We start from the raw sequence: 57,305 nt of genomic DNA on the forward strand, positions 1-57,305 counted from the left end.
GCCACCGGGGTCGCTCCCGCGCTCGATCGCGCCGCCCCGCCGCCCGTCCCCCCCCCCCGCGCCCCCGGGTCTACCCCCCGCCCTGGGGCCCCCCCGCCGGGCCCGGAGTGCTTCCAGCGCTCCGCCGCGCGTCAGCCGGTGATCATCGTCCTGCCTTCGATCGTCGTCCAGCCGCCCCAAGCGCCCGGGACCGGGTCGGCCTTGTAGGTGACGTGGTTCAGGGCGCCGTTCTGCCCGGTGGCGAAGAGGTCCAGCACGCCCGCCGTCGCGTTGAACGTCACGGTCGGGAAGCGGCCGGCGGTGAACTTCCAGTCCCCGACGGAGGTCCAGTCGCGCCACCGCTTGTCGTCGGGCTGCCACTCGGCGCGGGCGAGGACACCGTCACCGCCGACCACGAACAGCTTGAAACCGCCGGTGGCGGGGTCGAAGACCGCCGACGGCGAGCCCGCGAACTGCCGGCCGGGGATCTCGTACCAGCCGCTCCACCTCGTCATGCCCGGCGTGTAGTACGCGTGCGCGACGACCCCGCTGGTCCGGGTGGCGAAGACCTCCACGGTCTGGGTGACCGGGTTGTAGGCGGACGTGGGACTGCCGGAGAACGTCCAGCCGGAGTCCTGGGCGTACCAGTCGCGCCAGCCCTGGCCGTCCGACTTCCAGTAGGTCTGCTTGAGCACGCCGTTGTTGTTGATCGCGAACAGCTCGATGCCACCGGTGGAGGGGTTGTACACGGCGCTCGGGCTGCTCACGAACTCCCCGTTGCCGCGGAGGTCGGTCCAGCCGCTCCACCCCTTCGTGCCCTGGGTGTAGTACGAGTGCGCGACGAGCCCGGTGGTCCGGGTGGCGAAGACCTCCGCGGTCCTCGTCGCCGGGTTGTAGACGGCGGTGGGGCTGCCGGTGAACCTCGGGGCGCGGTCCTGGAAGTACCACTCGCGCCAGCCCTGGCCGTCCGGCATCCAGTAGGTCTGGGACAGCACGCCGTCCGTGCCGATCGCGAACAGCTCGGTGCCGCCGGTGGAGGGGTTGTACAGCGCGGTGGGAACGCTCGCGAACTCCCAGTCGCCGCCGACCTGCGCCCAGCCGCTCCAGGTCGTGCCGTCCGGGCTGGTGGAGAACACCACGTGGTGGTTGCTGTCGACGGCGAAGACCGTGGAGATCTTCCGGACCGGGTCGTAGACCGAGCTGCGGGCGGCCGGGTTGGCGGTGACGGTGTCCCACCAGCCGCCGCGGACCTGGTCGATCCACCCGCCGAGGTCGTCGACGCGGGAGGAGTACGCGCCGGTGCGGGTCTCGGTGGCCGGGACGCCCAGGCAGCCGCCCTGCCAGGAACGGGAGGCCACGGCCACCAGTTCGGCCCTGCCGTTGACCTGACGGATCGCCGGGGCGCCGGTGTCGCCCTTGCAGACCGCCGCGCCGCCGGTACCGGTGGTGCCGATGCCGGTCGGGCTCACGGTGTCGAGGCTGAACGCGCCGCTGTGCAGCTTGTTCGTGATCCACTCGGCCTTGGTCCGGCCGTACCCGGGCACCCGCAGCGTCTCCCCGGCGCTGGGGGCGGTGGTGGCGACCGCGATCGGGGCGATGTCGGTGACGGGCTTGGCCAGCCGGGCGAGGACCAGGTCACGGTCCTGGCGCGGGGCCAGCTCCACGACCTCCGTCACCGTGCCCGCGCCGGTGGTCAGGTCGGTGCGGCCGATGGTGGCGGTGGTCTTCCACTTGGGCGCGCCCGCCGCGAGGGCCTGCGGCTGCGCCGGGTCGTCGGAGAAGCAGGAGGCCGCGGTGGCCACCCAGTAGCGGTCCACCAGCACGCCGGTGCAGGCGCGCACGTTGTCGCCGATCACCAGGCGCGCGGTGTAGGCGTAGGTGCCGTCGGCGGCCGGGTCGCCGACCACGGCGACGGCCGGGGTGAAAGTGCTCAGCGTGCCGGCGGCAGCGGCCGCGACCAGCACGCCGGCCCGCCAGGAGCGGACCTGGGACTTGCGGGACATGAGGGATCTCCCTGGAACGTTCGAGAGGGACGGCACTCCGCGGGTGCGCGGGGTGCGGAGAGGCTTCACCGTCGACGGTGCGCCGACCCGGGACGGCCCGCCCCGCGGGTGGCGGGGCGGGCCGTCCCGGGTCTGCGGCGGGTCAGGGGGCGGAGGGGCCACCGTGGAAGCGGACCCAGCCCGGGCCCTGCGGGTCGACGGACCACAGGGTGTTGTTGACGTCCCGCACGTAGGTGACCAGGTGCTGGGTGGCCGGGTCGACGACGGTCTGCGGGACGGCGTCCGCGGCGAGCGCGGTGCCGGACGGGGTGAGGAGGAACTCGGTCCACGTACCGGTGGAGAAGTCCAGCGAGTTCAGCCGGTTGTTCGGCCCGTTGACGTACACCACGGTCCGGTTGCCGGTCTTGTCGGCGACCGCGACCGGGTCGGTGGCGGCCCGCACGCCCCAGTCGCGCCAGCCCGGGCCGAACGGGTCAACGGACCACAGGTGGTTCGCGGCGTCCCGGACGAACGTGGTGAAATGCCCGGTGGCCGGGTCGACCACGGTCGAGGGGACGGCGTCGGGGGCCAGGGCCGGCGGGACGAACTCGACCCGGCCGGCGCCGCGGCGGTCGATGGAGTTCAGCCGGTTGTCCGGCCCGTTGACGTGGACGACGATGTGGCCGTCGTTCGGGTTGACGATCGGGACGGGGTCGGTGGCGGCCAGGCCGCCGTAGTCGTACCAGCCCTCGCCCTGCGGGTCCACCGACCACAGGTGGTGGGCGGTGTCACGGACGAAGGTGACCAGGTGGTTGGTGGCCGGGTCGACGACGGTGCGCGGCACCGCGTCGGGGGCCAGCACCGTGCCGGACGGGGTCGGGACGAACTCGGTCCAGTGCTTGGTGGTGCGGTCGTAGGACCAGAGCTTGTGGTCCGGCCCGTTGACGTACACCATCACGTGGTTGGTGACCGGGTCGACGATCGCGGTGGGGCGGGTCGCGGCGTAGGGGCCCAGGTTGACCCAGCCCTCGGCCAGCGGGTCGACGGACCACAGGTTGTTCCTGTCGTCCTGGACGAAGGTCAGCCGGTGGCCGGTGGCGGGGTCGACCACGGTGAACGGCGAGGCCTTCACCACGGTCCCCGAGGGGGTCGAGTGGCGGACCTTGGTGATCCACATGCCGAGGTCGTCCACCCGGGTGGCGTACGCGCCTGTGCGGGTCTCGGCGGCGGGCACGCCCAGGCAGCCGCCCTGCCAGGACCGGGAGGCCACGGCGACCAGCTCGGCCCTGCCGTTGAGCTCGCGGACCACCGGAGCACCGGTGTCGCCCTTGCAGACCGCCGCACCGCCCGTCCCCGTGATACCGACGCCGGTCGCGCTCACCGTGTCGAGGCTGAACGCCCCGGTGTGCGCCTTGTCCGGGACCCATTCGGCCTTGGTGCGCCCGAAGCCGGACACCCGCAGCGACTGCCCGGCCGTCGGCGCGGCGGTGCCCACGTCCAGCGGCGTGACGCCGTCGACGGGCGTGCCGAGGCGGGCCATCACCAGGTCCCGGCCCTCGGCCTTCACCAGCTCGACCACCTGGGCCGACTTCGCGCCGACGGTGGCGGTGGTGTTCCACTTCGGCGCTCCGTCGGCGAGCGTCTGCGGCTGCGCCGGGTCGTCGGCGAAGCACGACGCCGCGCTGAGCAGCCAGTACTGGTCGATCAGCGCGCCGGTGCAGCCGCGCAGGTGGTCGCCGATGACGATCCGCGCGATGGTGGCGGAGGTGTTGTCGGCCGCCGCGTCGCCGGAGACGGCGCCGGCCGGGGCGAAGGTGGTCAGCGTGCCGGCGGCGGCGGCCGCCACGGCGGCCAGCACACCAGCCCGCCGGGAGCGGAACTGGGACTTGCGGGACATGCGGACTTTCCCTTCGAGTGGGCCTGCGGAGACCCGCGGGGGCGGTCGGTCTCGTGCCGACGGCCCCCGCGGGGCACGGGTGCGGGGCGGGTCAGCCGGTGGTGGCGGCGATGCCCTGGATGGCGCTGCTGTCGACCTTGTAGAAGGTGGTCCAGCTGCCGTCGGCCTTCTTGTCGGCGGTCCAGATCGCGTCGTCGGTGCCGATCGCGAACAGCCTGATGGTGTCGCCGATGGTGGTGGTGGCGACCTGCTTGGCGCCCAGAACGCCGGGCACCTGGTCGAAGGTGGTCCAGGGGCCGTTGGCGGTGCTGTCGGTGGTCCAGATCTGCTGGTCGCCGCCGACGGCGAACAGGCGCACCGTGCTGCCGACCGTGGTGGCGGCGATGTGCCGGATGGAGCTGCTGGCGATCTGCTCGAAGGTGGTCCACGTCCCGGCGGTGTAGTCGCCGGTGGTGGTCCAGATCTTGTCGTCGCCGCCGATCGCGAACAGGCGCACGGTGTTGCCGACGGCGGTGGCGGTCACCTGCTTGATGGAGCTGCTGGGCAGGGCCTCGAACCCGGTCCAGGTGCCGGTGGTGTCGTTGCCCGCGGCGGTGTAGATGCGCTGGTCGCCGCCGATCGCGTACAGCCGGACCGTGTCGCCCATGGCGACGGCGGTCACCTGCCGCATGCCGCTGTTGTTCGGCACGGGCTGGAGCGGGCTCCAGGTGCCGGTGGTGCTGTCCTTCGCGGCGGTCCAGATCCGCTGGTCGCCGCCGATCGTGAACAGGCGCACCTTGTCGCCCATGGTGACCGCGCTGACCTGACGCGTGCCGATGCTGTCCGGCACCGCGTCGAAGGTGCCCCACACGTTCGTGGTGTACGCGCCCTCGTTGGTCCAGATCTTGCTGTCCCCGCCGAGCGCGAACAGCTCGCTGGCCGGACGGGAGGCCTTCACCTGCTTGACCCAGGCGCCGAGGTCGTCGACCCGGGAGCTGTAGGCGCCGGTGCGGGTCTCGGCGGCGGGCACGCCCAGGCAGCCGCCCTGCCACGAGCGGGAGGCGACGGCGACCAGTTCGGCCTTTCCGTTGACCTCACGGATCGCCGGGGCGCCGGTGTCGCCCTTGCAGACCGCCGCGCCACCGGTACCGGTGATGCCGATGCCAGTCGCGGCCACGGTGTCGAGGCTGAAGACACCGGTGTGGAGCTTGGACGGCACCCACTCGTCCTTGGTCCGGCCGAAACCGGGAACACGCAGCGACTGCCCGGCCGTCGGAGCGGAGGTCGCCAGCGGCAGCACCGCCACACCGTCCACCGCCGTGGCCAGACGCGCCATCACCAGGTCACGATCCGTACGCGGCACCAACTCGGCCACCTGGGCCGACTTCGCGCCCACCGTCACGGTGGTCTTCCACTTCGGCGCACCCGCGGCGAGCGCCTGCGGCTGGGCGGGGTCGTCGGAGAAGCACGACGCGGCCGTGACCACCCAGTAGTGGTCGACCAGCGCACCGGTGCAGCCGCGCAGGTTGTCACCGATCACCAGCCGCGCGGTGGAGGCGTAGGAACCGTCGGCGGCCGTGTCGCCGACCACGGCACCGGCCGGAGTGAAGCTGCTCAGCGTGCCGGCGGCGGCGGCCGCGACCAGCACACCCGCCCGACGGGCGCGGACCTGGGACTTGCGGGACATCAGGAATTCCCCCCTGAGGAGTACGAGAAGTGGGTGCCCCGCCGGACCGGCGGCCGGATGGCGGCCGGCCCGGCGGGACGTGGTGCGGGCCGGGTCAGCCGGTGGTGGCGGCGGTGATCGCCTTCACCCCGAAGGCGCCCCCGGGGACCTCGACCCACGGCGTCCAGTTGCCGGCGTTGTAGTCGGCGTCGCGGGTGTAGACCTTGGTGTCCTCGTTGACGGCGACGAGGTGGACGACGTTGCCCTCGACGCTGCTGGAGATGGCCTTCAGGCGGTTCTCGCTGACCTTCTGCCACTGCGGGTCCCAGTGGCCGAGGTCGTAGTGGCCGTAGGTGGTGAACAGGTCGCCGGCGCCGCCGATGATCTGGAGGTCGACGGTGTTGCCGCGGGCGGCGGCGGTGATGCCCTGGACGCTGACGGCGCCGCCGGGGATCTCGCCCCACGGGGTCCAGCTGCCGTCGGGCCTGTTGTCACGGCCGTAGACGCGAAGGTCCTCGTTGATGGCGAAGACGTGGACGACGCCGTCCGCGGTGGTGGTGCTGGTGATGGACTTCAGGTTGTTGGTGCCGACCTGCTCCCAGTTTCCGCGCCAGCTGCTGGCGGCGTAGTCGACGCTGGTGCTGTAGAGGGAGCCGTCGGAGCCGATGATCTGGAGGCTGACGGTGTTGCCGCGGACCGCGGCGGTGACGCCCTGGGCACCGCCGGCGCCGCCGGGGACCTCGCCCCACGGGGTCCACACGCCACCGACCTTGCCGTCGTGGGTGTAGACCTTGCCGTCGGAGCCGACGGCATAGACGTGCACGGTGTCGCCGATGGCGACGCTGTCCACGGCGGTCAGCGAGACGGTGCTGACGGGCGACCAGGAGCCGAGCCAGCCGCCGGCCCTGGAGTCGTCGACGGTGTTCCACATCCTGTTGTTGATGTCGATGATCTGCAGCTGCAGGCCGGCCTTGACCTCCGCCGTGCGGGAGCGCAGGCCCTTCACCCAGTCGCCGAGGTCGTCGACCCGGGAGCTGAACGCGCCGGTGCGGGTCTCGGTGGCCGGAGTGCCCAGGCAGCCGCCCTGCCACGAGCGGGAGGCGACGGCGACCAGCTCGGCCTTGCCGTTGACCTCACGGATCGCCGGGGCACCGGTGTCGCCCTTGCAGACCGCCGCACCACCGGTACCGGTGGTACCGATGCCCGTCGCGGCCACGGAGTCGAGGCTGAAGACACCCGAGTGGAGCTTGCCCGGCACCCACTCGTCCTTGGTCCGGCCGAAACCGGGAACTCGCAGCGACTGCCCGGCCGTCGGCGCGGAGGTCGCCAGCGCCAGCGGAGCGACACCGTCCACCGCCGTGGCCAGACGCGCCATCACCAGGTCACGATCCGTACGCGGCACCAACTCGGCCACCTGGGCCGACTTCGCGCCCACCGTCACGGTGGTGGTCCACTTCGGCGCGCCGGCCACCAGGGCCTGCGGCTGCGCCGGGTCGTCGGAGAAGCACGACGCGGCGGTGAGCACCCAGTAGCGGTCCACCAGCGTGCCGGTGCAGCCGCGCAGGTGGTCACCGATCACCAGCCGCGCGGTGGAGGCGTAGGAACCGTCGGCAGCCGCGTCACCGGGGACGGCAACGGCCGGAGTGAAGCTGCTCAACGTGCCGGCGGCAGCGGCCGCAACCAGCACTCCCGCCCGACGGGAGCGGGACGAGGTCCTGTGGAGCATTCTCGTTGTCCTTCAGTCGGTTGGATGGATAGGGCGTCCGGCTCAGCCGGTGACGCGCAGTTCGACCAGGGTGGTCGGGGCCTGGCCCAGGCCCTCGCCGATGGCCTTGAAGCCGTCCTTGGGCACGTCCACGCTCTGGGAAGCGCCCGCGGCGGTGAGCCCCACCCGCACGGAACGGCCCGAGGTCTGCACGAAGTACACGTCCGGCAGCTCAAGCGTCAGGAAGCCGCTCGTGGCGGTGGACGTGAAGCAGATCCTGTTGTCGGGGTTGCCAGGCGCGCGGGTCCACAGCTGGATCTGCGTGGGCTTGGAGCAGTCGCCCAGCAGGATGCTGCTGTCGCCGCGTACCAGCTTGACCTTGCTGATGCCGGCTGCGCCGGGGTAGGAGAAGTCCTCGACGGCCGGCGGCATGGCGGCCTCGGCGGTCGGAGGTGGCGGAGGAGTGGTGTCCGCGGTGGCGAGCGCGGAGCCGCCCACAGCGGCGGCCACGGCCGCGACGGCGGCGACGAACCAGCGCACACCGGAGGTCCGACCTTCGCTGCGCGTGGTACCTGGACGGTTGCGAGACAAGGAAGGCTCCGAGGGACCAGGAGGAATGGACGGCATCCGGGTCAGCCGGTGACACGCAGTTCGAGCAGCGTGGTCGGCACCCGGTTGGTGCTACTGCCCATGCCGATGCTCGCGCCGTCATTCTTGGCGATCTCAACGGTGCGAGACACGCCCTCAGCCGTGACCTTGGCGCTGACCGGGTGCTGCTCGGCCCTGATGTGGATCACGTTGGGGACCTCCACCGCGAGGTAACCGGTGTTGGCCGTGGCACGGAAGCAGATCTGGTTGCCCTTGTCGGCCGGCAGCTCCATGCTGATCACCCGGATCTGCGCATCGACGTTGCAGTCGGCCAGCAGGATGTGACCGTCGCCGCGCAGCAGGTTCACGTTGGGAAACGGCGAGGGGCCAGGGTAGTTGAAGTCCTCGACGGCCGGCGGCGCCGACGAGTTGTCGGCAGGCGCGACGTCCGCGCTAGCCAGCGCCGAAGCCGTGAGGGTGGCGCTCGCCGCGACAGCACCGGCAGCAATCCACCTGATTATGCGAGGGTTCACGGGTATTCCTCTCGATGGGCGTTCAAGGGTCTTCCACCGGTCCGACGGGCGGGCGGCAACCCTCTGGAAGGGCGCAGGAAAGGGCCGCCGATGTTCGTCGGAGAAACGAAGTCGACAGCCCTGGCCTGTGATGACAATGCGAAGGCAAATAGTAGGCCATGGGACGGCCGTGCAACGCTCTCGATGACAACGATTTGACAAGTCGACCCACACGGAGATGTTTTGACTGCTTGACATCCCACACGCACGGAATGTCTGTTTTGACTGACTCTTCATCAATGTGGCATACCGCTATATCCATGGCAGCCTGACGGCACGACCGGGTCACCTGCCAAAAGGTTGCCCGCACCGGCGACGCCCGGTATACGCTCCACTGCGCCAGATATCGACCGGCGGATCTCAATGGAGGGTTCTCGTGCGAAGTTTTGACGTTCGTTCACGCGGCGGAGGGAGGCGCGCAATACTCTCGCTACGTACACTGTGCGTCCGGCTGCTGCCCTTGACACTCATGACAGGCTTGCTCAGCACCGGTGTGCCCGCCCTCGCGGTGGATCCGTCCGGAGGTCCCGCGGTGCCGGAGAGCGAGCGCAGCCGCGCGGTCGCCGCCTGGCTCTCCGGCGGCCCGACCGTCCAAAAGCTCGCCGAGACAGCACTCATCGGCTCCGACCAGGACGTCCGGCGCTTCCTCGACACCGAGCTGGCGAACGCCCGCCGTTCCGACCAACTCCTCGACGTCGCCCAGATCTTCGACCTCGGTGGACCGAAGGTCAGGGAGACCGCGGGCAAGGCCATCGTGGGCACCCCCGCCGAGCTGGACACCTACCTGACCAGCGGCTGGCAGCCGGCCCTGGAGACCGACCAGCGGGTCTGGACCGCCCGGACCATCGACGGCGCGGGCCCGGGCGTCAAGGCCGCGGGCGAGGCTGCCCTCAAGGGCACGATCGATGACGTCAAGGCCTTCCTGACAGACGGCCAGTACCAGGCCCGCGACGCCGACGACCGGGTCAAGCTGGTCCAGATCCTCAGCGCCGGCGGGCCCAACACCCAGGCCGCCGCCAGGAACGCGCTCAACGGGTCCATCGAGGACGTCCGCGAGTTCCTGACGGTTGGACAGTACGTCGCCCAGAACCGCGACTTGGAGCGGGCTAGCATCGCCCAGCTCGCCCAGCAGGCCAGAACGGCCAGCGACCAGGCGGTGGTCGAGTCCAAGGCCGCCGTCGAGGCCTCCAACAAGGCCGTGGAGACCGCCCGCCTGGCCCAGGAGGACGCGGCCAGGGCGGCCCAGGAGACCGTGGCCGCCGGGAACGACACCGTCAAGGCCGGCCTCGCCGCCGACAAGGCGGCCAGCGCCGCCACCCGCGCCGGCAACGCCGCGCAGACGGCCATCGCCGCCGCCAGGTCGGCCAACGGGTCCGCCCGGACCGCCGCCTACGCCGCCTCGCAGGCCGCCGCTGCCGCCTCCGCCGCGTCGCAGGCCGCCGCCCGGGCCCGCAGCGCCGCCGCGGACGCGGCCGGCGACGCGAGCAAGGCGTCCGCCGCCCGCCAGGCCGCGGAGGCCGCGGACGCCGCGGCCAAGATCGCCGCGGAGTCCCAGAAGTCCCTGGAGCAGGCCAACAAGGCCTCCGAGGACAGCAAGACCGCGGCCGGGGCCGCGCTCAGCGCCAGGGGCAACGCCGACCTCGCCGCGGGATCTGCCGACCAGGCCGGTGACGCCGCAGGCCGTGCCGGAGCCCAGTCCGCCAAGGCCAAGCGCGCGGCCGAGGCCACCCGCCGCCAGGCCGCCGAGGCCGGCCGTGCCGCCGCCGCTTCCCAGGCCCTGGCCGGCGAGGCCGCGCAGGCCGCCAACGACGCCAAGACGCTCCTCACCTCCGCCGCAGGCCACGCCGCGGCTGCCGCCCAGGCCGCCCGGGACGCCGCCGACCACGCCGGTCAGAGCGCCACCGCCGCGCAGGACTCCGTCAACCACGCGAGCGCCGCCGCGGGCTTCGCGCAGGAGTCCAAGGACGCGGTCGACAAGGCCAACCAGGTCCAGGAGCTGGCCCGCCGCACCGAGGCCGAGGACCTCAAGAACCGCACCGCCGCCGCGCTCGAGGTGGCAAAGACCGAGCGGATCGCCGAGGCCGACAAGCAGACCGAGGTCGACCAGGCCCGTCAGGAGGTCCAGAAGGCAGGGGCCGAGGCCACCCGCCTCGCCCAGCTCGCGGCCCAGCCCGGCGCCACGCCAGATCAGGTCGCGACGGACGGGCGCAAGCTCGCCCTGCTCTCGCGCAAGATCTCCGGCCCCTGGGGCGCCGCCGCCGCCGAGGCCGCCCTCGCGGGCTCGAACGTCGCCGTGCTCTCCTACGTCAAGACCGGCCGTGCCAAGGCCGCCGAGCAGGACGACCGCGCGCAGACCGACGACCTGTACTGGAACTCCGAGAACACCGCGGTCCGGGCCGCCGCCTTCGACGCAATCAGCGCCGGTAGTGCCGCCGTCACCACGTTCGTGGCCACCGGTCAGTACCAGGCCGCGGCTCCCGACAACCGCCTCCGGATCGCCCGGATCACCGACACCGCCGGCCCGGCCGTCAAGGCCGCCGGCCTCGCCGCACTGAAGACCAACACCCCCGAGGCACTGCGGGACTTCCTGGACAAGGGGTACTCCGACGCCCAGAGCGCCGATGACCGCCTGACCACCGCCCAGCTCGCGGACTCCGCGGGCGACGAGCGGAAGGCCGCCGCCAACATCGCCCTCGAAGGACCGGCGGCCAAGCTGCGCGCCTTCGTCGCCGAGGGCCAGTACAGCGCCCAGCGCAAGGACCAGTTGGCGGCCGTGCACGTCGCCGACGTCACCTCACTGATCGCCCAGGCCGCCGCCGCCTCGGCCCGCGCACAGCAGGTCGCCGCCCAGGCCCAGAGCGCTGCCGCCACCGCCGTCGGTGCCGCAGAGCAGGCCAAGGGCTTCGCCGCCACCGCCCAGCAGGCGGCCACCACCGCGGCGGACTACGTCACCAACGCCCAGGCCTCCGCCGACCGGGCCCAGGCCGCCGCCGATTCGGCCGCCAAGGCCTCCCAGGCCGCCAAGGCCGCGGAGGGCTCGGCCCGGCGGGACGCGGCGAGGGCCTCCTACTCGGCCAAGCAGGCCGCCGGGTCCGCGCGGGCGGCCCAGATGGACGCGGAGAGCGCGTACGGCGCCGCAGCCTCGGCGCGGGCCTCGGCGGAGGCCGCGGGCAAGGACGCCACCGCCGCCCAAGCCGCTGCCGACGACGCCTTCGGTGCCTACCAGGGCAAGTACGAGGCGGAGCAGAAGGCCGCCGCCGAAGCCGTCGAGAAGGCCAAGCGCGAGGCCGCCGAGGCCGAGCGGACGGCCAAGGAACAGAAGGAGACGCAGCAGAAGCAGGACGCCGTCAAGGCGATCGAAGAGGAGATCAAGAAGCAGAAGGAGAAGAACGACGAGGCGAACTCCCTCTACCGCATCATCTCCGAGGGCATCCACTTCACCCTGGACGTCATCGGAGGAGTCGGCGGAATCTTCGCGCCCGGCCTGGCCGACATCGCCGACCTGATCAACTGCGCGTACTACGCCGTCGAAGGCAATATGAAGGACGCGACCACCTCGTGCATCGGTGCCATCCCCATCGCGGGTGACGCAGCCCTGGTCGCCAAGTTCGTCCAGTGGACGAAGAAGTTCGGGTCCTGGGGCGAGAAGGCCGTCGAGTTCATCCAGAAGCTGTTCAAGCGGCTCCCGGACTCGTGCCCGTTGCCGAACAGCTTCCCCGCGGGCACCCGGGTCCTCATGGGCGACGGCAGCAGCCGGCCCATCGAGACGATCAGGCCCGGGGACACTGTCCTCGCCGCCGACCCGGGCACGGCACTGCCGCAGCCCCGACGGGTCGAAGACGTCATCTACACTCCGGACGACCGGGACTTCACCCGCCTCACCCTCGTCGGCGGCGGTTCGCTCACCAGCACGGACCATCACCCCTTCTGGTCGGACGACCGCAAGGACTGGGTCGACGCCGGCGACCTGAAGGCCGGGGACGCACTGCGGACGCCGTCCGGCCAGGCCGTGCGCGTCGAGAGTGTCGCGGACCTCAGCACCCTGCAGCCCGCCTACAACCTGACGGTCCAGAACCTGCACACGTACTTCGTCGTGGCGGGGAACATCCCGGTCCTGGTCCACAACGCCGGGAAGCAGCCGTTCAAGCTCTGTGGCGCGGACGCCAAGGCGCTCGACGACTGGTACGGAACCAACATGACCCTCATGGAGACCGCGGAGCACCACCTGGGCAAGCACGGCAAGGGCCGCACCTTCGCCGAGTACACCGCGGAAGCCAAGAAGCTCTTCGCGGATCCGAAGGCTCCCCGCACCGATGAACGCCTCGCGAACGGGGAGATGGGCGTTAGGATCGACGGCGGCCTCATGGGAGGCACGGGAGTCTTCACGAAGGACGGAAAGATTGTCACCTGGTGGGACTGACGACCCGGGCTTCCTGGCCGCGTACACCGAGTTTCGCGACCACCCTTTCCCGGGCTATCCGAAGAGCCTGAAATTCATCGACGCGGGCTTCGAGCTCCTGCGACTGGACACCCACATCGCGGGAATCGCGGTCAGCGTGTTCAAGGGCCGGACCCGGGCCCGGGACGTCCCGGAACTCGGGGACCTTGCCGAGGATCTCGCCAGACTTGACGGTCTGCTCGATTCGGTGACGGTGGAGAACGATCAGGACGCGGTCACCGTCAGCGAATTCCGTGACTATGGGCGGCTGTTGGCGAGGCTGGTCCGGGAACTCCGGAAGGCGGCCGCCGGGTAGCTTCTTCAGCTCCCGCCCGCTGCGGCAGTACGTCGGCCCCCTCCGAATCCGGAGGGGGCCGACGTGCGTCGGGAGCGCGGCCCAGGGCCTCAGCTGCACAGGGCGGCGTCGACCGCGTCGGCCACGCGCTGCTTGACCTCGGGTGACGGGGTGGTGGTCACCGCGACGTCGGCGGCGCGGCCGTCCTCGGTGGCGCCGCCGCGGGTGACGTAGCCCGGAATGGAGCCGCCGTGGCCCCAGTACAGGCCGCCGCAGGACAGCGGGCGGCCGGCGATGCCCAGTCCGTACCGGGCGCCCGGGCCCATGTACTCGGCGGGGACGGTGGTGCGCATCTGGGCGAGCTGCGCCGGGGGCAGCAGTTCGCCGCTGAGGAGGGCGAGGAAGAAGCGGTTGAGGTCGGTGTTGGTGGAGACCAGCGCTCCGGCGGTCCAGGCCCAGGAGGGGTCCTCCTCGGTGACGTCCAGCGGGGCACTGCCGGGCTGTTCGGTGAGGTAGCCGTGCGGGTGGCGCTCGTGGACGGACATGTCGCCCTGGGCCGGGAAGTAGGTGTGGCGCAGGCCGATGCGGTCGATCACGCGTCGGGTGATCTCCTCGCCGGCGGGTCGGCCGGTGACCTTCTGGATGATCAGGCCGGCCACCACGTACCCGGTGTTGCTGTACTTCCAGCCGGTGCCGGGGGCGAAGTCGGGGGCCTGGCCGAGCGCGAGGTCGAGCAGCTCGCGCGGCTCGTAGTACCGGGTGGCCTCCTGGTCGCCGAGCAGCGCGGTGTACTCGGGCAGGCCGCTGGTGTGCTGGAGGATCTGACGGACGGTGATGATCCGTCCGTCGGCGGGGGCACGGCCGGCCGTGCCGCGGACGACCCCGGGCAGGTAGGTGTCGAGGGGGGCGTCCAGGTCGACCTTGCCCTCGGCCACGAGCTGCAGGACGACGGTGGCGGTGAACGCCTTGGTGTTGCTGCCGACCCGGATCTGGCCGTCGACGGGCACCCGCGCTCCGGTCGTGAGGTCGCCGACCCCGGCGGTGAGGTTCCGGGTCCGGCCGTCGCGGTCGCGGACGGCGGCCAGTGCGCCCGGCACGCCGTCCTGGGCGACGAGCGCGTCGAGGCGCTGCTGGACGGGGTTCGGGCGGGCCGGCGCGGCGTGGGCGGACGCCGGGAGGGCGGCCGTGCCGAGGGCGGACGTGCCGAGTGCGACGGCGATGGCGACGGCTGACGCGCCGAGGCCGGGCGGGCGGGTCCGGCTGCGGCTGCAGGTGCGGTGCTGGGCGGGCGGGTTCACGAGGCTTCTCCTCTCGCGGCCGCGGCCTCCGCCGGAAGTCCCGGGTGCGGTTCGGGCGGCGTGCCGGCCGTGGTCCCGTCCAGGGCATCACGCGCAGCCCGGGGCGGTCGTCGGTGCGCAGGAGGAGAGACGGCCGGGAGCCTGCTTCCGACGGCGTATCAGCATCCCTGAGGGAACCCCGAGGAGGCTTCCGGTGACACCCGCCCGCCCGGCGTCGGCGTCAGCAGCCGATGGAGCGCATGGTGACGCTGGTGAAGTGGGTGCCCGAGGGGGCGTAGAGGGTGATGGCGCGGGACTTGCCCTTGCCGCCGGCCCAGTCGCTGTCGACGCGGCCGCCGTTGGAGAGGTTGCCGCGCACGTAGGGACAGCGGCCGTCCGCCTTGGTGTCGTGCACCGTGCCGACGACCTTGGTGTTGTTGTTGCACCACTTGCCGTTCGCGTAGCCCTCGCCGGAGCTGATGCTCCAGTTCTGGGTGCACGAGTCGGCGGGCGGCGCGGCGTGGGCGCCGGTGGCCGGGAGGAGCAGGGCGGCGAGGGTCAGAGCGGCGACGGCGGCTCCGGGGACGGCGAGACGGCGCTTGGACATGGCGGTACCTCCACACGGGTGCACGGTGGACATCCGGGCCGGGGCGTCGGGCGGCGCGAGGTCGCGGCGTGCGGCCCCGCGGTACGGCCGACGGCCCGTCCTCGGCGGTCCGACGAGCGTGACGTAGTCGAACGACCGTCGTCAACGGCGGAGTCGGGCGCGGGCGACGGCCGACCGCCCCGGGGGCACCGGGCCGGTACGGGCGACCCAAGGGGTACGTCCCGCACCATGGGGGTGGGGTCGCCGGCCCGGATCGGTGTACGAATCCAGTGCGGGGGTTCGGCCGCGGCGGGGGCGGGGAACAGCCTCCTCCCCCGCCCTCAGACCCGGTCCTCCCGCTGCGCGCGGTGGGCGGCGACGCGGACGCGGGTGGCGCAGCGCGGGGTGCAGTAGCGCTGCGGGGTGCGGCGGCCGGTGTCGATGAAGAAGCGTTCGCAGCCCGGGGCGGCGCAGCGGCCCCAGGCGCAGCCGCCGCGTTCGCCGAGCCACAGGCCGAGGGCGAGGGCGGCGGTGGAGAGCAGCCAGTGGGTGAGGCCGGCGTCGGCGGGGGCGCGGGTGTGCAGGGACCAGGGCCGGCCGGGGAGGCGGACCAGGCGGGGGCTGGCCGGGTGGCGGTCGAGCAGGGCGTTGATCAGTTCGGCCGCCCGGTCCGGGTCGTCCGTGTCGAGGACGGCGATCACCTCGGCGGTGGCCTCGCGCAGTTCGCGGGCGTCGGCGTCGGTGAGCCGGAAGGGCGGGCCGCCGTGGCGCTCCAGGAGGGCCTGGAGTTCGGCGGCGCCCGCGCCGGGGTCCTCGCGGACGGTGTTCGCGAGCTCGGTGAGGAAGTGGAGACCGCGGGGGTTGCCGGCGTCGGTGCCCTGGGTCTTGGGCTCGGACTCGGACTTGGGTTCGGACTCGGGCTGGGGCTGAGGCCTGCGCTGGGGCGGGGAGTCGGACCGGGCCATGGGTCGCCTAGGAATCTCGGAGGGGTTGCCGTCCGGACCATGGTAACTTCAAAAACTTCCATTAGGCGTTACCGAGGAGTGGTGGCATGCAATTCCCGGAGACCACGTCCGTGCTCGTCGTCGGCGCCGGCCCGGTCGGCCTGACCCTGTCCGTCCTGCTGTCCGGCCACGGCGTGCCGCACCTGCTCGTCGAGGCGCACCCCGGCACCTCGCGCCACCCCAAGGCCCGCGGGGTGTCGGCCCGTTCGATGGAGGTCTTCCGGCGGTGCGGCCTGGAGGAGGAGATCCGGCGGGCCGGACTCCCGGCCTCCCAGGTGTTCTTCTACCGGGGCCGCGACCTGGTCGACCCGGACTTCGTCCGCACCGGCCTGGCCGGCGGCCCGGCGGAGAGCGCCGAGCGCACCCCTTCCCCGGGGCTGATCTGCCCGCAGGACGCCCTGGAGGCCGTGCTGCTGCGGCGCGCCCGCCGACTCGCCCCGGGCGGCGTCCGGTTCGCCACCCGCCTGCTCTCCTTCACCCAACGGGACGGAGAGGTCCACGCCCTGCTGGAGGACCGGGACTCCGGCGAGCGCCGCACCGTGCGCGCCGACCGGCTGGTCGGCTGCGACGGCGCGTCGAGCACCGTCCGCGAGGCGGCCGGGATCGCGATGACGGGGCCGACCGGCCTCGGCCACTACCTGAGCGTCCGCTTCGAGGCGCCGCTCGGCGAGGTCGTCGCCGACCGCGCCAGCGCATCGTACTTCCTCACCGAACCGGGCCGCGGCGGCTTCCTCGCCGTCGACAACGACCGGCAGTGGATCTACCAGTACCCGTACGATCCCGAACGCGAGGACGCCGCCGCCCTGTCGGCCGACCACCGGGCGCTCGCCGGCCTGGTCCGGGACGCCGCCGGGCTGCCCGAGCTCGCGGTCACCGTCCAGGACACCATGACCTGGCGGATGGACGCCCGCCTCGCCGACACCTACCGAAGCGCGCGGGTGCTGCTCGCGGGCGACGCCGCCCATGTGGTGCCGCCGACCGGCGGGCACGGCATGAACACCGGCATCGGCGACGCGGACAACCTCGCCTGGAAGCTCGCGGCGGTCACCGCCGGGACGGCCGGCGAGGCACTGCTGGACACCTACGAGGCCGAACGCCGCCCGGTGGCCCGGCAGGTCGTCGACATCTCGCTCGCCAACTCCCGCGCCCGGGCCGGCTACCGGATCGACGACGAACTGCTGCTCACCGCCGCCTACCGCTCGACCGCGGTCCTCACCGACCCGGCCGACCCCGCGCTCCCGCCCCTGGACCCCGGCCTCTCCGGCCTCGAACACCCCGACGGCACACCCGGCACCCGCCTGCCCCACCTGCGGTTCGCCGGCCCGCCCGGGGCCGCGTCCACCCTGGACCTGGTCGGGCCGGGCTTCACCCTCCTCACGGCCACCGGGGACACCGCCTGGCGGCGACAGGCGGCCACCGCCGCGGCGGCAGGACTGCCGGTCACCGTGCACGCACTGCCGGCACCCGACCGGTCCGGGGCCGCCGGCCTCCCGCCCACCGGCGCCGTCCTCGTCCGCCCGGACGGCCACATCGCCTGGCGGGCACGGCAAGCTCCCGCCGAGGACGGGCGGCTGCTCACCGTCCTGCGACGGGTGCTGTCCGCTTCGGACATCGGAATCTCCGAACCGGCCATTTCCTGATGGTCCGTCATAACAGTTCGGCCGCACAGGGAAACAGCGCGCCCTGCCCCGCCGCCCTGCCCGTTCCGTTCCCGCTCCGACCCCGCCCCGGACCTCCATGCGGGGTGAAGTACGCCTGGGGGATGGGGACTTCGAGCGCACCCCGACCCCGGGGAGGATGCCGGGCAGCACCTCCGGTGGATGCCGCGGCCGGAGGCCCACCGGCAGACTCGGCAAGAGGGGCGGCGACGCGCCCCCGACAGGGGAGGGAAGCAGACATGACGCCACATCCGCGCACATCGAGGGCCGGCATCCGCTCGGCCGCCGCACTCCTGGCCGCCACCGCGCTGCTCGGCGCCGGCGCCACGACGGGCTTTGCCGCGCCCTCCGCCGGGCCCCCGGTCGTGTTCCAACCCGCCGACGAGGAGGGGGAGTTCCTTCCAGACGGTGCCGAGTCCACCGCGCTGCGCACCACCTTGCGGGGCATCGTCGACGGCGGCTCCTCGGCCGCCGTCGGCGAGGTTCGTCAGGACGGGCGGACCGTGTGGCGCGGGCGCGCCGGGGTGGCCGACCCGGTCACCGGAGCGGCGGTGCCCGCGCAAGCCCGGTTCAGGATCGGCAGCGTCACCAAGACCTTCGTCGCCACCGTCGTGCTCCAGCTCTCCGCCGAGCGGCGCATCGCCCTGGACGACCCGGTCGACGCCCGCCTTCCTGGCGCGGTGCCGAACGGCGCGGCCATCACCGTCCGCCAACTGCTCAACCACACCAGCGGGTTGTACAACTACACCGATGCTCCCGGCATGGATCCCCAGGACGAGGACCAGTACCGCAGCTGGCTGGCCGGACCGCGCTGGCACACCTACCGGCCTGCCGACCTGCTCGCGCTCGCCAACGGCCGTGCCCCGTACTTCCCGCCGGGGCAGGGCTGGCACTACTCCAACACCAACTACCTGCTCGCCGGCCTGCTCATCGAGAAGGTCACCGGCCGCTCCTGGCAGCGGGAGGTCGAGCAGCGGATCATCCGGCCACTGGGACTGCGCGACACCACCATGCCCGGCCTGTCGCCGCGGCTGCCCGGCCCCCACGCCCACGGCTACGTGAAGCTCTCGACCGGACCGGTGGACGTCACCGAGCTCAACCCGTCCGTCATGGGCGCCGCCGGGCAGGGCATCTCCAGCGCCGCCGACCTCAACCGGTTCATCGCCGCCCTCCTGGACGGCCGGCTGCTGCGCCCCGCCGAACTCGCCGAGATGACCAGGACGGCGGACGCCGGACCGGGACGCGGCTACGGGCTGGGGCTGGCCCGCTTCGACACCCCGTGCGGGGTGTTCTGGGGCCACAGCGGAGACCTCCCCGGCTACTCGACGATGGCCGCCGGCACGGCCGACGGCCGACGCCAACTCGCGCTCTCCCACAACCCGTTCGACCGCTCCGACCCGCGCGCCGCCAAGACCGCCGTCACGGCCTTCCTCACCACGGCCGCCTGCGGGACCGCCCCCGGGCGGTGATCCGCGGCCCGGGCGCGGCAACCAGGGCGCCGGCGGGCCGGGGCGCGGCAACCAGGGTGCGGCGGCCGGGGATCAGCGCCCGGGGGTGACGACCATGCGGAAGCGGGCCCGGCCGCCGGCCATCCTGGCCACCGCAGCCGCGGTCTCCTCCAGCGGCACCTCCTCGATCCACGCCCGCACGCCGGTGCGGGCGGCGAAACGCAGGGTGTCCTCGGTGTCGACGGCCGTGCCCGAGGAGTGGCCGTAGACCCTCCGGTCCCCGGTGATCAGCTGCAGCGGGCTGATCGAGAGGGCGTCGGCGGAGACGCCGACGACGACGAGCTCGCCGCGCCGACCGAGCCCGTCGACGACGGCGGACATGGCGTCGGCGTTGGTGACCGTGGACAGGACCACCTTCGCGTCGCCGAGCGACCGCAGGGCCCCGGCGACGTCGCCGGCGGTGCTGTCGATGTAGTGCTCGGCGCCGAGCTCGTGCGCCAGCGGCTCCTTCTCCGCACCGCGTGCGACGGCCACCGTACGGAAGCCCATCGCGCGGGCGAACTGCACCCCCAGATGGCCGAGCCCGCCCAGGCCCAGGACCGCGACCGTGTCGCCGGGCCCGGCGGCGGAGCGGCGCAGGGCGTTGAAGACGGTGATCCCGGCGCAGGCCAGCGGGGCCGCCTCGGCGGCGGTCAGCCCGTCGGGGATCGCGGCCAGGGCCATGGCCGGGACGACGACACTGTCGGCGTAACCCCCGGGGTAGGCCGCCCCGGGGACCTGCAGCTCGGGGCAGTGGATGCCGTCACCCGAACGGCAGGCGTCACAACGGCCGCAGCTGCCGCCGTACCAGCCGACGGCGACCCGGTCACCGACCTTCCAGCCCTCCACCCCCTCGCCGAGGGCGTCGACGCGGCCCGCGATCTCATGACCGGGGGTGACCGGGAACGTCGTGCCCGGCAGGGCGCCACCGGCGATCAGGAGGTCGGAGTGGCAGACGCCGCACGCCTCGACGGCGACGCGCACCGCCCCGCGCCCCGGTTCGCGGACCGGCACCTCGGACAGTTCGGGCGCCGCCCCCGGGGCTGCGACCAGCACGGCGCGCTGCAGGCCGTCGGAGGAGGTGGACGAGGTGGCAGCCATGGTGGGGAACCCTTCCGTACGGAGTCGAAGGCCGGATGTCGGATGTCGGACGCCGGAGGCCGGAGGCCAACGGCAGGCGGCAGGCGGCAGGCGGCAGGCGGCGGGCGTCACCCGCGCCCCGGCGCTCCCACCAGCTTCGTCCCTCCGCCGCCGTTTGTCCGCGCACGCCCGCCGCACCGACTCCCGGGCCCGGCGGGCGTCATCGGGCGAACGGCCGCACCGTCGGTGCCCCGGCGGCGAGAATGTGGTCCGCGTCCCGCTGGGAACGGTCCCGACCCCGAGGAAGGCTTGTGATGACGCAGAGCGCACCCGACTTCGCCGAGCTGCTGAGGGGCGCCACGCGCTCCGCCGTGCACCTGGAGATGCGCGACACCTACTCGGTCGGCGAGGAGGTCGAGCCCTTCGACCGCTTCAGGAGGACCGGCGAGGTGGACAACGACCCGAACACATCGTTCTGGCCGGCGTGGATCCCCCTAATGGAGGACGCGGTCTCCCGGGGTGTCGTCCTGCGCCGCGCCCGGATCGTCTCGGAGCCGGTGACCGACTGCATCAGGTACGAGCACGCCGTCACCCCCGTCAACCTCGCGGCCGGCGAACAGGTCCGGTGGCTGCCCCGGAGCCGGGCATCGACCATCGCCCTCCCGGGCAACGACTTCTGGCTGATCGACCGGCGACTGGTGCTCTTCCACTGGTTCACGGGCGACGGCGACTGGGCGGGCCACGCCTTCACGGAGGACCGGGCCGCGGTGGACCTCTGCTCCGCGGCCTTCGAGGCCGTCTGGGCGGCGGGCGTCCCCCACGAGAAGTTCACCGTCGAGTAGTCCACCATCGAGAGGTTCACCGTCCGACGCCATGGGCACCGGACGCCTGCCGCGCCTCTCTCCGAGGCACGGCGGGCGAGGCGCGGCAGGCGAGGCGCGCGGTTCTCAGTGCCGGTGGTGGTTGTCGGGTTGGGCGGGGTCGCCGGGGTGTTCCAGGCCTTCGACCAGGGTGAGGCGGCGGGCGCGTGCGTGGTCGAGCCAGCGGACGAAGGCGGCGCGGCGGGCGGCGGCGCGAAGGACGGGGGCGGAGTCGGGGGGCTCCGGGGGCGGGGTCACGGTGAGCAGGGCGGCTTTCCAGGGGCCGGCGGTGACCCATGTGCCGGGCGGGGCGGTGCGGAGGGCTTCGGCGAGGGCGGTCGGGAGGGTGTCCGGGTCGGCCTCCAGTTCGCCGTCGGGGAGGGCGAGGTGCCAGCGCTCCGCCGGTGGGCGGGTGGTCATGGTGCGGTAGTGGGCGATGTCGGCGGGTGCGGGTTCGACGTCGGCGGTGACGGCCGCGTAGACGGCGCGGACGGCCGGGTTGCCCTCGAAGGCGGCCGCCGTGATGGAGCCGAGTTCGACGGCGGCCTGCTGGTCGAGGCGGGCGGGGCCGTCGGGGCCGTCGGGGGCCACGGGCAGCCGGCGTTCGGCGGCGACCGCCTCGCACAGCGCCTCGGTCAGCAGGACCTGGGCGGCCCACCGGGTGAGCTGGCGGTCCTCCGAACTGCCGGGCTGCGGCAGGGCGGTGGCGCGCGGGCCGTTCCGCAGGGCGGCGAGGCGGTGGTCGAGCGCCGTCCGCGGGAGCGGGCGTCCGTCGAGCAGGCCGAGCGTGGTCATGCCTCCACCACCAGGGCGACGGTCGGGGCGTACTGGCAGCGGCCGAACCACATGACCTTGGCGAGGGCCCAGTACGCGCCCGGGTCGGTGGATTCGGGGACGGCGACGGGGAAGTCGACGGTCGTGGCGGTTCCGGCCGGGGCGGTGAAGCCGCGGACGGGGTCGGCGATGGCCTCCCAGGTGCCCCACGGGGAGACGAGCTGGAGTTCTCCGCGGATCTCGCCGCGCGTGCGGTTGGTGAGGACGAGGGAGAGCGTGGCCCGGCCGCCGGGGGCCACGCGCAGGGTCTCGGTGGAGACTTCGACGTCCAGCCCGGTGTCGCGGCCGGTGGTGGCCTTGGTGCCCTGGGCGATCGTCCAGTCCTCGGGAGTGTCGCCGGGGACGGGGAGCAGGTCGGGCAGCTCGCCGACGGCGATGGTCACCACGTCCTCGATCCGCTGGCCGTCGTGCTCGATGCGGACGGCGGCGAAGTACAGCCCGGGCTCGGCCCCGGCCGGCGGGGTGACGGTGACCGGGAAGCGCAGGTGTCCGCCGGCCTCCAGTCGGTACGGGCGGCTGCCGAGGCCGGTCGTCCAGCCCTCGGGCGGCAGCACGACGGCCGTGCCCTCAACGGCGGCATCGCGGAGCTGGGAGGAGAGCGCGACCGACAGCGTCACCGGCTCCCCCGCCGTTCGCAGCAGCCCGGGCGAGGCGCCGACCGACACCGGCAGGTAGCCGAGCGGGGCCGGGCCCCGGTTGTGGAGCCAGTAGCGGGCGTGGACGGGCTGGGCGGGCTCCGCGGTCGGGCCGAGGTCCGTCGCGGCCGCCGGGGCGGTGACGGCCGGGGTCGCGAGCAGGGTGGCGATCTGCGAACCGGCGAGGTCGAGAGCGGAGTCGCCGGAGGGAAGCGGTCGTTCCAGCAGGTCCGCGGCCCGGATCTCGCCCAGGCCGAGCGCGCCGACGAGCCGCGCCGTGCGCCCGAGGCCGGTGGATTCGACGAGCCGGACGGTCAGTTCGCGCCCGAGTGGCGACGTCGAGCCGTGCGCGATCGGGTTGCCGGCCGGTTTGAGCGTCCCGAGCAGCACCTCGCGCTGCGGCTCGACCCGCAGCCAGGACAGGGTGGCGGGCAGCGGCCCGTCCTGCGCCGGGGCGAGCCGGGCGTACAGCGGGTGGTTGAACTCCTGGCCCTGGGCGGGCAGTGTCCGGTCCCGCCAGTCGCCGTCCCCTCCCACCAGTGCATAGCTGAACTCATGGGTCCAGTGCTGGAGTTGGAATGACGTGCCGTCGGGCAGGGTGCGCCGGGGCGGGTCGATCCAGACTCCCGAGGGCCAGCCGGTGCAGGAGCGCATCAGCGACAGGTGCAGGGCGCCGGTGGTGTCGACGGCGAAGCCGGGCAGCCCGAAGCTCAACAACGCGACGGTGCGGTCGACCAGTTGCTCCTGGACCGGGGACGGGCAGACGGCGGTGATCCGGGCGTCGGCCAGGTCGTCGACCAGCGCCGCCACGTCGGAGACGACGAGCGCCGGCAGCGCCCGCAGGTCGCGCAGGTCGGCGTCCGGCCGCCAGACCTCGGCGAGCGGGGTCACGGCGGGCACCCACACCGCGCCGTGCGCCTTCAGGGCGGCGGCGTACTCCTCCCCCGCCAGCGAGATCAACTCCCGCGCCGCATCGTTGACTTCGGGCCCACCGACGACGATCCGGAAGTCCGGCAGATTGGAGTCCACCTCCAGCCAGCCGTACCGCGCCCAGTCCGCCCCCGAGGTGGTGGCGGTGACCCCGACCCGGGCGAGCGCGACCACCAGCGGACGGGCGTCGGCGGCGTCGTCCAGCGCGGGGACGACGACCTCTGCCACCCCGAGGGCGCGCGATCCGGCCGCCGCACCCAGTGCGTCGGTGAGGTCGACGCGCGCGGTGGCGCCGAGCCCGAACCAGGTGTTGGCGGGGTTGTCCAGGGTCCACGGCGCCTCCGCCGAGTCCACGTCCGGCATCGCGAAGCCGCGCCCGACGACGGCGCCCGCGACCTCGCTGACCGGCAGGCCGCCGGGGACGTCCACCGGGAAGCGCAGCCGCAGCAGCCGGTCGGCGCCGGAGTGGTCCACCACCCGGGTACGGCAGTCCACCCGGTCGAGGCCGCGCCAGAGCGTGACGGTCTGCTCGTACCGGACGGAGTCGACCGTGCCCTCGATCACGAGGCGCTCGCCGAGCGGCCCGGTCTCCCGGCGGACGGACGCCTCGCCGTCGCCCGAACCGACGACCGGACCGCTGGGCACCAGGTGCCAGGGGCCCTCGCCGAAGTCGGGGTGCTGCGGGTACTCCTCGTACACCCGCAGCTCGTTGCCGATCCGGCCCTCCTGGATCAACTCCCTTCGGTTCGGCAGGTCGTGGACCGAGGTGAGCCCGCCACCGCGCGCCGGGTCGGCGGTGACGCGGTACCGGTCGCCCTCGATCACGAAGCCGTCGGCCGCCGTCCACGGCTGCTCCGCCACGCCCTCCACCAGTCGCCAGGTGCGCCAGCCGAGCGCGGGCACCTCGGCGGCCAGGAAGCGCAGCGTCCCCCGGTCGACGGCGCTCGGCACGGGCTCGCCCCGGTCGTCGAGCACTCGCACCGACCGCATGCCGTCCGGCAGTTCGACCGTGACGAGGTCGGTCCGGTCGAAGGAGAGCGTGTTGGTCACCACGATCGCCGAGCCCGCGCTCGCCGTGGGTCCCGCGCCCGTGGCGGGTCCCGCCCCCGCCGTGCAGATCCGCCCCGCGAGGGCGTCCAGAGCCGCGTCGCGTACGCCGGACGCCAGGTCGTACGCCTCCCGCCAGCCACCGAGCAGGTCCAGGTACACCTGGTCGGACTCGGAGCCGGTGATCGCGTCGTGGTGGGCGCCGTAGGCGAGTTGGCGCCAGACCTTGTCGAGCGCGGCGGCCGGGTAGCGGCCGAGGCCGTGCACGGAGGCGAGCGTGGCGAGCTTCTCCGCGTCCACGGCCGCGACCTCGCCGGCTCGCTGGGCCTGCTTGGTGTCGATGTAGGAGACGTCCTTGCCGGTGTACACCGGGTTCATGTCGCGGGTCTGCGGGCTGGGCCGCCGACCGGTGGCCGCCAGCTCGGCGCGGACGGCGTCGAGGAAGTCGCGCGGGACGGCGCAGACGAACCGGGGCCAGAGGTACTTGGCGGCCCAGGAGCGGTGGATCTCGGTGACCCACTTGTTCGGCGGGGTGTAGTCCGTTCCCACCGGCAGCAGCAGGTTCTTCGTCGCCCCGACGGGCTTGAGCTTGCGGTACAGCTCGTAGACGGCCTGTTCGGCGGTGGCGAGGTCCGGGGAGGAGTCCATCCACCAGCCGGCCGAGTAGTGGTGCGGCATGTAATGGGTGAGCACGCCCTCGCCGCCGGGGGCGATCCACTCGAACTCGCTCGGGAACTGCATCACCCGGGCGTCGTCCTTGGCCTCCCGGAAGTTCTTCTGGATCGGGCCCCACTGGTGGAAGGGGCCGCGCGCCCAGGCGCTGCCGGTGAGGCCGGCCGCGGCGAGATGGCCGGGGAACTGCGGGTCGTGCCCGAACACGTCGAGCTGCCAGGCGGTCCGCGGGTCGCCGCCGAGGATGTCACGCTGGTAGCCGATGCCGTGGACGATGTTGCGGATGGTGGTCTCCGCGCCGGTGAGGTTGGTGTTCGGCTCGTTGTAGGTGCCGCCGACGAGTTCGACCTGGCCGCGTTCCAGCAGCAGCCGCAGGGTCTCGCGGCGCTCCGGGTGCTGGTCGAAGTACGGCTTCAGGTAGTCGACTTCGGCGAGCACGAACTTGTACACCGGGTCCCGCAGGGCGAGGTCCAGGTGGGCGTCGACGAGGGCGAAGCCGTTGCGCTCCCACAGCGGCCGGGTGGTGGCGTCGGCGGAGAGCAGTTCCCACGGGGAGGTGTAGGCGGCCTGGGTGTTCCACCAGACCGGGTCGTAGTGGAAGTGCGAGACCAGGAACATCGTCCAGCCGGGCTCGGCGACCTCGACCACGGACTCGACGACGGCGTCCGAGGCCCGCACGGTGACGGGCAGCCGGTCGCCCGGCGAGGCCCCGCCGATCTCCAGCGGGACCTCGACCGACCCCGTGCCGGTCGCCTCGCCGCGGACGCCCGGGCCGCTGACCGTGATCCGGGCGGCCGGGCCCTCCAACGTCACCCGCAGCACTTGGCGCGGGGCGTCCTCGGGGCCGACGAACAGATCGGTGCTCTCGACGGCGGTGATGGTGACCGGCACGGGGGTGCTTCCTTTCCTCGGACAGGGCAGCGCGGGGCAGCGCGGGACGGCGGAGCTACGCGCCCCAGGCCTCGAACTCGTAGACGCGGGCGGCCGGATCGCCGTTCTGGGTCGGCGTGTTGACCACCAGCCGGACGTAGCGGGCGGTGGTGTTCACCGGGTGGGTCGTGGTGCCGGCCGTGTTCCCGGTGACGTCCGCGACGGTCGTCCAGGGGTCATTCGCACCCGAGCGGACCTGGATGGCGAAGTCACGGGTGTTGTACGAGGCACTCTCGCCGCCCGCCGCCGCGTGCTTGACCACGAACTTCGACAGCTGCTTCGCCGAACCGAGGTCCACCTCCAGCCACTTGGCGGAGGTCAGCGCGCACCACTTGTCGCCGGTCCCGCCGCCGACGCTGCCGTTGACGGCCTTGGCCGGGCCCTCGTTGGCGTTGCACTGGCCGGAGGCGGTGGCCGGGCGGTTGAGCGCCAGGTTGACGGAGGTCGGCGGGGTGCCGTTCCAGCTCACCGTGGTGGAGGCGGCGGCCGAGCGGCCGTAGGTGGTGGACACCGCTTCGACGTCGAGCGTGGTGGCGTTCTCGCCGCCCGCCCGGTCGAGCCGCCCGACGAAGTACGCGTCGTTGGGCGTGGCTCCGAGGAAGCTGCGGCTGCCGTCCGCGTTGCGCCGGTAGACCTCGTAGTGGTGGACGTTGCCGCCGGGCGCCGCCGTCCAGGACAGCCGCAGGGACTGGCTGGTACCGGCGGTCACGTCGCTCGCGCCGAGCACGGTGAGGCCGGCCGGCGCCGCCGGGGTCTCCACCGCACCGTCGTAGAGGGCGATCTGTCCGACCCGGAGGTCGTACGCCGGGTCGCTGCCCTCGACCCGCAGGGCGATCTGGGCGACGGTGCGGCCCGCGTACGGGGAGAGGTCGAGGGTGTGCCGTTCCCAGCCGCTGCCGGTGTTGGCGCCGACGTCGACCGTGGTGAAGCTGCTCGGCGAGTCCGTGAACGACACGGCGGCCTTGAGCTTCGTGGGCCCGGCGGCCGGCGTCTTGACCACCAGGTCCAGCCTGGTGTTCGCGGCGACCGGCAGCTTGGTCTGGTACAGCCGTACGGTGTTGGCGGCGTCGAGCTTTCCGCTCAACCGCAGTGAGGAGCCGCCCTGGTAGGCGTCGGTGAAGTCGACGGACGGGGTGAGCCTGCTGCCGGCCGACTCCACCATCCAGCGGTAGGTGGGCGGGACGTCCTGGAGCGAGAGGTTGTTCCAGCCGCCGGTGGCGACCCGAGTACCGGCCGCGTTGTAGAAGTCGCCCTGCCCCGTGTCGAAGTTGGTGACGAAGGGCTTGGCGGTGATCGGCGAGGACTCGGCCACGTAACCGGCCAGCCCGGGCCAGCCCGCCGAGAGGTCGATCCGGGACGGGTCGTTGTTGGCGCCGACCCAGTAGCGGGCGTCCTTGGCGTAGAAGTCGGCGCGGTCGGTGGCGGACTTCCAGGTCCACTCCGGGCGGTAGAGGCCGAGCGAGGTGGTGTGCGGCTGCCCGGACGGGAAGAGGGTGCTCCAGTCCACGCCGGTGTTGTAGCCGTTGGCCTCGGTGTCGATGCCGGAGTAGAGGTCGTACTCGCTGCGGCCGAGCTGCCGGGCCAGCGCCCGGGAGGAGTTCAGGCCGCTCGCCGACCAGCCGAAGTTCAGGAACATCGAGTCCGAGGTCCGCTTGGAACCCTCTTGCAGGAAGGGCGAGTTGGCGGAGGTGAGGGCGTTCTGCCAGTTGACGGAGCCGGAGGTGGTCATCGCGTCGTACCACATGAACTCGGTGCCGCTCTGCGCCTTGCTGTACTGCATCAGGTTGCGCACTTCGCCCGCCAGCGCCGAATCGCCGCCGCCGGTCTCCTGGTTGATGAACCAGCCGTCGAAGCCGTAGTACTGCGCGGCCTGGACGAGCTTGTCGGCGACGGGGTAGCGGCTGCCGGACTTCTGGACGAAGTCGCGCACCCACTGGAGCTGGCCGCCGTACGCGCCGGGCGGGAAGAAGACCGTGCCGTACACCTTGACGCCGTTGCGGTGGGCGGCGTCGATCACGGTCGGGTTGGGGGCGAGGATCAGGCCCTCGCCGGCCGAACCGCCCCAGAACACCAGCTTGTCGACGTACTGCCAGTAGCCGAAGGCGTAGTAGTTGGGATCGGCGGAACCCTGCGAGGGGTTGTTGGAGGTGGGACCGAAGGAGACCAGGGAGGCGATCTTCCCTTCACCGGCACGGGCGTTGGGGTTGGCCCGCAGCGCCGGGTCGCCGGTGCGCGGCTGGAGCGGGACGCGGGAGCGGTTGAAGCGGGCGTCCGGGTCGGTGGCCGGGTCCCAGGTCAGGATGCTGTTGGGGTACCAGTACGAGGCGAAGGGCTGGGTGCCCGAGCCGGCGGTGACGGCGGGCGCCGCGGCGGGTATCGGGTCGGCCCGGGCCGCGGGGACGGCGGTCAGCGCGGCCGTCGCGAGGGCGGCGCTGAGCAGCAGGGGGAGGCGTCGTGACATGCGGTGACTCCGATCGAGCGGAGGAGGGTGGGGGCGGGCCCGCCGTCGCGGACGGGCCCGACTGCATGCGGGCGTGCCGGTGCTGGATCGAGTGGGGGTCGCGCCGCCGCCGGGCTTCCTCGGCGCACGGGAGCGCACGGGAAGGTGCGGGGACGTACGGGAACGTACGGGCGCGGCGGGGAGCGGGACGGGCGGCGGGAGCCGGACGAAATGCGGCGGAGCGCGCCGAGCGGAGCCCGCTCGGCGCTGCGAGGCTAAACCGGTTCAGAACCGCTGTCAACGATGCGCGCAGCATCCACCCGGCCGGGGGAACCCTCGACGGAACCGGCGACGGAACCGGAGGACGAACCGGCCGCGGACCCGGAAGGCGGCCCGCCGGGCGACGCGGCGACGGGCCCGGCGGGCGAAGCGCCGGAGGAGGCCTCCGGGGAGCCGGCCGACACGGCCCCCGGCGGCGAGGTGGACTCCCGCACGGTCAGCCGCGGCGTGGGCATCTGGAGGTCCCGCCCCGGCCCGGCCTCGTCCAGCGCCGCCAGCAGGCTGCGCGCGACCTGCTCCCCGAGCGCGAAGGTGTCCCGGCTGAGCGCGGTCAGCGGCGGGTGGACGATCCGGGCGAGCACCGAGTCGTCGAAGGAGACGATGGACAGCTCGCCGGGCACCGCGACGCCCATCTCCCCCGCCACGCCGAGCCCGGCGACGGCCATCACGTCGCTGTCGTAGACGATCGCGGTGGGCCGCCGGGCCCGGGACAGCAGGGTCCGGGTGGCGGCCGCGCCCTCGGCGTCGCTGAAGTCGGTGGGCACCGACACCGCCTCCTCCAGCCCGAGCCGGCGCGAGGCGTCGCGCAGCGCGCGGATCCGCCGCTGGGTGTGCTGGAAGTGCGGCAGCCCGGCGAGGTGGGCGATCCGGCGGTGCCCGATGGCGGCCAGGTAGTCGACGATCGAGAGCATCGCCTCCCGGTCGTCGGCCCAGATCCGCAGCTGGTTGCCGCCCTTGCCGGGCCCGCCCAGCACCACCGCGGGCAGCCCGAGTTCGTCGAGGACCGGCAGCCGCGGGTCCTTGACCTGCAGGTCGACCACGATGAAGCCGTCCACCCGGTGCTCGGAGGCCCAGCCCCGGTAGACCTCGATCTCGGCGGCGGTGTCCTCGACCACCATCAGGTGCAGCGCGACCGCTCTGGCCGAGAGCACCGCCTGGAGCCCGGACAGCAGTTGGCTGAAGAACGGCTCGACGCCGATGGTGCGGGCCGGCCGGGCGATCACCAGGCCGACGGCGTCGGCCCGGGCTCCGCCGAGGGCGCGCGCGGCGCTGTGCGGGCGCCAGTTCATTTCCTCGGCAACACCCAGGATCCGGGCCCTGGTCGCCTCGCTGACGCCGGGGCGGCCGTTGAGCGCGAAGGACACCGCGCCCTTGGAGACACCGGCCCGGCGGGCGATGTCGGCGATCGTCGGTCTGCCCACTGAACCCGACTCCTTCTCTTGACATCCAAGTTTAGGCGGGAGCATAGTCCCTGGCATAGCTAGACCGGTTTAGTTAGTCAGGTTGCGGAATCCGGCACAACCCCCGAGCTCGGCACGATCCCCCACCCACCCCCAGGACCGGGAGACCCTCATGCGAAGAATCTGGGCGGCACTGACCACGACCGCGCTCGCCACCGCCGCGCTCACCGGCTGCGGACTCGGCTCCGGCAACACCAAGGACAGCGACGCGGTGGCGAGTGCGGCCGCCACCGGCGAGGTCAAGGGCAAGGTCTCGCTCCAGACCTGGGCGCTCAAGCCGAAGTTCACCGACTACATGCAGGGCGTGATCGACGGCTTCAAGAAGAAGTACCCCGGCGTCGAGGTCGACTGGCTGGACCAGCCCGGCGAGGGCTACTCCGACAAGGTGCTCAGCCAGGCCGCCGCCGGCAGCCTGCCCGACGTGGTCAACCTCCCGCCGGACTTCGCCTTCCCGCTGGCGAAGAAGGACATCCTGCTGGACGTCGCCAAGGCCGACCCGAAGCTCGCCGAGGAGTACGTCCCCGGCGGCGTCGACGCCTACCGGTTCAACGGCCACCAGGGCACCTTCGGCTACCCCTGGTACCTCAACACCGATGTGAACTACTGGAGTTCGGAACTCCTGACGAAGAACGGCCTGGACCCGCAGAAGCCCCCGACCGGCCTGGACGAGCTGATCGCCCAGGCCCGGACGATGAAGGAGAAGTCCGGCGGCCAGACCTATCTGATGAGCCGCAAGCCGGGCATCGGGGACCTGTACAACATCGGCGTGAAGATCATGTCCGACGACGGCAAGTCCTTCACCTTCAACACCCCCGAGGCCGCCGCGCTGCTCGACAAGTACCGCGACGCCTTCAAGGAGGGCCTGATGCCGAACGGAGTGCTGACCGACACCTACGCCGGCAACTCCAAGCTCTTCAGCTCCGGCACGGTGGCCTGGACCACCGGCGGCGGCAACTACATCACCAGCCTCGCCACCGACAACCCGACCCTCGCCCCGAAGGTCGTCCCCTCCCCCGCGATGGCCACCCCGCCGCTGTACGTCCAGGGCCTGTCCATCCCGAAGAACACCAAGAACCCGGCCGCCGCCGTGGCCCTCGCCCGCTGGGTGACCAGCCCCGAGAACCAGGCCGCCTTCGCCCACCTGACCAGCGTGTTCCCGTCCACCAAGGCCTCCGCGAACGACCCGTTCTTCAGCAAGAGCGACGGCACCAACGCGGGCGATGCCAAGGTGATCGCCTTCACCTCGCTCGCCAAGGCCAAGCTGATCCAGCCCGTCGAGGTGGACGACGCGATGGGCACCGTCATCAAGCAGCAGTTCGCGCTGGCCATCAGCGGTGACACCAGCTCCAAGCAGGCGCTGGACACCGCCGTCGAGCAGTGCAACAAGCTGCTCAAGGGCTGACCCCACCGAGCCCCACCGGGCCCACCGGGCCCCACCGAGGCCTCGCCCGAACCCCGCCGGGCCCGCGGCGCCGCACCGGCACCACCTCCCCGCACCGGCGCGACCTCCCGCACCGGCGCACCCTCCCTGCGGCGCCCCACCCCCTCGTACCGGCGACCGGCGGCGGGCTCCCCCGCGCCCGCCGCTCCCGGGAACCGCCCGCACCACCCCCAGGCCCCAGGAAGGCACGGCATGACCCACCGGCGTTGGTTCACCCCCTGGCTGCTCGCCGGGCCCGCGATAGTCTGGCTGGCCGTCTTCAACCTCTGGCCGGCCGTCAACACGGTGATCCTGTCCTTCACCAACGCCAAGCCCCTGGGCGGCGGGCGGTTCACCGGACTGGAGAACTTCGGCCGGCTGCTGGACGACGAGCAGCTCGCCGACGCCCTGCTCAACAGCATCGTGTTCATGCTGGTCTGCCTGCCCCTGCTGACCGTCCTACCGCTGCTGCTCGCCCTGCTGGTGCAGCGCAGGATCCCCGGCATCACGTTCTTCCGCACCGCCTTCTACACCCCGGTGATCGCCTCCGCCGTCGTGGTGGCGCTGATCTGGGGCTGGGTGCTGGACGAACGGGGCCTGGCCAACGGTCTGCTGCACCAGGCCGGGCTGGCCGGCTCCCCGGTCGCCTTCCTGACCGACCGCTGGCTGCTGCTGTTCAGCGCGATCGCCCTGACCGTCTGGAAGGGCCTCGGCTACTACATGGTCATCTACCTGTCCGCGCTCGCCAACGTCCCGCGCGAGCTGCACGAGGCCGCGGCCGTGGACGGCGCCGGCCCGCTGCACCGGTTCTGGCACGTCACCCTGCCCGGGGTGCGCCCGACCATGATCCTGATCTCGGCGCTGATCTCGGTGAGCTCGCTGCGCGTCTTCTCCGAGCTGTACGTGCTCTCCAACGGCCTGGGCGGCCCCGGCGGCCGGGACATGTCGGTGGTGATGCTGATCCAGATGTACAGCCGCGGCTTCAACGGGCACCTGGGCTACGCCTCGGCGCTCAGCCTGCTGCTGTTCGTCGTCACCCTCGGCCCGATGCTGTTCCTGATGCGGCTGAACCGGAAGGCGGCCTGACCTCCCATGACCACCGTCCGTACGTCCCGGTCCCACGATGCGGCCACCGAGCCCGCCGGCCCCGTCGGGCCCGCCAGGCGCTCCCGGGGCTTCAACACCCCCTCCACCGCTCAGACCGCCGCCCGCTACCTGCTCCTGGTGCTGGTCCTGCTGCTGGTCATCGGCCCCTTCCTGTGGCAGCTGTCCACCTCCCTCAAGGGCCCCGCCGAGGACGTCTACACCCGCACCCCGAGCTTCCTGCCCGACCAGCCCACCCTGGGCAACTACGGCAAGGTCGCCGACGTCATCCCGGTGTGGACCTACGCGCTCAACTCGGTGATCGTCGCCGTGGTCTGCATCACCGGCAACGTGGTCGGCTGCACCCTGGCCGGCTACGCGCTCGCCCGGCTGCGCTTCCGCGGGGCGAAGCTCGTCCTCGGCCTCTTCCTCGCCACCCTGATCCTGCCCGGCGAGGTCACCATCGTCTCCCAGTACGTGCTGGTGCGCGGTCTCGGCCTGGCCGACAGCCTGGCCGGGGTCGCGCTGCCCGGCTCGATCGCGATGCTCAACGTGCTGCTGATGCGCACCGCCTTCGCCGCCGTGCCGGCCGAACTCGACCAGGCCGCGCTGGTGGACGGCGCCAACGTCTGGCAGCGGCTGTGGCACATCGGCCTGCCGAACGTGCGCGGGATGCTCAGCGTGATCGTGATCTTCACCTTCATCGGCGCGTGGGACGACTTCCTGTGGCCGCTGATCGTGCTCAACGACCCGCAGAAGTACACCCTCACCGTCGGGCTCCAGTACCTCAACGGCACCTTCTCCGCCAACCCGAGGCTGATCGCGGCCGGCACCATGATCGCCTTCCTGCCGATCGTCGTGGTGTTCGGCGTCTGCCAGCGCTTCTTCTTCAAGGGCGTCGAGGAGGGAGCCGTCAAGGGATAGCCCGCCCCCAGGGATGGCCCACCGTCCGTACGCCCCACACCCGTTGAGGAAGCTCTCCGATGGCCACCGCCCCCCGCTTCGGCGTCAACTACACCCCCAGCGCCGGCTGGTTCCACCACTGGCTCGACTTCGACCTCGACGCCGTGCGCGCCGACTTCGACTCCATCGCCGCCCTCGGCCTGGACCACGTCCGGGTCTTCCCGCTCTGGCCGGTCTTCCAGCCCAACCGCACCCTGATCCGCCCGCGCGCCGTCGAGCAGCTGACGGCCCTGGTGGACGCGGCCGGCGAGCGCGGACTGGACGTCGCCGTGGACGGCCTGCAGGGCCACCTGTCCAGCTTCGACTTCCTCCCGTCCTGGACGCGGACCTGGCACCGGCGCAACATCTTCACCGACCCCGAGGTGCTCGACGGCCAGGCCGCCTACCTGCGCACCCTCGCCGGGGCGCTGCGCGAGCGGCCCAACTTCCTCGGAATGACGCTCGGCAACGAGATCAACCAGTTCTCCGGCGCCCCGCACCCCGACCCGGACCGGGCCACCCCCGCCGAGGCGGAGGCCTGGCTGCGCCGGATGCTCGACGCCTGCGAGCAGGGCGCCCCCGGCCGGCTGCACCTGCACGCCTCGTACGACGCGGCCTGGTACCTGGACGAGCACCCGTTCACGCCCTGGCACTCGGCCCGGATCGGCGCCGCGACCGCCGTGCACTCCTGGGTGTTCAACGGCACCGCCCAGCGCTACGGCGCGCACTCCACCGCCACCGCGCAGCACGCCGCGTACCTGGTCGAGCTGTCCAAGGCCTGGGCGGACGACCCGGCCCGCCCGGTCTGGCTGCAGGAGGTCGGCGCGCCCGCCCCGCACATCACGGCCGAGGACGCCGCGCGTTTCACCGGCGCCACCGTGGAGGCCGTCCTGGACTGCCCGGACCTGTGGGGCGTCACCTGGTGGTGCTCGCACGACGTGGACCGCTCGCTCGCCGACTTCCCCGAACTGGAGTACAGCCTCGGCCTGTTGACCACAGACCGGAAGGTCAAACCGGCCGGTGCCCGGCTCGCCGAGGCCGCCGCCGAGGCCCGCCGGTCCTGGCAGCCGCCGAAGCCGCGCAGCACCGCCGTGGTGGTCGCCACCGGCGACGAGGTCACCTCGCCCGGCCGCTCGGTCTGCGGCCCCGGCGGTTCGGCGTACGAGGCGTTCATGCGCCTCGCCGAGGCGGGCGCCCGCCCGACCGCGGTCCTCGCCGAGCGCGCCGAGGACCGCGCCCACCTCGCCGCGCGCGGCATCACCGAGGTGGTCCACCCCGGCGACGTACGTTCTCTCTGACCGCGACCCAGCCCGCAACCCAGCCCGCAACGGAGCCCGCTGACATGCACGATGACCGCACCCTGGTCGAGTCCCGCCTCAAGCGCGTCCTGGACGAGCGCATTCGCCCGGCCGTGTACCCCGAGTCCGTCCCGCTGGAGGTCGGCATCTGGACGGCCCCCGGAGAGCCCGTCCCGGTCGCCGAGGGCCTGGCCGCCCCGCCCACCCCGATCGCGGTGGGCGACGCCTGGGGCGCGCCCTGGGGCACCAGCTGGATCACCGTGACCGGTACCGTCCCCGAGGCCTGGGCCGGACGCACCGTCGAGGCGCTGATCGACCTCGGTTTCGACGCCAACATGCCCGGTTTCCAGTGCGAGGGCCTGGTCTACCGCCCGGACGGCTCCCCGGTGAAGGGCCTCAACCCGCAGAACCAGTGGGTGCGGATCGCCGCCCCGGCGGCCGGCGGCGAGCAGGTGCTGCTGCACGTCGAGGCCGCCTCCAACCCGGTCATCCTGGACTACCACCCCTTCCTGCCCACCGAGTTGGGCGACAAGGAGACGTCCGGCGACCAGCCGCAGTACAAGCTGGCCCGGATGGACCTGGCCGTCTTCGACGAGACGGTCTGGCAGCTGGTGCTGGACCTGGAGGTGCTCGGCGAGCTGATGGCCGAGCTGCCGGTGGAGGGCGCCCGCCGCTGGGACATCCTGCGCGCGGTCGAGCGGGCGCTCGACGCCGTCGACCTCCAGGACGTCAACGGCACGGCCGCGGCCGCCCGTTCGCAGCTCGAAGGGGTGCTGGCCGCCCCCGCCGTGCCCTCCGCGCACCGGATCAGCGCGATCGGCCACGCGCACATCGACTCGGCCTGGCTCTGGCCGCTGCGCGAGACCGTCCGCAAGGTGGCCCGCACCACCGCCAACATGACGGCGCTGCTGGAGGACGAGCCGGACTTCCGCTACACCATGTCCCAGGCGCAGCAGTTCGCCTGGATCAAGGAGCACCGCCCCGAGGTGTACGCGCGGGTGCGGAAGGCCGTCGCCGAGGGCCGGTTCGTCCCGGCGGGCGGCATGTGGGTGGAGTCCGACACCAACATGCCGAGCTCGGAGGCGATGGCCCGGCAGTTCGTGCACGGCAAGCGGTTCTTCCTGGACGAGTTCGGGGTGGAGAACCACGAGGCCTGGCTGCCGGACACCTTCGGCTTCACCGGCGGCCTGCCGCAGATCATCCGCAACGCCGGCTCCAAGTGGCTGCTGACGCAGAAGATCTCATGGAGCCAGATCAACAAGTTCCCGCACCACACCTTCCTCTGGGAGGGCATCGACGGGACCAGGATCTTCACCCACTTCCCGCCGGTGGACACCTACAACTGCTCGATGAAGGGCAGCGAGATCGCCCACGCGGCGAAGAACTTCAAGGACAAGGGCGTCGCCCGGCACTCGCTCGCCCCGACCGGCTGGGGCGACGGCGGCGGCGGCACGACGCGCGAGATGGTCGCCAAGGCGGCCCGGATGAACGACCTGGAGGGCTCGGCCACCGTCCGCTGGGAGAACCCCGCCGAGTTCTTCGCCAAGGCCGAGGCCGAGTACCCGAACCCGCCGGTCTGGGTCGGCGAGCTCTACCTGGAGCTGCACCGGGCCACCCTGACCAGCCAGGCGAAGACCAAGCAGGGCAACCGGCGCAGCGAGAACCTGCTGCGCGAGGCCGAACTCTGGTGCGCCACCGCCACCTCGCGCACCGGTGCGGAGTACCCGTACGAGCAGCTGGACCGGATCTGGAAAACCGTACTGCTGCACCAGTTCCACGACATCCTGCCCGGCTCGTCCATCGCCTGGGTGCACCGCGAGGCCGAGGCGACGTACGCGGCGCTGGCCGGCGAGCTGGAGGGGCTGATCGGCGCGGCCCAGCAGGCACTGGCCGGGGCGCCCTCGGGCGGGCGCGAGCTGGTGTTCAACGCGGCGCCGCACACCCGCTCGGCGGTGCCGGGCGGCGGGGCCGGCGCCACCGCCCCGCCGAACGGAACCTGCGAGGCCGTCGAGCGCGCCGAGGGCGGCGTCACGCTGCGCAACGGCCTGCTGGAGGTCGTCGTGGACGCGGACGGGCTGATCGCCTCGGTGGTCGAGCTCGCGACCGGCCGGGAGAGCGTCGCCCCCGGCAGCCGGGCCAACCTGCTCCAGCTGCACCCCGACTTCCCCAACATGTGGGACGCCTGGGACGTGGACCAGTTCTACCGCAACACCGTCACCGACCTGACCGGCGTGGACTCGCTCACCGCCGCCGCGTCCCCCGCCGCGGCCTCGGCGCGGATCACCCGCTCCTTCGGCTCCTCCACCGTCGTCCAGACCCTCACCCTGCCGGCCGGCGAACAGCGCGTGGACATCGACACCGAGGTCGACTGGCACGAGACCGAGAAGTTCCTCAAGGCCGCCTTCCCGCTCGACGTCCACACCGAGCGCTACGCCGCCGAGACCCAGTTCGGCCACCTCTACCGGCCCACCCACACCAACACCAGCTGGGACGCCGCCAAGTTCGAGGCCTGCAACCACCGCTTCGTCCACTTCGACGAGCCCGGCTGGGGCGTCGCCCTGGTCACCGCCTCCACCTACGGCCACGACGTCACCCGCACGGTACGCCCCGACGACGGCGGCACCACCACCACGGTCCGCTTCTCGCTGCTGCGCGCCCCGCGCTTCCCCGACCCGAGGACCGACCAGGGCCTGCACCGCTTCCGGCACGCCCTGGTGCCCGGCGCGGCGATCGGCGACGCCGTCCGCGAGGGCTACCGGATCGGCCTGCCCGAGCGGCGCGTCACCGGCAGCGCCGAGCAGGTCGCGCCGCTGGTGGAGCTGGACAACGACGCCCTGGTGGTGAGTGCCGTCAAGCTCGCCGACGACCGCAGCGGGGACCTGATCGTGCGGGTCTACGAGGCGGGCGGCGGCCGCGCCCGGGGCCGGCTGACCACCTCCTTCCCGCTGGCCGGCGCCGTCCCCTGCGACCTGCTGGAGCGGCCCTGGGACGGCACCCGCGGCGAGGTGTCCGTCGAGGACGGCGCGGTGCGCCTCGCGCTGCGCCCGTTCGAGCTGGTCACCCTGCGCCTGCGGGCGACGGCCTGACGTCTACGCTGTTCGGCGCCCCGGCCCCGCGGCCGGGGCGCCGCCCCCTACTTCCTGGAGCCCACCGTGCCGCTCACCCCGCTGTTCGCCGCCCTCGACATCGGCGGCACCAAGATCGCCGGGGCACTGGTCGACGCCGACGGACGGCTGCGGCACCGGCTCCAGCTGCCCACCCCGGCCGCCGAGCCGGGCACGGCCGTGCTCGCCGTGGTGCACCGGGTGCTGGACGATCTCTCCGGCACGGCCGACTGGGCCGCCGTGACGGCCGTCGGGATCGGCAGCGCCGGCCCGGTCGACCTCGCCGACGGCACCGTCAGCCCGGTCAACATCCCCGGCTGGCGCGGTTTCCCGCTGGTCGCCGAGGTCGCCGCGCATCCGGCGGTGGCAGCGCGCACGCTGCCCGTCCGCCTCGCCGGGGACGGTGTGGCGATGGCCGCCGCCGAGCACTGGCAGGGCGCGGCCCGGGGCGCCGGCAACGCGCTCTGCCTGGTGGTGTCGACCGGGGTCGGCGCCGGACTGGTCCTCGACGGCGCGGTCCGCCCCGGCCCCAGCGGCAACGCCGGCCACCTCGGGCACATCACCGTCGACCTGGACGGCGAACCCTGCCCGTGCGGCTCGCGCGGCTGTCTGGAGGGCCTCGCCAGCGGCACCGCCATCGCCCGCCGGGCGCTCGCCCAGGGCTGGCAGCCGGTGGACGGCGACCGGACGGCCCGCGCCGTCGCCGCCTCCGCCGCCGCGGGCGACCCGCTCGCGATCGCCTCCTTCGACCGCGCCGCCCAGGCGCTGGCCGCCGGGATCGCCGCCACGGCCGCCCTGGTGGACCTCTCCCGGGTCGTCGTCGGCGGCGGCGTGGCCGGCGCCGGGGACGTGCTGTTCACCCCGCTCGCCCGCCACCTGGACCGCTACGCCGCCCTCTCGTACATCCGCGGCCTGGACGTGCGCCGCGCCGAACTCGGCACCGACGCCGGGCTGATCGGCGCGGCCGCACTCTGCCGCTGAGCCTCCCCGGAGCCGCCCGCATGCCGCCGACCACCCTTCCGCCACCCGCTTCGCCGCGGCCCGCTCTCCCGCCGTTCGCCCTCCTGCGCAACCCCGTCCGCCGCTACGCCTGGGGCTCACCCACCGCGATCCCCGCGCTCACCGGCGTCGCGCCCGACGGCGGACCACAGGCCGAACTCTGGCTGGGCGCCCACCCGTCGGCGCCCTCCCTGCTGTCCGGCCTCGGCGGCGACAGCACCGGTGTCGGCGTCGGCCCGCAGCCGCTGGACCGGCTGATCGAGGCCGACCCGGAAGGCCTGCTCGGCGCGGACACCGTGTGGCGGTTCGGCCCGGCGCTGCCGTTCCTGTTCAAGGTGCTGGCCGCCGACCGGGCGCTCTCCCTCCAGGTCCACCCCACCCGCGCCCAGGCCGAGGCCGGGTACGCGGCGGAGCAGGCCCGGGGCATCCCGGCGGACGCGCCGGAGCGGGTGTTCAAGGATCGCGGGCACAAGCCCGAACTCATCTGCGCACTCGGCGACTTCGAGGCCCTCTGTGGCTTCCGGCCGGCCGCCGCCACCGCCCGGCTGCTGGACGCGCTCGGTGTGCTGTCCCCCTGGGCCGCCGCCCTGCGCGCCCGGCCCGCCGAGGCCGTGCTGCCCGAGCTGCTGCGCTCCGGGCCGGACGCCTCCGGCCGCGAACTCGCCGCCGTCACCGAGGCCCTGCGCCGCACGGCGGCCGCCGGTGGACCGTACGGCGCGAGCTGCGCCGCGTACGCCCGCCTCGCCGAGGAGTACCCCGGCGACCGGGGACTGATCGCCGCGCTGCTGCTCAACCACGTCCGGCTCGCGGCCGGGCAGGCGCTGTTCCTGGACGCCGGGGTTCCGCACGCCTACCTGCGGGGCGTGGGCGTGGAGTTGATGGCCAACTCGGACAACGTGCTGCGCTGCGGGCTCACCCCCAAGCACATCGACGTGGACGGTCTGCTGGCGGTCACGTCCTTCCGGCCCGGGGAGCCGGAGGTGCTGGCGCCGCGCCGGATCGGGGACGCCCCGGGCTCCGGCTCCGGCGCGGGTGGTGGAACAGGCACCGGAACCGGCGTCGAGGAGGTCTTCCCCTCCCCCGCCGAGGAGTTCAGGCTCTCCCGCCTGCGCCCCGGCCCGGCCGCCGCCCGGGTCGACCTCCCCACCCCGCAGATCCTGCTCTGCGTCTCCGGGCAGGCCCGGCTGCGGGCGCCCGGCGGTGCCGAACTCCCCCTTCCGGCGGGCGCGTCGGCCTACCTGCGCCCGGGCGCCGGGCCGGTCGAACTGGCCGGCCCGGACGCGGAGCTGTTCCGGGCCACCACGGGGTAGCGGCACCCGACGGCTGCCCGGACGGGCTCAGGCCGGCGCCGGGTGGCCGAACAGCAGGTCGTAGCCGTCCGGGAGTTGCTCGATCACCTGGTCCAGCAACTCCCCGGGGACCAGGTCGGTGACCGTGCTGAGCACGGCCCCGATGTCCCACTGCACCGTCGCCGGGGTCGCCCCGTCGATCCACCCCACCACGGCCTGTACGAAGCGTTCGGCGGTCAGCGGCTCGGCCGCGGGCACGGCGTCGCGCAGCAGCGAGGCGTAGCCGACGGGCAGCGCATCGGCGAGTTCGACCCGAGCGGACCCCACCAGGTGCTCACCGAGCAGGGCCAGTACGACCCGGGCGGCGTGATCCGCCTCGGCGTCGCCCCGATACTCTCCGCGCTCCACGACGCGGGCGAGGAAGTCCTCCGAGGAGATGGTCATCGCGTCCTCCTTCCGGTCGGCGGGCTCCGGCCGGACCGGCGGCCTGCTCGCCCCGGGCCAGGAGGGGGATCGCAGCCCGTGACCACCGTGGGACGTACCGGTGCCCGTGCTGCTCAGCGTAACTCGCCCCGGCGCCTTCGGAACCGGCCTGCCGCCGTAGGCCCGCGGAACCGTGCCTGCGGACGGCCGGGACACCCGGCCGCCGGGGCTCCGCAATGCTCGGGGCTCCGGAATGCTCGGGGCGCGGGGAGGGCCGGGGGCGGCGCGGGGAGGGCCGGGGAGGCCGTGCGGCGGGGAACGCCGGCCCCGGCGGTTCGGCGCCGTCGTCGATCACGCCGCCGGCCCGCGGCGGGGGTTCACCCCGCCGAGGCGTGGCACCGCCTGCGCGGCCGCCGGGATGGCACCATCGCACCGGCGGCCGCGCCGCCCGGTACGCGCTGCGCCGGGGTCGTCGGGGTCACCGCCGCCGCGGCCACCGTCGTGGCGGCACCCACCACCGCCGGGGCCGTCACCGTCGCCGGGGCCGTCACCGTGGTCGCCGCGGTCACCGTCGTGGCCGCCAGGACCGCCTGGGCGCGGGCCGCGTCCGCCATAAACGCCGAGAGAAAGATCCGCTCGGCCGGGCTCAGCGCCCGCGAGCGGCCGGATTCGCGGTCCCGCGCGACCACCACGGTCCGCGCCCGCATAAAGGTGAGCCGATCCCGGCAGACATTCACCTCGACCTGCACCGAACTGCGCCCCAGCCGTTCCACGGTGAGTCGCACCGACAGCGGCTCGGGCCGGTGGTGCAACTGCTCCAGGTAGTCGATCTCGTGCCTCGCGATAATGAATCCGGAGGGGAACAGCGATTCCCTCACCGCGGTTTCGTGGTGACGGAACAGGTCGTAAATCCCCTCCTGGACGTAGCCGACCAGACGGGCGTTGTTGATGTGCCCGTTCTCGTCGACGTCGCTCCACCGGGTCGGGCAGGACAGCACGTGCACGCCCGGCTGCACCGTGTTCACGGCCGGGTCAGCCCGGCACCGGCGGGGAGCAGCGCGCGCTGCAACCTGGCGTAGTAGCCGGAGTGTTCGGCCGCCATCCGGGCCGCGGTCCACCCTTCTTCGGCGGCCTCGGCGGCGGCCTGGACGACGAGGCTGTCCAGTACCGCGTCGACGGCGCGGCACAGATCGTGAACGGCGGCGAGCCGCTCGGTCACATCGGCCCCGCTTCCGGCGTTCCGGGACGGGAAGGCGGCCAGTGATTCCATCGCGAGCTGGAGATCGTCCACTCCGTCCGGCCGGTTTTCCGCAGGGAAATTCCGCATGTTTTTCTCCATGACTCATTCGGCCGTTACGGCCCAGTAGCTAGCGTTCGATTGCACCGGATCGGTGTCGACCCCCCGACCCCAAGACGCTATCCCAGCCGACCGGGGGCGACGGATGGTTTGCGGACCGCGACGGGAAACTGACCCCCATCGGAGTAGTTTGTCGGTGTACACAATATGCCCCATCAGCCGAATGCCGTCCGCATTTCGGGTGGTATCTCCGACGCGCGCCCCGAGATCGGCACCCCGGAGTCCAAAGTCTGCTACCAGCCACTCCACCACCTCGCCTTGTACAGGTGCGTGCCGCGCAGCGACCGCGCCCCGTCGGGACGGTGCAGGGTGATCACCGAGGTGCACCAGTCGCACGGAGCGGCGTGCTCGGGCGCCACCGTGAGCAGCCGGCCGGTGTTGGGCTCGTCACCGACGCTCTTGACGTCCCGCTCGGCGGCCGGATCGGCCAGGTGCACGGCGGTGAAACGGTCGGTGGCCGGGTCGAAGCGCCACAGGCCGGTCAGCGTGGTCACCCAGAACTGCCCCGGAGCCGCCAGGACACCCGCCAGGTCGTGCCCGCCGTGCCCCGGCAACGGGCTGCTGCGCACCGCGGTGAGAGTGGGCGCGGCCGCGGTACCGCCCACCCTCAGCCCGCTCAGCGACGTGTCGCCGAGCACCCAGAGCAGGCCGCTCCGCCCGTCCCAGTGCACCCCGTGCGCGCCGGGCAGCGGGAACTCCGCGTACGCGGCGGCCCGCGGGCCCTGCGAGGCCGCGTACAGCCGCACCCAGCCGCCCGTGCTCGCCACCACGGCCACGTTGCCGTCCGGCAGCAGCTCGATGCTGTGCGGGTTGACGGACGTCCCCAGGTCCGCCGCCCAGTGGACCCGGCCCACGGTGGTCTCCACCACGGCGGCCAACCCGCCGGAGGCCGTCGTCAGCAGGTAGCGACGCCCCTGCCGCACACGGGACTTCGCCTCGTCCGGGTTCGTCCAGCTGCGCGCGGGCGTCAGATCCGCCAACTCCGGTGCCCGGTCGGCACTCCAGCCCCAGACCACCGGCAGCCGGCCCGGCCCGCGGTAGGCCATCAGCTCCTCGGCGCTCTGCAGCACCAGCACGCTCCGCGAGGCCTGGTCCACGACCGCCACCTGTCGGCCCGGCGACCTGGCCCACGCGCCGCTCCCGGGCACGCAGAGCAGCAGGGCGACCGCAAGGGCCGGCAGGGTTCTCCTCAGCACGCCTTCACCGTCGGTGCTGCGGGCCGAGTCCGCTCGGCGGCACGTCCGAACGGACCATCGACGCGGCGGCCGCGGACCGGATGGCGCCATCGGCGGATCCGGCTCGTTCACTGTCATCCGCCCATCCTGGCCGGGCGACGGCACCGGCGGCCGCCGCCACACGGTCCGGCACGCCGGGCCGTCAACCGGGCGCTGACCGCACTCCTCCAGCGCCCGGTCGGCGGGCCGGTGTTGGACGGCCCGTGCGGCGGCGACCCGGTGTTCGGCGGCCCGGCGCCCGGGGTCCCGACGTCCGCCGGCTCGTCGTCCGGCGGCTCAGCGCCCGGCGACCACGTCCGCGACCCGGGCGATCGGCGAGGTGGTGGCCCGCCCGGCCGCCTCCTGCCGGTCGGCGGCGTGGTACGCGGCGTACATCGCGTGCACGCCCAGCCAGCGCAGCGGCTCCGGCTCCCAACGCCGTACGGTGTGGCCGACCCACGGCAGCCGGGTCAGCTCGGTGTCCCGGCCGAGCACCAGGTCCCGCAGGGTGCGGCCGGCCAGGTTGGTGGTGGTCACCCCGCTGCCGACGTAGCCGCCCGCCCAGCCGAGCCCGCTCACCCGGTCCAGTTCGACGGTGGCGCACCAGTCCCGGGGCACGCCGAGCACGCCCGCCCAGGCGTGGTCGATCCGGGCCTGCGCGGCGGCCGGGAAGAACCGGTCGAGGATCCGGCGGAGCTGGCGCACCGTCTCCACCTGGGTGCCGCCGTCCGAGTCCGTCCGCGAGCCGAACCGGTACGGCACTCCGCGCCCGCCGAGCGCGATCCGGTCGTCGGCGGTGCGCTGGGCGTACATGTACGCGTGCGCGAAGTCGCCCAGCAGCTCCCGGCCCTGCCAGCCGGCCTCCGCCCAGAACCCGGCCGGCAGCGGCTCGGTGGCGACCATCGCGGAGTTCATCGGCAGCCAGGTGCGCTTCTCGCCGCGCAGCCCGGCGGTGAACCCCTCGGTGGCGCGCAGCACATGGTCGGCGGTGACGGTCCCGCGCGGGGTGACGGCGCGGGGCTTGCGGTGGCCGGAGCCGGGCAGGATCGCGGTGACCGCCGTACCCTCGTACACCTCGACGCCCAACTCCCGTACGGTGCGGGCGAGTCCGCGGGCGAAACGGGCGGGCTGGATGCGGGCGCCGTACCGGGTCCAGCAGCCGCCGAGGGTGCCGGCGACATCGATCCGCTCCCTCGCCTCCTTCTCGCCGAGCAGCTCGACGCGTCCCTCGCCGTAGGCCCGCTCGGCCTCGACATGGGCGCGCAGGCGCGCCAACTGCGGCTTGCTGCGGGCGACTTCGAGGACTCCTCCGCGGACGATGTCCGCCTCGATCCCCTCGGCCTCCGCCACGCCGACGACCTCACCGACCGCCTCGTCCATCACCCGCTGCATCGCCGCCGCGCGCTGCTGCCCGTACTTCCTGGCGAACGCGCCGCGGCCCGCGAAGCCGTTGTACAGCCAGCCGCCGTTGCGCCCGGAGGCGCCGTAGCCGCAGAAGCGCCGTTCGAGGACGGCGATCCGCAGGCCGGGGTCGGCCTTCTTCAGGTAGTAGGCGGTCCACAGTCCGGTGTACCCGCCGCCGACCACGCACACGTCGACGTCCCGGTCCCCCGGCAGTCCGGGGCCCGCCCCGGGCACTCCGTCCGCCGCGTACCAGAACGACACCTCGCCGTTGACCGCCGCCACCGGAAACCTCCCACACCCTCGCCGACCTGCCCGGACGCTACCTCCGCGGGTCCGCCGCGGGCCACCCCCCACAGTGCAAGGATCGCCGCCGCCGATCAGCCACCCTGTCAGTCCCGGAGCAGGTCCAGGGCCCGCGTCCAGCTGTACGAGCCCGGCGTGAAGTCCGCGATCCGCACCCCCATCCGCCGCAGCTTCGCCAGGCTCTCCCGGTAGGCCGGGTGCGCCGCCTGCGCCGCGCTCAGGCAGGGCTGCACGGCGACCGGGACGCCCCAGCCGTACGACTCGCAGAGGATGCCGAGGGCGAGGGTGTCCGAGATGCCGAGGGCCCACTTGTTGATCGAGTTGAAGGTGGCCGGGGCGACGACGATCGCGTCCGGGTCCGGCAGCGGCCGCGGGTCTCCCGGCCTGCGCCAGGCCGAACGGATCGGATGCCCCGTCCGCGCGACGATCGCGTCGGCGTCGACGAGCGCCATGGCGTTCGGGGTCGCCACCACCCCGACGTCCCAGTTCCGCTCCTGCGCGGCGGAGATCAGCTCCCCCACCCCGCCCGCGACCCCCGCGGCGCACACCACGACGTACAGCACCGGCTTCCTGTCCTCGGACACCCTCGGAATCCCCACGCTCGACCCACCTGCGGACCCCAGAACAGTAAGCTGCCCGCATGGTCCGCTCCGTGGTGTTCGACATCGGCGGACTGGGGCACCGCCAAGCCCTCCCCGGAGTTCTTCGACCGCCTGCGCGCCTGGGCCCCCGGCGACCCGCACGAAATCCTCTACGTCGGCGACCACCCCGCCAACGACATCACCCCGGCCCGGGCGGCGGGCCTGCGAACCGCCCACCTCCGCCGGGGCCACATCGGCCTCACGACCCGGGCCCCCGAGGCGGACTGGACGGTCGACTCGCTGACCGACCTCGCCGACCTCCTCACGGGGCGGTAGCGTCCACCGGCCTCCCGCGGCCGTCGCACGCCGCGTCCGAACCCGTCCGCACCGGGCCCGCCCCCGCGCGACGGCGGAGGCGGGCCCGTCCCCATGGGCCTCAGGCCAGGATCCGAACGGGCGGGGCGATGGAGGGCGGGGAGCACCGGGGCGTGGTGGCGCAGACGGTGAGCGGTCTCGGGTGGGGGCCGTCGAGGATCCGGACGGACCAGAGCACGGGGTAACTTCCGCCGCAGATACCGCAGTTCGGGCGGGGCGGGGCCGCCGGCATCGGAGGCGCGCCGGGCGGCGGCGGGGTCGGCGGGGCGAGCGGCGGGGTCGGCGGCACGAGCGGGGGCGGCGGGGTGCCGGCCCACCCGGGGAGGTCCGGGGCGAGAGCCTGGAAGTCGTGGCCGCACTCGGAGCAGGTGTCGAGGACGGACTCGGTGCGCATGTCGCCGCAGCTCGGGCAGAAGGTGACCGGCTGCTCGTCGGCGGCGGTGCTCTCGCAGCGCACGCAGACGAAGTCGGGGTCGATCCTGGACCGTTGGAAGATCGACCCGAAGATCAGGAAGGGATTGGGCTCGCCGTCCTTCTCGTACGTCGTCTGGACGACGGAGGCGATCAGCTTGAGGCGGTTCTTGCGCTGCCGCAGCCGCTTGAGGTCCAGGTTCACCACCTTGGTCTGCCGACAGGCGCGGCAGGTGCAGAGCGTGCGGACGGGCAGCCGCGAGCGGATGCCGAACTGGCGGTGCAGGAAGTCGAAGGCCGGGCGGTCCGCCTCGGCGACGGCCACCTCCACCGAGCCGAACCCGCCCGCACTGAGCCGGCCTTCCACCACGGCCGCCAACCGTGCGACGTCGGCCGCCAGCCGGTCCGGCACGCCCTCCGGCCGGCTGCCGATCATCACCGGGATCGCCAGCAGGGTTCGGGCGGTGGCCATGTCCATCGTGAGGTAGCCGGCCGGGGAGCGGAACACGATCCGCTCGATGCCCTCCCACAGCGCCGGGCCGGTGGAGCGGCGCCCGCCGGAGAGCCGCTCGGTGACGAGGGCGGCGACCCCGCCGACGAGGCGCTGCCCGGTCTCGTGGTGCCGGGCCAGCGTGTCGGCCCGGGGCCCGCCGGCCCACCACCGGGGCTGTGGGAAGCCCGCCCCGGCCGCCGCCGGATCCAGGCCGGTGAGGGCCTGGTCGAGGGCGCCCAGTGCGGCCTGGAAGGCAGCCACGTACGGGTCCTGGACACCCAGGGCGATCACCGAGACCGCCCGGTCCGAGAGGTGCAGGGACACCGCGGTGCGGTCGCCGTCGGCGGGCGCGAGGTGGAGACGGGCCGTCACCGGCACCTGGTCGGGCAGGAGCATCGCCGAGCGGACGGCGGAGCCGCGCCGGGCCTCCACCACAGTGGCCATCTCCGAGGTGATCTGGAAGCCGAGCGAGCGCAGCGCGTCCACGGCGGCGACCCGGACGCGCCCGGTGTCGGCGTGGACACGGCGTTCGGCGTCGAGCGTGATCGATGCCAAGGTTCCTCCGGAGGAAGGGAATTGGTGAGCGGAGGCGGGAGCGGAGCGATCCCGGCGCGCAACCGTAGCGAAAACGCCGCGCCGGGGTCCCCCGCTACGTGCACGTATTGACCGGACACCCGGCCGGACCTGCCCGTATGCTCGGCCCGGTGCAGCCGTCTCCCGACACCCGTACCGCCCCCTTGACCGCGGCGTTCCCGGTCGCGCTCGCCGACGACGCCGAGGCGGTTCTCGCCCTCATGCCCGCTTCGCGGCTCCGGCCGGCCGGCCCGTTCCCGGTCGTCGTCGAGGGCGAGCGGGTGACCGTCCCCGGGCGTCTCTACCACGACGAGCCGCCCGCCGGGGCGGTGGCGCTGCTCCCGCCCCGGCAACGCCGGCTCCTGCACTGCCTGTACTCGCGGCACCACGACGGGACGGTCCGGCAGCGGCACCTGGCGGAGATCGTCGGCTCGACCGACCCGTGGGTCGTCCCGTTCGTCGTGCAGCTGGTCGGCGAGTACGTCCTGGAGATCCTGGTGGACATCCGGGACGAGCTCCGCTCGCTCGCCGTGCCGGGCTCCCCCGGACGGCTCGCCTACGGGCGGTTCCTCGTCGACAACCCCGCCTTCTTCGCCCGCACGCAACGGCGGGTGGTGAGCTACTGGAGCTGCTACCACCGCAGTACCCACCGCGACTTCCGGGCCTATCCGGGCTCCACAGTCCTCGACCTCCTGCGGTCCGCCGCCTCCGACCGGGCGGGCCGCCCCTGGCCGGACCTCACGCCCTCGGGAACGGGGTGAGGTGGCGCGCCCCCGTCCTTCTCCCGGCGGGCGGGGAGGCCGCGCCTACGACTCAGGGCGCGGCGTAGCGGGTGACGTTGGTGATCCGGCAGCTGACCTTGCCCGACACCTGCGCCGTTCCCGAGGCCTTCTGCACGGCGGCCTGGTTCGGGGCGAGGTTGCTGGTCGCGGCGGCGCCCTCGGCGACGCGCGTGCCGGAGGTGTCGGTGAACTCCAGCTGCACGATGTAGTTGCTGCTCCTGCCGCTGTGGTTGGTGATCCTGACCTCGGCCTCGGGCATCTTCAGCACGTCGTTGATCGTGCACTTGGTGATCTCGGCGTCCTTGGCGGCGTCACCACCGCCGACCGGGGCCGCGGCCGGCGGTTCGGCCGCGGGGGCGGTGTCGCTTGCGGCGGGTGCCGCCGGGGCGGGGACACTCCCCGTGGTCGGGGCGACGGCGGGAGCGGTGCTCCTGCTGCTGCTGGTGCTGAGGCTGGGATCGCAGGCCGCCAGGCCGAGAACGGTGGCGCTGGCGGCGAGCAGGGTGAGGGTGGTGCGACGCATTGGTTCCTCTGGGGCGTGGTGCGGGCAATGGGAGCGACCGTAGCGAGCCCGCACTGTTCGGTGCGGACCGTGTGATGGATCTGTGACCGGTCCGGGACCTACCCGTCGGTCAGGGCCGAACAGGGCGGCGGAAGTCCGCAAATGCTTTCGAGCCCATAGTCGTTGACGAACCATCAGATCTTGCGTCGACCCCAGGGCCCGGCTCGCCTCAGTGCGGCTCCACCAGGGCCGCCGCGGCGTCGGCGCAGCCCCAGCTGAGAGTGACGCCGGCGCCGCCGTGGCCGTAGTTGTGGACGACCCGGCCGCCGGGGTCGGCTTCGAGGCGGGGGCCGCCGTGGCGGGCGGGGCGCAGGCCGACGGCGTGGGCGAGGACGCGGGCGTCGCGGAGTTGCGGGATGCGGGCCGTGCAGCGGGCGAGGATGGCCTCGGCGGTGGCCGGGTCGGGTGCGGTGTTCCAGTCGTCCGGCTCGAAGGTGCCGCCGAGGACGACGTCGGTGCTGCGGGGGTGGATGTAGGTGTAGCCGGCCGGGTCGTCCTGGATGCGGGTCGAGCTGGGCAGTCCGGGGTTGTGGACCAGGACGAGCTGGCCGCGCACCGGGTGCACGGCCGGGTCGTCGCAGAGCTTCCGGGCGCCGAGTCCGGTGGCGTTGACCACCACGGGGGCCCGGTCCAGGGCCTGGTCGAGGGCGTCGAGGCGGCGGTGGACGAGCTCGCCGCCGTTGTCGGTGAACCGGCCGAACAGCCAGGGCAGGTAGAGCGGCATCTCGACGGCGGGGGCGGTGAACGACCAGCCGTCCGCGCACTCCGGTCCGCGTTCGGCGGCCGTCAGCCGGCGCAGGTCGGGGACGGCGTCGCCCCACCAGGGCAGGCCTTCCGACTGCCGCTCGTGCTCCAGCATCCGGGTGCTGCGCATCGAGACGCCGGGTACGCCGTCCGCGGCCTGGCGGGCGAACTCGGCGAAGGCGGTCGCGGACCAGTCCGCCACCCGGCTGTCGGTGCCCGTGGCGACGGGGAACCAGACGGCCGCGGCCACCGCCGAGGTCGTCGACAGCAGGCCGTCGGCCGTCACCATGACGACCCGAAGTCCCTTCTCCTGCAGGCGGATCGCTGTGGTGAGCCCAATGATTCCGCTTCCGACCACGACGACGTCCATCGCGAACCCCTCCGTCCGAGGGCCGCCGACCCGATGTCGGCGGCCGTGTCCAGGTAAGCCGGTCGCGCCCGGTCCCGTCCAAGACCAGTTCTGTCCCCGGGCGATAAGGCGCGCTTATCATCGCCGGATGGACAGGCGGACGGATCTGCGGACGGATCTCCGGATGGATCTGCGCCGGATGCGCTACTTCTCCGTGCTGGCCGAGGAGTTGAACTTCACCCGGGCCGCCGGCCGGCTGCGGGTCGCGCAGCCGGCGCTGAGCCAGCAGGTCAAGGCGCTGGAGCGGCAGCTGGGCGTGGAGCTGGTGGAACGCACCGGCAGGGGCTGCGCGCTGACCCCGGTCGGGCGGGCCGTCGCGGAGGAGGCCCGGCGGATACTGCGGGAGGTGGCGGCGGCCGAGGAGCGGCTGGCGGCGGTGGTCCAGGGGCGGGAGGGGCGGCTGCGGGTGGCGTACACCCGCTCCGCCCGGGGCGGGGTCTGCGACGCCCTGGTGACGGAGTTCCGCAACCGCTACCCCCGGCTGGACGTCGCCCTGCAGACCGGCTGGACCTCGCACAACGTGGCCGAGCTGCTGGCCGGGCGGCTGGACGCGGCGTTCGTCCGGCCGCCCTTGGACGTCCCCGGGCTCGACTGCCGGATCATCGCCGAGGAGGAGCTGCTGCTCGCCGTGCCGGCGGGCCATCCGCTCGCCCGCACCCGGGCCCGGATCGGCCGGCACCGGATCGCGGACGAGCCGGTGGTGCTGTGGCCGAGGGAGAACGGGCCCGGGATGCACGCGTTGATCACCGAGCAGCTGTGGCCGGGCCGCTCGCCCCGGATCGTGCGGGAGGAGCCGGACGACGAGCAGTTGCTGCTGGCGGTCGCGGCGGGGTACGGCATCGCGCCGATCCCGGAGGGCCGGGCCCGGGTGTTCCGGATTCCCGGCGTCTGCCTGCGCCGGCTCACCGCCCCGGTGCCGACGGTCACCCTGGGGCTGGCCCACGATCCCCGGACGGCGCCGCCGGCCGTCCAGCTGCTGCTCGCGATGGCCCCTTCCCGTCCGGCGCCGGGAGGGAGACCCGAACGGCCGTGATCCTGAACTCCGGGACTGCGGGGGCAGGGCCAACCAGTACTGGTGGCACAATATTTGATTGATCGTCAGCTCTTGGCTGCCCCGGCGCCCGCCCCCGCGAACCGGGCGGGGGCGGGCACCGTCTTCGGAGGGCCGGTTCAGCCGATGGTGGAGCCGGTGATCGGGGCGGAGAGCTCGACGGTCTTGCCGTTCAGGCCGGTCTTGACGAACTGCCAGCTCAGGCCGGTGATGACGCCCTTGTCCAGCGGGGCCAGCTTGGCGAAGGCGGGCTGGCTGAGGTCGATGTGGGTGGAGTCGCAGGAGGGGCACTGGTCCTTCACCGGGACGGTGATGGTCTTGCCCTGGTAGCTGACCTTGACCGAAATGCCCTTGCAGACCGGGTCGTTGTTGGGGTTGGCGGTGGTCCACCAGGTGTGCGAGACGGCGACCAGCATCTGGGTGGCGGCGTTGATCTGGGTGCCGCAGGCGCCGTAGCCGGCGTCGTTGTAGTAGGTGGCCTTGCCGGTCATGGGCTTGTTGATCGGTATCGCGGCGCTGGCGGAGCCCGCGGTGAGGGCGATCAGGGCTGCTGCGGCGAGCGGGGCGCCCGCGAGGATCCTGAGGCTCTTGCCGATGGCGCGCATGGTTCGTTCCCTCCGGTTGCGGTGCAGGGCATGGGCAGGCACGGGCAGGCATGGGCACGACATGCGGAACTCGACACATTCGCACGACAGTTCGCCGACCGAATGCCCGCCCTTGTGGAGGAAACGTATGCGCCCGTCCGCAAGGTGGTCCAGACCTCCACGATGTTGGCATGAACACAAGGCAAGCATCTTTACCAATGCGGCCGAAGGGGCGAAGATGCGTGACGGCCCCGCCACGGACGGTGTTGACAGAACGTCACCCGCGTCCTTCGGAGGCCCCTCAGATGCGCACCTCGCTCGTCGCCCTGCTCCTCGGCACCGTCCTGCTCCCGACCATCGCACCCGTCGCCGCCGGCGCGGCGCCCCGCGAGGTGAACCAGGGCTACAGCATCCCCGTCGCCGGCGTGACCGACCTCGGCGCGCTGCCCGTCCTCGGCAGCCTCGGGCTGGACTTCGCCCGCCTGCTCGGGCAGTAGCGACCCGCGAGGCTGCCGCCACCTTCGAGTGGCCGGGCCGCCCGGCGATGGTCCCCGATCCCCCACCAAGATCCCCCCGCCCGGGTTACCCTCGTCCCGCGCGGCGGCCCGGCCGCGCAGCCGACCGAGGGGGGAACGGATGATCGGGGACCTGCTGCCGGACGTCGTGGTGACCGAGGTGGCCTACGACGACCCGCCGGAGGCCCGGCTGGAGCCCGAGGAGGAGCCGGCCGTCGCCCGGGCCGTCGACAAGCGGCGCCGCGAGTTCACCACCGTCCGGCACTGCGCCCGGACCGCCCTCGCCCGGCTCGGCGTCCCGTACCGGCCGCTGGTCCCGGGCCTGCGCGGCGCACCGAGCTGGCCGGACGGCGTGATCGGCAGCCTCACCCACTGCGACGGGTTCCGCGCGGCGGCCGTCGCCCGGGCCGGCACCCTCGCCTCCGTCGGCATCGACGCCGAGCCCGCGCTGCCGCTGCCGGAGGGCGTCGAGGAGACCGTCGCGCTGCCGGTCGAGCGGGAGCGGCTCGCCAAGCTGGCGGCCGAGCACCCGGGCGTCCCGTGGGACCGCATCCTGTTCAGCGCCAAGGAGTCCGTCTACAAGGCCTGGTTTCCGCTGACCCTGCTGTTCCTGGACTTCAACGAGGCCGAGCTGGACCTCTCCCCCGACGGCACCTTCACCGCCCGGCTGCTGGTCCCGGGCCCGGTGGTCGGCGGCCGCCGGATCGACGGCTTCGACGGGCGCTGGGCGGTCCGGGACGGGCTGCTCGCCACCGCGATCGCCGTCTCCCCCTGACGTCGCGCCGGGGTCGCCCCGGGAGACGCCGCGGTCGCCCGGGCGTCTCCCGGGGCGGCCCCGGGCGTCTCCCGGACGTCCTCCTGAACCACCGTCGGCGCGGCATATCCTCGACCCCGTGACGGTGACCTATGTGATCGACGGCAACGAGATCAAGACCCTGGACGACTTCTGGGACGTGGTCGGGCGGACCATCGGCGAGGACGGCTACTTCGGCCGCAACCTCGACGCCTTCGCCGACTGCCTGCGCGGCGGTTACGGCACGCCCGAGGACGGCGACTGGGTCATCGAGTGGCGCCGTCACGAGGTCTCCCGCCGCAACCTCGGCTACCCGGAGACGGTCCGCCGGCTGGAGCTGCGGCTGGCCCACGCCCACCCCACCAACCGGGCGCGCATCACCGCCGAGCTGGAAGCCGCCCGGGCGGGCCGGGGGCCGACGGTCTTCGACTGGCTGGTCCGGATCATCGAGGAGGAGCACCCGGGCGGCCTGCGCCTGGTCTGAGCCGCCCGCCCCGAGGCGCGCGGCCCGAGCCGCGTGGTGCGTTCCCCCGCCCGCCCGGCTACAGCACGTCCGAGAGCCGGACGAAGCGCCGCCCCGCCGCCAGCAGTCCCGGCAGCGCCGCCGCCACCCCGGGGGCCGTGCCGCCGCCCGGGTGGTTCAGGTGGCCGATCACGATCGCGCCGGGCGGGGCGGAGGCGACCTCCTGCCGCACCTCGGCGGCCGGCAGCGTCGCCCCGCCGTCCCCGTTCACGGTGAAGCCCGCCACGCGCTGGCCCAGGTCGGCGACCACCCGGGTGGCGACGTCGTCGTAGTGCGCGGTGCCGGAGCGGAAGAACCGGGGCGGGTGCCCGAGCAGCTCCGTGAGCTTCCGGGCATTGCCCGCCACCTCGTCGTACACCTCGCCGACGTCGCCGGTGCCGGCGATGCCGTAGGCGGAGCGGCCGGTGACCGAGAGCGGGCGGTGGACGGTGCCGTGGTTGCCGATCTCGAACAGCGGGTCGGCGGCGAGCTGCTCGAACTCGTCCGGGTTGGCGTCGATCCAGCGGGCGTTCAGGAAGAGCGTGGCCGGCACGCCGTGCGCCCGCAGGGCGTCGATCAGGTCGGCGTCGTAGCCGTTGCCGCCGGGGCCGCCGCAGGCGTCGAAGGTGAGCGCCGTGGCGCTCTCGCCCTCCGGCAGCTCGGTGATCACCCCGGACACCTCCAGGCCCCACTCGCTCGGGGCCAGCGCGCCGTACCGCTCGACCGTCTCGGCCCGGGTCGGCTCGTGCGGGGGCTGCTTCGCGGGTTCCGATGCGGAGGTCGGCGCGGGTGTCGGCGCCGGCGTCGGGTCCGGCGTCGGGTCCGGCCCAGGCGTCGACGCGGCGGCGGCCTCGGCGGGCCCGGCGGGCGGTATCGCCGAGGGCGAGCCGGTGCCCGACGTCCGGCCACCGCACCCCGCCAACGCGCCTCCGGCCACCACCATGAGCAGCGCCCGCCGGCTCACCGCCATGCCCGTCTCCCATCCGCGCGATTTCTCATATACACCGATGACATGACTATGAACCGACCAATCGTCACTCCCCGCAACTCGCCCCCGCCCCCGCCCGGCGCCTCTTCACCGAGCCGCCCCGCCCCGGTGGGCCCCGACTCACCCCCGGTTCACCCGCCGGGGTAGGCACGCGAGCGACCCGCCCGCCCCGACCCGGAGGCCTCGATGCCGACCGACCCCAGCACCCCGCGCCCCGACCAGCGGACCTCCCGGCCCACCGACCCGCCGACCCCGCAACCGGCCCCGCAACCGGCCGCCCCGTGCACCGACCAGCCGGCCCCGCAACCGGCCGCCGGGCCCGCCCGCCGTGACCTGCTCCGCACCGGACTGGCCACCGGCGCCGCCACCGCCCTCGGCCTCGCCGCCGCCACCGGCCGGGCGGACGCCGCCCCCGCCGACGGCCCCGGCGCCACTCCCCCCGACCGCACCCTCACCCTCACCGGCCACCTGCCCACCGGCTCCCCCGACTTCGTGTACCTCCCGGTCGAGGTCCCCGAGGGCGTCCGCGAGCTGGCCGTGTCCTACGGCTACGACAAGCCCCCGGTCCCGGCCGGCACCCCCGGCAACTCCTGCGACATCGGCCTCTTCGACGAGCGCGGCACCGACCTCGGCGGCCCGGGCTTCCGCGGCTGGTCCGGCGGCTTCCGCACCGGGTTCAGCCTCTCCCGCGGCGCCGCGACCCCCGGCTACCTCCCCGGCCCGATCAACCCCGGCACCTGGCACGTGGTCCTCGGCCCCTACCAGGTCGCCCCGCAGGGCCTGGAGTACCACGTCGAGGTCACCCTCCGGTTCGGCCCGCCCGGGCCGCGGTTCACCCCGCACTACCCGGCGGAGCGGGCCCGCGGCCGCGGCCGGGCCTGGTACCGGGGCGACTGCCACCTGCACACCGTCCACTCCGACGGGCGGCGCAAGCCCGAGGAGGTGGCGGCCGGGGCGCGCGCGGCCGGCCTGGACTTCATCGTCTCGACCGACCACAACACCAGCGCCTCGCACGCCGTCTGGGGCCCGCTGGCCGGCCCCGACCTGCTGATCCTGCCGGGCGAGGAGATCACCACCCGCAACGGCCACTGGCTGGCCCTCGGCCTGGAGCCCGGCCAGTTCGTCGACTGGCGCTACCGCTCGCGCGACGAGGAGTACCCCCGCTTCGTCCGCCAGGTCCACCGGGCCGGCGGCCTGGTCGTGCCCGCGCACCCGTACTGCCCGTACGTCGCCTGCCAGTGGAAGTTCGGCTACGAGGAGGCCGACGCCGTCGAGGTGTGGAACGGCCCGTGGACGTACGACGACGAGTCGGCGGTGGACACCTGGGACGGCCGGCTCGCCGTCGCCCTGCGCGAGGGCCGCTCCTGGCTGCCCGCCCTGGGCAACAGCGACGCGCACAGCGAACCGCAGGTCATCGGCTCCCCCCACACCGTGGTGCTGGCCGAGGACCTCACCCGGGACGCGATCCTCGACGGGCTGCGCGCCGGGCGCAGCTGGCTGGCCGAATCCTCGGCCGTCGAGGTGGACCTCACCGTGACCGGGCACGGCCGCCGGGTGGGCATCGGCGAGGAGCTGACCGTCCCGGCCGACGCCCCGCTGGACGTCCGGCTCACCGTCTCCGGCGTGCCCGGCGGGACGGTGCGCCTCCTCACCGACGAGGGGCAGATGCACCAGGAGTCGCTGCCCGCCGACGGCGCCGGCACCGTGGTCTGGCGCACCACCGCCTCGCTCGCGGCCTACGTCCGGGCCGAGGTCCGCCACCCGAAGGCGGACGGCACCCCGGGCAGGGGCAACGCGATGGGCCCGGACCTGCCCTGGGGCCCGATGGCGGCGCTCACCAACCCGATCGTGCTGCGCACCGGGGACCGGTAGGGGCCCGCGGCGGGCGCCCCGACCGCCCGCCGGACCGTCACCGACCGACCACCGCCCCGCCACCGCCCGCTCGCCCACCGGTCTCCGAGCGCTCGCCCATCGGTCCCCGATCGATCGGCGAGCACCCCTCCGACCCGCCCAGGAACCGGATGGGGGACGACTCGGGCCACCCGTTTGGACTAGGTTGATCCCCGAAACGCATCAGTCGTAGGGACGAGGCGGTCGGTTGTCCGGATCTGGGCCGACCAGCTCCTTCGCACTCCGACCGCCCCGCCCCGGCTACCCGCCCCTCCCCGGCCCGCGAAGGGATCAGCAGCTGTGAACCGTACGACCGTAGGTGGGCCGGAGCTCGGGGGCGGCCTGGGCGCCGGGGGCGTCCTCGTCCTCGTCGACCCGGCCGGGGCCGGGGACAGCCCGGTCGCGGAGCTGCTCGCCCGGGAGCTGAACCCGAGCGTCCACCTGCGGACGGACGACTTCCTGCGGGTCATCCGCAGCGGCCAGCTCCCGCCCCACCTGCCCGAGGCCGGGCGCCAGAACGCCACCGCCCTGGCCGCGGCCGCCCAGGCCGCCTTCGCCTACGCCACCCGCGGCTACCAGGTCGTGGTGGAGGCCGCCGCCGTCCCGGCCACCCTCGACACCTTCCGCCGCGAGAGCCGCGCCACCGGCGCCGCCCTCCACTACGTCGTCCTCCAGCCCGGCCCGGCGTCCGAGGACAGCGCCCACAGCCTCGACACCACTGCCCTCACCCCCGAGGCCACCGCCGACTCCGTCCTCACCGCCCTCACCCGCCGCACCCACCTCCTCGGCTGGTAGGCCGGCCCGCCCCTACGCCCCCACCGTGCCGTCGATCGCCTCGCGCAGGAAGTCGGCGTGCCCGTTGTGCCGGGCGTACTCGTGGATCAGGTGGAGCATCACCAGCCGCAGCGACACCTCGGCGTCCCAGCGCGCCTGGTAGCCGGTGACGTCGAGGGAGTCGGCGGCGAGCTCGATGCGGCGGGAGTGCTCGACCTCGGCCTGCCAGGCGGCGAAGGCCTCGGCGCGGGTGGCGCCGGCGGGGTCGTACGCGGCCTGGTAGTCGCCGTCCCCGGACCAGACCAGCGGCAGGTCCTCGCCGTCGATCACCCGGCGGAACCAGGCGCGCTCGACCTCCGCCATGTGCCGGACCAGTCCGAG

General features: G+C 73.7%; 46 protein-coding genes (1 of these 46 cut by a window edge). 20 read left to right on the forward strand and 26 right to left on the reverse strand.

What is annotated here, in order from left to right; genetic code table 11:
* Positions 1 to 131: 131 nt before the first annotated feature.
* The 6 genes from ACFVUY_RS09520 to ACFVUY_RS09545 form a co-directional block, all read right to left on the reverse strand.
* Complete coding sequence (locus ACFVUY_RS09520) at positions 132 to 1,982, reverse strand: trypsin-like serine protease (RefSeq protein ID WP_387728587.1); 1,851 nt, start codon at positions 1,980 to 1,982, stop codon at positions 132 to 134.
* Positions 1,983 to 2,124: 142 nt separating this feature from the next.
* Entirely contained in the window at positions 2,125 to 3,858 is a 1,734-nt protein-coding gene (locus ACFVUY_RS09525; protein ID WP_387728589.1) for a trypsin-like serine protease, read from the reverse strand.
* Between the two features lie 91 nt (positions 3,859 to 3,949).
* The gene (locus tag ACFVUY_RS09530) at positions 3,950 to 5,524 is read right to left on the reverse strand and encodes a trypsin-like serine protease (RefSeq protein WP_387728592.1); all 1,575 of its coding nucleotides are present in this window, start codon (positions 5,522 to 5,524) and stop codon (positions 3,950 to 3,952) included.
* A 94-nt stretch (positions 5,525 to 5,618) separates the two neighbouring features.
* A complete protein-coding gene (locus tag ACFVUY_RS09535) occupies positions 5,619 to 7,229 on the reverse strand; it encodes a trypsin-like serine protease (RefSeq protein WP_387728594.1) in 1,611 nt (536 codons plus the stop codon).
* A 42-nt stretch (positions 7,230 to 7,271) separates the two neighbouring features.
* A complete protein-coding gene (locus tag ACFVUY_RS09540) occupies positions 7,272 to 7,748 on the reverse strand; it encodes a hypothetical protein (RefSeq protein WP_387686654.1) in 477 nt (158 codons plus the stop codon).
* Between the two features lie 92 nt (positions 7,749 to 7,840).
* Positions 7,841 to 8,329, reverse strand: coding sequence for a hypothetical protein (locus ACFVUY_RS09545; RefSeq protein ID WP_387686657.1), 489 nt, complete (start codon positions 8,327 to 8,329; stop codon positions 7,841 to 7,843).
* Between the two features lie 508 nt (positions 8,330 to 8,837).
* Between ACFVUY_RS09545 and ACFVUY_RS09550 the strand changes: the two genes are divergently transcribed.
* On the forward strand, positions 8,838 to 12,788 hold the full coding sequence (locus ACFVUY_RS09550; protein WP_387686660.1) for a polymorphic toxin-type HINT domain-containing protein: 3,951 nt from the start codon (positions 8,838 to 8,840) through the stop codon (positions 12,786 to 12,788).
* Positions 12,769 to 13,122: a hypothetical protein gene (locus ACFVUY_RS09555; protein ID WP_387686663.1), complete on the forward strand. Its 354-nt coding sequence runs from the start codon at positions 12,769 to 12,771 to the stop codon at positions 13,120 to 13,122. The genes ACFVUY_RS09550 and ACFVUY_RS09555 overlap by 20 nt, the downstream gene beginning before the upstream one ends.
* A gap of 89 nt (positions 13,123 to 13,211) precedes the next feature.
* On the opposite strand, the gene ACFVUY_RS09560 is transcribed toward ACFVUY_RS09555, so the two are convergent.
* The 3 genes from ACFVUY_RS09560 to ACFVUY_RS09570 all read right to left on the reverse strand — a co-directional run bounded on the left by ACFVUY_RS09560 (position 13,212) and on the right by ACFVUY_RS09570 (position 15,929).
* On the reverse strand, positions 13,212 to 14,399 hold the full coding sequence (locus tag ACFVUY_RS09560) for a serine hydrolase domain-containing protein (protein WP_387728596.1): 1,188 nt from the start codon (positions 14,397 to 14,399) through the stop codon (positions 13,212 to 13,214).
* 220 nt (positions 14,400 to 14,619) lie between these two features.
* Positions 14,620 to 14,985, reverse strand: a complete 366-nt coding sequence (locus ACFVUY_RS09565; protein WP_387728599.1) for a hypothetical protein — start codon at positions 14,983 to 14,985, stop codon at positions 14,620 to 14,622.
* Positions 14,986 to 15,305: 320 nt separating this feature from the next.
* Complete coding sequence (locus ACFVUY_RS09570; RefSeq protein ID WP_387728602.1) at positions 15,306 to 15,929, reverse strand: CGNR zinc finger domain-containing protein; 624 nt, start codon at positions 15,927 to 15,929, stop codon at positions 15,306 to 15,308.
* 86 nt (positions 15,930 to 16,015) lie between these two features.
* Between ACFVUY_RS09570 and ACFVUY_RS09575 the strand changes: the two genes are divergently transcribed.
* Positions 16,016 to 17,608 carry an FAD-dependent monooxygenase gene (locus ACFVUY_RS09575; RefSeq protein WP_387728605.1) on the forward strand — a complete coding sequence of 531 codons (1,593 nt, stop codon included), beginning with the start codon at positions 16,016 to 16,018 and terminating at the stop codon, positions 17,606 to 17,608.
* Between the two features lie 257 nt (positions 17,609 to 17,865).
* Entirely contained in the window at positions 17,866 to 19,095 is a 1,230-nt protein-coding gene (locus ACFVUY_RS09580) for a serine hydrolase domain-containing protein (RefSeq protein WP_387728608.1), read from the forward strand.
* A 72-nt stretch (positions 19,096 to 19,167) separates the two neighbouring features.
* Here the strand turns inward: ACFVUY_RS09580 and ACFVUY_RS09585 are convergent, their stop codons facing one another.
* Positions 19,168 to 20,214, reverse strand: a complete 1,047-nt coding sequence (locus ACFVUY_RS09585) for an alcohol dehydrogenase catalytic domain-containing protein (protein WP_387728609.1) — start codon at positions 20,212 to 20,214, stop codon at positions 19,168 to 19,170.
* A 293-nt stretch (positions 20,215 to 20,507) separates the two neighbouring features.
* Between ACFVUY_RS09585 and ACFVUY_RS09590 the strand changes: the two genes are divergently transcribed.
* Positions 20,508 to 21,035 carry a DUF6879 family protein gene (locus ACFVUY_RS09590; RefSeq protein ID WP_387728611.1) on the forward strand — a complete coding sequence of 176 codons (528 nt, stop codon included), beginning with the start codon at positions 20,508 to 20,510 and terminating at the stop codon, positions 21,033 to 21,035.
* Between the two features lie 105 nt (positions 21,036 to 21,140).
* Here ACFVUY_RS09590 and ACFVUY_RS09595 read toward each other — a convergent pair whose 3' ends face one another.
* The 4 genes from ACFVUY_RS09595 to ACFVUY_RS09610 all read right to left on the reverse strand — a co-directional run bounded on the left by ACFVUY_RS09595 (position 21,141) and on the right by ACFVUY_RS09610 (position 30,022).
* Positions 21,141 to 21,848: a hypothetical protein gene (locus tag ACFVUY_RS09595; protein WP_387728613.1), complete on the reverse strand. Its 708-nt coding sequence runs from the start codon at positions 21,846 to 21,848 to the stop codon at positions 21,141 to 21,143.
* Positions 21,845 to 26,062: an NEW3 domain-containing protein gene (locus ACFVUY_RS09600; protein WP_387728615.1), complete on the reverse strand. Its 4,218-nt coding sequence runs from the start codon at positions 26,060 to 26,062 to the stop codon at positions 21,845 to 21,847. The genes ACFVUY_RS09595 and ACFVUY_RS09600 overlap by 4 nt, the downstream gene beginning before the upstream one ends.
* 55 nt (positions 26,063 to 26,117) lie before the next feature.
* Positions 26,118 to 28,562, reverse strand: a complete 2,445-nt coding sequence (locus tag ACFVUY_RS09605; RefSeq protein WP_387728617.1) for a discoidin domain-containing protein — start codon at positions 28,560 to 28,562, stop codon at positions 26,118 to 26,120.
* A gap of 254 nt (positions 28,563 to 28,816) precedes the next feature.
* Positions 28,817 to 30,022 (reverse strand): LacI family DNA-binding transcriptional regulator, encoded by a 1,206-nt coding sequence (locus tag ACFVUY_RS09610; RefSeq protein ID WP_387728619.1) that lies wholly within the window; start codon positions 30,020 to 30,022, stop codon positions 28,817 to 28,819.
* Between the two features lie 151 nt (positions 30,023 to 30,173).
* On the opposite strand from ACFVUY_RS09610, the gene ACFVUY_RS09615 reads away from it, so the two are divergent.
* The 7 genes from ACFVUY_RS09615 (at position 30,174) to manA (ending at position 40,217) form a co-directional block, all read left to right on the forward strand.
* Positions 30,174 to 31,463: an ABC transporter substrate-binding protein gene (locus ACFVUY_RS09615; protein ID WP_387728622.1), complete on the forward strand. Its 1,290-nt coding sequence runs from the start codon at positions 30,174 to 30,176 to the stop codon at positions 31,461 to 31,463.
* A gap of 231 nt (positions 31,464 to 31,694) precedes the next feature.
* Positions 31,695 to 32,567, forward strand: a complete 873-nt coding sequence (locus ACFVUY_RS09620) for a carbohydrate ABC transporter permease (RefSeq protein ID WP_380353865.1) — start codon at positions 31,695 to 31,697, stop codon at positions 32,565 to 32,567.
* A 6-nt stretch (positions 32,568 to 32,573) separates the two neighbouring features.
* Positions 32,574 to 33,488 (forward strand): carbohydrate ABC transporter permease, encoded by a 915-nt coding sequence (locus tag ACFVUY_RS09625; RefSeq protein ID WP_387728625.1) that lies wholly within the window; start codon positions 32,574 to 32,576, stop codon positions 33,486 to 33,488.
* A 59-nt stretch (positions 33,489 to 33,547) separates the two neighbouring features.
* The gene (locus tag ACFVUY_RS09630) at positions 33,548 to 34,804 is read left to right on the forward strand and encodes a glycosyl hydrolase (RefSeq protein WP_387728627.1); all 1,257 of its coding nucleotides are present in this window, start codon (positions 33,548 to 33,550) and stop codon (positions 34,802 to 34,804) included.
* A gap of 44 nt (positions 34,805 to 34,848) precedes the next feature.
* Complete coding sequence (locus tag ACFVUY_RS09635; RefSeq protein ID WP_387728629.1) at positions 34,849 to 37,890, forward strand: alpha-mannosidase; 3,042 nt, start codon at positions 34,849 to 34,851, stop codon at positions 37,888 to 37,890.
* 66 nt (positions 37,891 to 37,956) lie between these two features.
* Entirely contained in the window at positions 37,957 to 38,889 is a 933-nt protein-coding gene (locus ACFVUY_RS09640) for an ROK family protein (RefSeq protein WP_387728632.1), read from the forward strand.
* A 20-nt stretch (positions 38,890 to 38,909) separates the two neighbouring features.
* Positions 38,910 to 40,217, forward strand: a complete 1,308-nt coding sequence (manA, locus tag ACFVUY_RS09645) for a mannose-6-phosphate isomerase, class I (protein WP_387728635.1) — start codon at positions 38,910 to 38,912, stop codon at positions 40,215 to 40,217.
* A 27-nt stretch (positions 40,218 to 40,244) separates the two neighbouring features.
* Here manA and ACFVUY_RS09650 read toward each other — a convergent pair whose 3' ends face one another.
* From ACFVUY_RS09650 to ACFVUY_RS09675, 6 genes are all read right to left on the reverse strand, one after another.
* Positions 40,245 to 40,640 carry a DUF2267 domain-containing protein gene (locus ACFVUY_RS09650; RefSeq protein ID WP_387728637.1) on the reverse strand — a complete coding sequence of 132 codons (396 nt, stop codon included), beginning with the start codon at positions 40,638 to 40,640 and terminating at the stop codon, positions 40,245 to 40,247.
* A 356-nt stretch (positions 40,641 to 40,996) separates the two neighbouring features.
* Positions 40,997 to 41,644, reverse strand: coding sequence for an acyl-CoA thioesterase (locus ACFVUY_RS09655; RefSeq protein ID WP_387728639.1), 648 nt, complete (start codon positions 41,642 to 41,644; stop codon positions 40,997 to 40,999).
* Positions 41,641 to 41,946 carry a hypothetical protein gene (locus ACFVUY_RS09660; protein WP_359904794.1) on the reverse strand — a complete coding sequence of 102 codons (306 nt, stop codon included), beginning with the start codon at positions 41,944 to 41,946 and terminating at the stop codon, positions 41,641 to 41,643. Before ACFVUY_RS09660 ends, ACFVUY_RS09655 begins: the two co-directional genes overlap by 4 nt.
* Before the next feature lie 263 nt (positions 41,947 to 42,209).
* Complete coding sequence (locus ACFVUY_RS09665) at positions 42,210 to 43,172, reverse strand: DUF6528 family protein (protein WP_387728642.1); 963 nt, start codon at positions 43,170 to 43,172, stop codon at positions 42,210 to 42,212.
* Between the two features lie 315 nt (positions 43,173 to 43,487).
* Positions 43,488 to 44,876, reverse strand: a complete 1,389-nt coding sequence (locus tag ACFVUY_RS09670) for an NAD(P)/FAD-dependent oxidoreductase (RefSeq protein WP_387728643.1) — start codon at positions 44,874 to 44,876, stop codon at positions 43,488 to 43,490.
* A gap of 107 nt (positions 44,877 to 44,983) precedes the next feature.
* Entirely contained in the window at positions 44,984 to 45,481 is a 498-nt protein-coding gene (locus tag ACFVUY_RS09675) for a flavoprotein (RefSeq protein ID WP_387728645.1), read from the reverse strand.
* A gap of 48 nt (positions 45,482 to 45,529) precedes the next feature.
* On the opposite strand from ACFVUY_RS09675, the gene ACFVUY_RS09680 reads away from it, so the two are divergent.
* Complete coding sequence (locus tag ACFVUY_RS09680; RefSeq protein WP_387728762.1) at positions 45,530 to 45,814, forward strand: HAD family hydrolase; 285 nt, start codon at positions 45,530 to 45,532, stop codon at positions 45,812 to 45,814.
* A 100-nt stretch (positions 45,815 to 45,914) separates the two neighbouring features.
* On the opposite strand, the gene ACFVUY_RS09685 is transcribed toward ACFVUY_RS09680, so the two are convergent.
* Positions 45,915 to 47,312, reverse strand: coding sequence for a hypothetical protein (locus ACFVUY_RS09685; RefSeq protein WP_387728647.1), 1,398 nt, complete (start codon positions 47,310 to 47,312; stop codon positions 45,915 to 45,917).
* A 149-nt stretch (positions 47,313 to 47,461) separates the two neighbouring features.
* On the opposite strand from ACFVUY_RS09685, the gene ACFVUY_RS09690 reads away from it, so the two are divergent.
* Positions 47,462 to 48,091 (forward strand): hypothetical protein, encoded by a 630-nt coding sequence (locus ACFVUY_RS09690; protein ID WP_387728650.1) that lies wholly within the window; start codon positions 47,462 to 47,464, stop codon positions 48,089 to 48,091.
* Positions 48,092 to 48,143: 52 nt separating this feature from the next.
* On the opposite strand, the gene ACFVUY_RS09695 is transcribed toward ACFVUY_RS09690, so the two are convergent.
* Together ACFVUY_RS09695 and ACFVUY_RS09700 are read right to left on the reverse strand one after the other, a co-directional pair.
* A complete protein-coding gene (locus ACFVUY_RS09695) occupies positions 48,144 to 48,635 on the reverse strand; it encodes a hypothetical protein (protein ID WP_387728652.1) in 492 nt (163 codons plus the stop codon).
* 208 nt (positions 48,636 to 48,843) lie between these two features.
* Positions 48,844 to 49,788, reverse strand: a complete 945-nt coding sequence (locus tag ACFVUY_RS09700; protein ID WP_387728654.1) for an FAD-dependent oxidoreductase — start codon at positions 49,786 to 49,788, stop codon at positions 48,844 to 48,846.
* Positions 49,789 to 49,915: 127 nt separating this feature from the next.
* On the opposite strand from ACFVUY_RS09700, the gene ACFVUY_RS09705 reads away from it, so the two are divergent.
* Positions 49,916 to 50,860, forward strand: a complete 945-nt coding sequence (locus ACFVUY_RS09705) for a LysR family transcriptional regulator (protein WP_387728656.1) — start codon at positions 49,916 to 49,918, stop codon at positions 50,858 to 50,860.
* A gap of 137 nt (positions 50,861 to 50,997) precedes the next feature.
* Here ACFVUY_RS09705 and ACFVUY_RS09710 read toward each other — a convergent pair whose 3' ends face one another.
* Positions 50,998 to 51,483, reverse strand: coding sequence for a cysteine/serine endopeptidase inhibitor (locus ACFVUY_RS09710; RefSeq protein ID WP_387728659.1), 486 nt, complete (start codon positions 51,481 to 51,483; stop codon positions 50,998 to 51,000).
* Positions 51,484 to 51,767: 284 nt separating this feature from the next.
* On the opposite strand from ACFVUY_RS09710, the gene ACFVUY_RS09715 reads away from it, so the two are divergent.
* The 3 genes from ACFVUY_RS09715 to ACFVUY_RS09725 all read left to right on the forward strand — a co-directional run bounded on the left by ACFVUY_RS09715 (position 51,768) and on the right by ACFVUY_RS09725 (position 53,254).
* Complete coding sequence (locus tag ACFVUY_RS09715; protein ID WP_387728662.1) at positions 51,768 to 51,959, forward strand: hypothetical protein; 192 nt, start codon at positions 51,768 to 51,770, stop codon at positions 51,957 to 51,959.
* A gap of 139 nt (positions 51,960 to 52,098) precedes the next feature.
* Complete coding sequence (locus ACFVUY_RS09720; protein ID WP_387686738.1) at positions 52,099 to 52,752, forward strand: 4'-phosphopantetheinyl transferase; 654 nt, start codon at positions 52,099 to 52,101, stop codon at positions 52,750 to 52,752.
* Positions 52,753 to 52,870: 118 nt separating this feature from the next.
* Positions 52,871 to 53,254: a barstar family protein gene (locus tag ACFVUY_RS09725; protein WP_359904826.1), complete on the forward strand. Its 384-nt coding sequence runs from the start codon at positions 52,871 to 52,873 to the stop codon at positions 53,252 to 53,254.
* Between the two features lie 58 nt (positions 53,255 to 53,312).
* Here the strand turns inward: ACFVUY_RS09725 and ACFVUY_RS09730 are convergent, their stop codons facing one another.
* Positions 53,313 to 54,242, reverse strand: coding sequence for a polysaccharide deacetylase family protein (locus tag ACFVUY_RS09730; RefSeq protein WP_387728664.1), 930 nt, complete (start codon positions 54,240 to 54,242; stop codon positions 53,313 to 53,315).
* 204 nt (positions 54,243 to 54,446) lie between these two features.
* On the opposite strand from ACFVUY_RS09730, the gene ACFVUY_RS09735 reads away from it, so the two are divergent.
* Both ACFVUY_RS09735 and ACFVUY_RS09740 read left to right on the forward strand, forming a co-directional pair.
* Entirely contained in the window at positions 54,447 to 56,132 is a 1,686-nt protein-coding gene (locus tag ACFVUY_RS09735) for a CehA/McbA family metallohydrolase (RefSeq protein WP_387728667.1), read from the forward strand.
* 318 nt (positions 56,133 to 56,450) lie between these two features.
* A complete protein-coding gene (locus ACFVUY_RS09740; protein WP_387728670.1) occupies positions 56,451 to 56,945 on the forward strand; it encodes an ATP-binding protein in 495 nt (164 codons plus the stop codon).
* 12 nt (positions 56,946 to 56,957) lie between these two features.
* On the opposite strand, the gene ACFVUY_RS09745 is transcribed toward ACFVUY_RS09740, so the two are convergent.
* Positions 56,958 to 57,305, reverse strand: the 3' portion of a protein-coding gene (locus ACFVUY_RS09745) for a DinB family protein (protein WP_387686873.1). Its footprint extends 111 nt past the window's final position; 348 of the gene's 459 nt are visible here — the last part of the coding sequence; the start codon falls outside the window, past its right edge — the gene reads right to left on this strand; it ends in the stop codon at positions 56,958 to 56,960.

It is taken from the genome of Kitasatospora sp. NPDC058063 (genome assembly GCF_042885395.1).
GTDB lineage: Bacteria > Actinomycetota > Actinomycetes > Streptomycetales > Streptomycetaceae > Kitasatospora > Kitasatospora lactacystinica.

Bases quoted from the DNA above. Each gene is read 5' to 3' on its own strand.
- ACFVUY_RS09520 (WP_387728587.1), bottom strand. From the start codon at position 1,982: ATGTCCCGCAAGTCCCAGGTCCGCTCCTGGCGGGCCGGCGTGCTGGTC.
- ACFVUY_RS09525 (WP_387728589.1), bottom strand. From the start codon at position 3,858: ATGTCCCGCAAGTCCCAGTTCCGCTCCCGGCGGGCTGGTGTGCTGGCC.
- ACFVUY_RS09530 (WP_387728592.1), bottom strand. From the start codon at position 5,524: ATGTCCCGCAAGTCCCAGGTCCGCGCCCGTCGGGCGGGTGTGCTGGTC.
- ACFVUY_RS09535 (WP_387728594.1), bottom strand. From the start codon at position 7,229: ATGCTCCACAGGACCTCGTCCCGCTCCCGTCGGGCGGGAGTGCTGGTT.
- ACFVUY_RS09550 (WP_387686660.1), top strand. From the start codon at position 8,838: ATGACAGGCTTGCTCAGCACCGGTGTGCCCGCCCTCGCGGTGGATCCG.
- ACFVUY_RS09565 (WP_387728599.1), bottom strand. From the start codon at position 14,985: ATGTCCAAGCGCCGTCTCGCCGTCCCCGGAGCCGCCGTCGCCGCTCTG.
- ACFVUY_RS09570 (WP_387728602.1), bottom strand. From the start codon at position 15,929: ATGGCCCGGTCCGACTCCCCGCCCCAGCGCAGGCCTCAGCCCCAGCCC.
- ACFVUY_RS09575 (WP_387728605.1), top strand. From the start codon at position 16,016: ATGCAATTCCCGGAGACCACGTCCGTGCTCGTCGTCGGCGCCGGCCCG.
- ACFVUY_RS09580 (WP_387728608.1), top strand. From the start codon at position 17,866: ATGACGCCACATCCGCGCACATCGAGGGCCGGCATCCGCTCGGCCGCC.
- ACFVUY_RS09585 (WP_387728609.1), bottom strand. From the start codon at position 20,214: ATGGCTGCCACCTCGTCCACCTCCTCCGACGGCCTGCAGCGCGCCGTG.
- ACFVUY_RS09590 (WP_387728611.1), top strand. From the start codon at position 20,508: ATGACGCAGAGCGCACCCGACTTCGCCGAGCTGCTGAGGGGCGCCACG.
- ACFVUY_RS09595 (WP_387728613.1), bottom strand. From the start codon at position 21,848: ATGACCACGCTCGGCCTGCTCGACGGACGCCCGCTCCCGCGGACGGCG.
- ACFVUY_RS09605 (WP_387728617.1), bottom strand. From the start codon at position 28,562: ATGTCACGACGCCTCCCCCTGCTGCTCAGCGCCGCCCTCGCGACGGCC.
- ACFVUY_RS09615 (WP_387728622.1), top strand. From the start codon at position 30,174: ATGCGAAGAATCTGGGCGGCACTGACCACGACCGCGCTCGCCACCGCC.
- ACFVUY_RS09620 (WP_380353865.1), top strand. From the start codon at position 31,695: ATGACCCACCGGCGTTGGTTCACCCCCTGGCTGCTCGCCGGGCCCGCG.
- ACFVUY_RS09625 (WP_387728625.1), top strand. From the start codon at position 32,574: ATGACCACCGTCCGTACGTCCCGGTCCCACGATGCGGCCACCGAGCCC.
- ACFVUY_RS09630 (WP_387728627.1), top strand. From the start codon at position 33,548: ATGGCCACCGCCCCCCGCTTCGGCGTCAACTACACCCCCAGCGCCGGC.
- ACFVUY_RS09635 (WP_387728629.1), top strand. From the start codon at position 34,849: ATGCACGATGACCGCACCCTGGTCGAGTCCCGCCTCAAGCGCGTCCTG.
- manA (WP_387728635.1), top strand. From the start codon at position 38,910: ATGCCGCCGACCACCCTTCCGCCACCCGCTTCGCCGCGGCCCGCTCTC.
- ACFVUY_RS09650 (WP_387728637.1), bottom strand. From the start codon at position 40,640: ATGACCATCTCCTCGGAGGACTTCCTCGCCCGCGTCGTGGAGCGCGGA.
- ACFVUY_RS09660 (WP_359904794.1), bottom strand. From the start codon at position 41,946: ATGCGGAATTTCCCTGCGGAAAACCGGCCGGACGGAGTGGACGATCTC.
- ACFVUY_RS09695 (WP_387728652.1), bottom strand. From the start codon at position 48,635: ATGCGTCGCACCACCCTCACCCTGCTCGCCGCCAGCGCCACCGTTCTC.
- ACFVUY_RS09700 (WP_387728654.1), bottom strand. From the start codon at position 49,788: ATGGACGTCGTCGTGGTCGGAAGCGGAATCATTGGGCTCACCACAGCG.
- ACFVUY_RS09705 (WP_387728656.1), top strand. From the start codon at position 49,916: ATGGACAGGCGGACGGATCTGCGGACGGATCTCCGGATGGATCTGCGC.
- ACFVUY_RS09710 (WP_387728659.1), bottom strand. From the start codon at position 51,483: ATGCGCGCCATCGGCAAGAGCCTCAGGATCCTCGCGGGCGCCCCGCTC.
- ACFVUY_RS09715 (WP_387728662.1), top strand. From the start codon at position 51,768: ATGCGCACCTCGCTCGTCGCCCTGCTCCTCGGCACCGTCCTGCTCCCG.
- ACFVUY_RS09720 (WP_387686738.1), top strand. From the start codon at position 52,099: ATGATCGGGGACCTGCTGCCGGACGTCGTGGTGACCGAGGTGGCCTAC.
- ACFVUY_RS09730 (WP_387728664.1), bottom strand. From the start codon at position 54,242: ATGGCGGTGAGCCGGCGGGCGCTGCTCATGGTGGTGGCCGGAGGCGCG.
- ACFVUY_RS09735 (WP_387728667.1), top strand. From the start codon at position 54,447: ATGCCGACCGACCCCAGCACCCCGCGCCCCGACCAGCGGACCTCCCGG.